54 protein-coding genes, 1 tRNA gene and 1 rRNA gene (1 of these 56 only partly in view) are annotated in these 48724 nt (G+C 52.7%); 32 read left to right on the top strand and 24 right to left on the bottom strand.

Features of this window, described 5'->3' with window-relative positions:
• Positions 1 to 26: 26 nt before the first annotated feature.
• Together SP99_RS20170 and rrf are read left to right on the top strand one after the other, a co-directional pair.
• Positions 27 to 102: transfer RNA gene (locus tag SP99_RS20170), tRNA-Thr, on the top strand.
• 43 nt (positions 103 to 145) lie between these two features.
• A 5S ribosomal RNA gene (gene rrf / locus SP99_RS20165) occupies positions 146 to 261 on the top strand.
• Positions 262 to 366: 105 nt separating this feature from the next.
• Here the strand turns inward: rrf and SP99_RS20160 are convergent.
• The 7 genes from SP99_RS20160 to SP99_RS20130 form a co-directional block, all read right to left on the bottom strand.
• Positions 367 to 1125, bottom strand: coding sequence for an amino acid ABC transporter ATP-binding protein (locus SP99_RS20160; protein WP_014171880.1), 759 nt, complete (start codon positions 1123 to 1125; stop codon positions 367 to 369).
• A gap of 7 nt (positions 1126 to 1132) precedes the next feature.
• Positions 1133 to 2236 carry an amino acid ABC transporter permease gene (locus SP99_RS20155; protein WP_047959579.1) on the bottom strand — a complete coding sequence of 368 codons (1104 nt, stop codon included), beginning with the start codon at positions 2234 to 2236 and terminating at the stop codon, positions 1133 to 1135.
• Positions 2237 to 2245: 9 nt separating this feature from the next.
• On the bottom strand, positions 2246 to 3427 hold the full coding sequence (locus SP99_RS20150; protein WP_047959578.1) for an amino acid ABC transporter permease: 1182 nt from the start codon (positions 3425 to 3427) through the stop codon (positions 2246 to 2248).
• 67 nt (positions 3428 to 3494) lie between these two features.
• Positions 3495 to 4520 carry an amino acid ABC transporter substrate-binding protein gene (locus SP99_RS20145; RefSeq protein WP_047959577.1) on the bottom strand — a complete coding sequence of 342 codons (1026 nt, stop codon included), beginning with the start codon at positions 4518 to 4520 and terminating at the stop codon, positions 3495 to 3497.
• 474 nt (positions 4521 to 4994) lie between these two features.
• The gene (locus tag SP99_RS20140) at positions 4995 to 5216 is read right to left on the bottom strand and encodes a lipoprotein (RefSeq protein WP_008502867.1); all 222 of its coding nucleotides are present in this window, start codon (positions 5214 to 5216) and stop codon (positions 4995 to 4997) included.
• 302 nt (positions 5217 to 5518) lie between these two features.
• Positions 5519 to 8632, bottom strand: coding sequence for an efflux RND transporter permease subunit (locus SP99_RS20135; protein ID WP_047959576.1), 3114 nt, complete (start codon positions 8630 to 8632; stop codon positions 5519 to 5521).
• Between the two features lie 11 nt (positions 8633 to 8643).
• Positions 8644 to 9783, bottom strand: coding sequence for an efflux RND transporter periplasmic adaptor subunit (locus SP99_RS20130; protein WP_047959575.1), 1140 nt, complete (start codon positions 9781 to 9783; stop codon positions 8644 to 8646).
• Between the two features lie 388 nt (positions 9784 to 10171).
• Here SP99_RS20130 and envR point away from each other — a divergent pair, with 388 nt between their 5' ends.
• Positions 10172 to 10888: an acrEF/envCD operon transcriptional regulator gene (gene envR, locus SP99_RS20125; protein ID WP_047959574.1), complete on the top strand. Its 717-nt coding sequence runs from the start codon at positions 10172 to 10174 to the stop codon at positions 10886 to 10888.
• On the opposite strand, the gene SP99_RS20120 is transcribed toward envR, so the two are convergent.
• Together SP99_RS20120 and SP99_RS20115 are read right to left on the bottom strand one after the other, a co-directional pair.
• Positions 10804 to 12885, bottom strand: coding sequence for a putative bifunctional diguanylate cyclase/phosphodiesterase (locus SP99_RS20120; protein ID WP_047959573.1), 2082 nt, complete (start codon positions 12883 to 12885; stop codon positions 10804 to 10806). The genes envR and SP99_RS20120 overlap by 85 nt on opposite strands.
• Before the next feature lie 139 nt (positions 12886 to 13024).
• The gene (locus SP99_RS20115) at positions 13025 to 13189 is read right to left on the bottom strand and encodes a DUF2556 family protein (RefSeq protein ID WP_025756647.1); all 165 of its coding nucleotides are present in this window, start codon (positions 13187 to 13189) and stop codon (positions 13025 to 13027) included.
• A 378-nt stretch (positions 13190 to 13567) separates the two neighbouring features.
• Between SP99_RS20115 and SP99_RS20110 the strand changes: the two genes are divergently transcribed.
• From SP99_RS20110 to SP99_RS20100, 3 genes are all read left to right on the top strand, one after another.
• Positions 13568 to 14788: a tyrosine-type recombinase/integrase gene (locus SP99_RS20110; RefSeq protein ID WP_047959572.1), complete on the top strand. Its 1221-nt coding sequence runs from the start codon at positions 13568 to 13570 to the stop codon at positions 14786 to 14788.
• Positions 14788 to 15525, top strand: coding sequence for a hypothetical protein (locus SP99_RS20105; RefSeq protein WP_047959571.1), 738 nt, complete (start codon positions 14788 to 14790; stop codon positions 15523 to 15525). Before SP99_RS20110 ends, SP99_RS20105 begins: the two co-directional genes overlap by 1 nt.
• An 89-nt stretch (positions 15526 to 15614) precedes the next feature.
• Positions 15615 to 15824, top strand: a complete 210-nt coding sequence (locus SP99_RS20100; RefSeq protein ID WP_047959570.1) for a helix-turn-helix transcriptional regulator — start codon at positions 15615 to 15617, stop codon at positions 15822 to 15824.
• Positions 15825 to 16153: 329 nt separating this feature from the next.
• On the opposite strand, the gene SP99_RS25155 is transcribed toward SP99_RS20100, so the two are convergent.
• Complete coding sequence (locus SP99_RS25155) at positions 16154 to 16450, bottom strand: YlcI/YnfO family protein (protein ID WP_014072029.1); 297 nt, start codon at positions 16448 to 16450, stop codon at positions 16154 to 16156.
• Here SP99_RS25155 and SP99_RS25260 point away from each other — a divergent pair.
• The 19 genes from SP99_RS25260 to SP99_RS24790 all read left to right on the top strand — a co-directional run bounded on the left by SP99_RS25260 (position 16335) and on the right by SP99_RS24790 (position 28375).
• Complete coding sequence (locus SP99_RS25260) at positions 16335 to 16856, top strand: host cell division inhibitor Icd-like protein (RefSeq protein ID WP_312845097.1); 522 nt, start codon at positions 16335 to 16337, stop codon at positions 16854 to 16856. The two genes, SP99_RS25155 and SP99_RS25260, sit on opposite strands and share 116 nt — an antisense overlap.
• A complete protein-coding gene (locus SP99_RS20085) occupies positions 16849 to 17034 on the top strand; it encodes a hypothetical protein (protein WP_047723482.1) in 186 nt (61 codons plus the stop codon). The genes SP99_RS25260 and SP99_RS20085 overlap by 8 nt, the downstream gene beginning before the upstream one ends.
• Positions 17027 to 17248 (top strand): hypothetical protein, encoded by a 222-nt coding sequence (locus SP99_RS20080; RefSeq protein WP_006178882.1) that lies wholly within the window; start codon positions 17027 to 17029, stop codon positions 17246 to 17248. Before SP99_RS20085 ends, SP99_RS20080 begins: the two co-directional genes overlap by 8 nt.
• Complete coding sequence (locus tag SP99_RS20075) at positions 17245 to 17613, top strand: hypothetical protein (RefSeq protein ID WP_014072026.1); 369 nt, start codon at positions 17245 to 17247, stop codon at positions 17611 to 17613. Before SP99_RS20080 ends, SP99_RS20075 begins: the two co-directional genes overlap by 4 nt.
• On the top strand, positions 17610 to 18974 hold the full coding sequence (locus SP99_RS20070) for a helicase RepA family protein (RefSeq protein WP_063162758.1): 1365 nt from the start codon (positions 17610 to 17612) through the stop codon (positions 18972 to 18974). Before SP99_RS20075 ends, SP99_RS20070 begins: the two co-directional genes overlap by 4 nt.
• 214 nt (positions 18975 to 19188) lie before the next feature.
• Complete coding sequence (locus SP99_RS20065) at positions 19189 to 19425, top strand: hypothetical protein (protein WP_045357828.1); 237 nt, start codon at positions 19189 to 19191, stop codon at positions 19423 to 19425.
• Positions 19426 to 19596: 171 nt separating this feature from the next.
• Positions 19597 to 20382 carry a hypothetical protein gene (locus tag SP99_RS20060; RefSeq protein WP_045357826.1) on the top strand — a complete coding sequence of 262 codons (786 nt, stop codon included), beginning with the start codon at positions 19597 to 19599 and terminating at the stop codon, positions 20380 to 20382.
• 275 nt (positions 20383 to 20657) lie between these two features.
• Entirely contained in the window at positions 20658 to 21824 is a 1167-nt protein-coding gene (locus SP99_RS20055) for a phage major capsid protein (RefSeq protein WP_047959569.1), read from the top strand.
• A gap of 51 nt (positions 21825 to 21875) precedes the next feature.
• Positions 21876 to 22436, top strand: coding sequence for an HK97 family phage prohead protease (locus tag SP99_RS20050; protein ID WP_019077813.1), 561 nt, complete (start codon positions 21876 to 21878; stop codon positions 22434 to 22436).
• Position 22437: 1 nt separating this feature from the next.
• Positions 22438 to 23673: a phage portal protein gene (locus SP99_RS20045; RefSeq protein ID WP_045357820.1), complete on the top strand. Its 1236-nt coding sequence runs from the start codon at positions 22438 to 22440 to the stop codon at positions 23671 to 23673.
• Entirely contained in the window at positions 23670 to 24008 is a 339-nt protein-coding gene (locus tag SP99_RS20040) for a phage head closure protein (protein WP_023304516.1), read from the top strand. Before SP99_RS20045 ends, SP99_RS20040 begins: the two co-directional genes overlap by 4 nt.
• On the top strand, positions 24001 to 24294 hold the full coding sequence (locus SP99_RS20035; protein ID WP_001549740.1) for a head-tail connector protein: 294 nt from the start codon (positions 24001 to 24003) through the stop codon (positions 24292 to 24294). The genes SP99_RS20040 and SP99_RS20035 overlap by 8 nt, the downstream gene beginning before the upstream one ends.
• Positions 24294 to 24761, top strand: a complete 468-nt coding sequence (locus SP99_RS20030; protein ID WP_047959568.1) for an HNH endonuclease signature motif containing protein — start codon at positions 24294 to 24296, stop codon at positions 24759 to 24761. The genes SP99_RS20035 and SP99_RS20030 overlap by 1 nt, the downstream gene beginning before the upstream one ends.
• On the top strand, positions 24730 to 24882 hold the full coding sequence (locus SP99_RS25145; protein ID WP_086598403.1) for a hypothetical protein: 153 nt from the start codon (positions 24730 to 24732) through the stop codon (positions 24880 to 24882). Before SP99_RS20030 ends, SP99_RS25145 begins: the two co-directional genes overlap by 32 nt.
• 130 nt (positions 24883 to 25012) lie before the next feature.
• Positions 25013 to 25369, top strand: a complete 357-nt coding sequence (locus SP99_RS20025; protein ID WP_000113647.1) for a phage terminase small subunit P27 family — start codon at positions 25013 to 25015, stop codon at positions 25367 to 25369.
• The gene (locus SP99_RS20020; protein ID WP_047959567.1) at positions 25353 to 27014 is read left to right on the top strand and encodes a terminase large subunit; all 1662 of its coding nucleotides are present in this window, start codon (positions 25353 to 25355) and stop codon (positions 27012 to 27014) included. Before SP99_RS20025 ends, SP99_RS20020 begins: the two co-directional genes overlap by 17 nt.
• Positions 27015 to 27027: 13 nt before the next feature.
• A complete protein-coding gene (locus SP99_RS20015) occupies positions 27028 to 27642 on the top strand; it encodes a tail assembly protein (RefSeq protein ID WP_047959566.1) in 615 nt (204 codons plus the stop codon).
• A complete protein-coding gene (locus SP99_RS20010; protein WP_226814029.1) occupies positions 27639 to 27989 on the top strand; it encodes a hypothetical protein in 351 nt (116 codons plus the stop codon). The genes SP99_RS20015 and SP99_RS20010 overlap by 4 nt, the downstream gene beginning before the upstream one ends.
• 50 nt (positions 27990 to 28039) lie before the next feature.
• A complete protein-coding gene (locus SP99_RS24790) occupies positions 28040 to 28375 on the top strand; it encodes a lipoprotein (RefSeq protein ID WP_131798041.1) in 336 nt (111 codons plus the stop codon).
• Positions 28376 to 28441: 66 nt separating this feature from the next.
• On the opposite strand, the gene SP99_RS20005 is transcribed toward SP99_RS24790, so the two are convergent.
• From SP99_RS20005 to acuI, 14 genes are all read right to left on the bottom strand, one after another.
• Positions 28442 to 28696 carry a hypothetical protein gene (locus SP99_RS20005; RefSeq protein ID WP_014072012.1) on the bottom strand — a complete coding sequence of 85 codons (255 nt, stop codon included), beginning with the start codon at positions 28694 to 28696 and terminating at the stop codon, positions 28442 to 28444.
• A gap of 39 nt (positions 28697 to 28735) precedes the next feature.
• Positions 28736 to 29500 (bottom strand): abortive infection family protein, encoded by a 765-nt coding sequence (locus tag SP99_RS20000; RefSeq protein ID WP_047959565.1) that lies wholly within the window; start codon positions 29498 to 29500, stop codon positions 28736 to 28738.
• Positions 29501 to 29668: 168 nt separating this feature from the next.
• Positions 29669 to 29965 (bottom strand): DNA-binding transcriptional regulator Fis, encoded by a 297-nt coding sequence (gene fis / locus SP99_RS19995; protein WP_000462905.1) that lies wholly within the window; start codon positions 29963 to 29965, stop codon positions 29669 to 29671.
• 23 nt (positions 29966 to 29988) lie between these two features.
• Positions 29989 to 30954 carry a tRNA dihydrouridine synthase DusB gene (gene dusB, locus SP99_RS19990; RefSeq protein WP_047959564.1) on the bottom strand — a complete coding sequence of 322 codons (966 nt, stop codon included), beginning with the start codon at positions 30952 to 30954 and terminating at the stop codon, positions 29989 to 29991.
• A 330-nt stretch (positions 30955 to 31284) separates the two neighbouring features.
• A complete protein-coding gene (locus SP99_RS19985) occupies positions 31285 to 32025 on the bottom strand; it encodes a carbonic anhydrase (protein WP_025756649.1) in 741 nt (246 codons plus the stop codon).
• 129 nt (positions 32026 to 32154) lie between these two features.
• Complete coding sequence (gene prmA / locus SP99_RS19980) at positions 32155 to 33036, bottom strand: 50S ribosomal protein L11 methyltransferase (RefSeq protein ID WP_025756650.1); 882 nt, start codon at positions 33034 to 33036, stop codon at positions 32155 to 32157.
• Positions 33037 to 33047: 11 nt separating this feature from the next.
• Positions 33048 to 34496: a sodium/pantothenate symporter gene (gene panF, locus SP99_RS19975; protein WP_047959563.1), complete on the bottom strand. Its 1449-nt coding sequence runs from the start codon at positions 34494 to 34496 to the stop codon at positions 33048 to 33050.
• A complete protein-coding gene (locus SP99_RS19970) occupies positions 34486 to 34728 on the bottom strand; it encodes a YhdT family protein (protein ID WP_047959562.1) in 243 nt (80 codons plus the stop codon). The genes panF and SP99_RS19970 overlap by 11 nt, the downstream gene beginning before the upstream one ends.
• 107 nt (positions 34729 to 34835) lie before the next feature.
• Positions 34836 to 36185: an acetyl-CoA carboxylase biotin carboxylase subunit gene (accC, locus tag SP99_RS19965; protein ID WP_003860388.1), complete on the bottom strand. Its 1350-nt coding sequence runs from the start codon at positions 36183 to 36185 to the stop codon at positions 34836 to 34838.
• A 10-nt stretch (positions 36186 to 36195) separates the two neighbouring features.
• Positions 36196 to 36660 (bottom strand): acetyl-CoA carboxylase biotin carboxyl carrier protein, encoded by a 465-nt coding sequence (gene accB, locus SP99_RS19960; protein WP_013098992.1) that lies wholly within the window; start codon positions 36658 to 36660, stop codon positions 36196 to 36198.
• A 21-nt stretch (positions 36661 to 36681) separates the two neighbouring features.
• Positions 36682 to 37134 carry a type II 3-dehydroquinate dehydratase gene (gene aroQ / locus SP99_RS19955; protein ID WP_025756653.1) on the bottom strand — a complete coding sequence of 151 codons (453 nt, stop codon included), beginning with the start codon at positions 37132 to 37134 and terminating at the stop codon, positions 36682 to 36684.
• 233 nt (positions 37135 to 37367) lie between these two features.
• The gene (gene msrQ / locus SP99_RS19950) at positions 37368 to 37967 is read right to left on the bottom strand and encodes a protein-methionine-sulfoxide reductase heme-binding subunit MsrQ (protein WP_025756654.1); all 600 of its coding nucleotides are present in this window, start codon (positions 37965 to 37967) and stop codon (positions 37368 to 37370) included.
• Positions 37968 to 38969, bottom strand: coding sequence for a protein-methionine-sulfoxide reductase catalytic subunit MsrP (gene msrP / locus SP99_RS19945; RefSeq protein ID WP_025756655.1), 1002 nt, complete (start codon positions 38967 to 38969; stop codon positions 37968 to 37970).
• A gap of 77 nt (positions 38970 to 39046) precedes the next feature.
• Positions 39047 to 40021: an acrylyl-CoA reductase (NADPH) gene (acuI, locus tag SP99_RS19940; RefSeq protein WP_047959561.1), complete on the bottom strand. Its 975-nt coding sequence runs from the start codon at positions 40019 to 40021 to the stop codon at positions 39047 to 39049.
• 182 nt (positions 40022 to 40203) lie between these two features.
• Here acuI and csrD point away from each other — a divergent pair, with 182 nt between their 5' ends.
• The 7 genes from csrD to yhdP form a co-directional block, all read left to right on the top strand.
• Positions 40204 to 42144 (top strand): RNase E specificity factor CsrD, encoded by a 1941-nt coding sequence (gene csrD, locus SP99_RS19935; RefSeq protein ID WP_047959560.1) that lies wholly within the window; start codon positions 40204 to 40206, stop codon positions 42142 to 42144.
• Positions 42145 to 42426: 282 nt separating this feature from the next.
• Entirely contained in the window at positions 42427 to 43470 is a 1044-nt protein-coding gene (gene mreB / locus SP99_RS19930) for a rod shape-determining protein MreB (protein ID WP_000913396.1), read from the top strand.
• 62 nt (positions 43471 to 43532) lie between these two features.
• Positions 43533 to 44549: a rod shape-determining protein MreC gene (gene mreC, locus SP99_RS19925; protein ID WP_023309400.1), complete on the top strand. Its 1017-nt coding sequence runs from the start codon at positions 43533 to 43535 to the stop codon at positions 44547 to 44549.
• Positions 44549 to 45037, top strand: coding sequence for a rod shape-determining protein MreD (gene mreD / locus SP99_RS19920; protein WP_047959559.1), 489 nt, complete (start codon positions 44549 to 44551; stop codon positions 45035 to 45037). The genes mreC and mreD overlap by 1 nt, the downstream gene beginning before the upstream one ends.
• Positions 45038 to 45046: 9 nt before the next feature.
• Positions 45047 to 45640: a Maf family protein gene (locus SP99_RS19915; protein ID WP_047959558.1), complete on the top strand. Its 594-nt coding sequence runs from the start codon at positions 45047 to 45049 to the stop codon at positions 45638 to 45640.
• Positions 45630 to 47099, top strand: a complete 1470-nt coding sequence (gene rng / locus SP99_RS19910) for a ribonuclease G (protein ID WP_025756660.1) — start codon at positions 45630 to 45632, stop codon at positions 47097 to 47099. The genes SP99_RS19915 and rng overlap by 11 nt, the downstream gene beginning before the upstream one ends.
• Positions 47100 to 47141: 42 nt before the next feature.
• Positions 47142 to 48724 carry the 5' portion of an AsmA2 domain-containing protein YhdP gene (gene yhdP, locus SP99_RS19905; protein WP_047959557.1) on the top strand. It continues 2218 nt past the right edge of the window, so 1583 of the gene's 3801 nt are visible here — the first part of the coding sequence; its start codon is at positions 47142 to 47144; its stop codon lies beyond the right edge, outside the window.

The following is a 48724-nucleotide window of genomic DNA, read 5'->3' as shown; positions in this document are numbered from 1 at the left end:
GAACTGCCAGGCATCAAATTTAGCGTGCTGATATGGCTCAGTTGGTAGAGCGCACCCTTGGTAAGGGTGAGGTCCCCAGTTCGACTCTGGGTATCAGCACCACTTTATACTTAGGTTAAAGTTCGGCAAGAAGTAAAAGAATTTGTCTGGCGGCTTTAGCGCGGTGGTCCCACCTGACCCCATGCCGAACTCAGAAGTGAAACGCCGTAGCGCCGATGGTAGTGTGGGGTCTCCCCATGTGAGAGTAGGGAACTGCCAGACATCAAACAAGTGAAAAGGCCATCCGAAAGGATGGCCTTTTTGCGTTATGATTGCCGTGAAAACCGTAGGCCCGGCAGGCAACGCGCCTCCGGGCAAGAGAGCAGGTTAATGAATCACCTGCGACAGGAAGGCTCGCGTGCGTTCTGACTTAGGATGGGCAAAGAACTCATCCGGTGGTGCCTGCTCAACAATCTCCCCGCGATCCATAAAGATCACCCGGTCGGCCACGGTTCTCGCGAATCCCATTTCATGTGTCACACACAGCATGGTCATGCCGGATTGTGCCAGCCCAATCATGGTATCCAGCACCTCTTTCACCATCTCAGGATCCAGGGCTGACGTCGGTTCATCAAACAGCATAATTTTCGGCTTCATACAAAGCGAGCGGGCGATAGCCACGCGCTGCTGTTGGCCACCCGATATCTGACCAGGAAATTTATTGGCATGCTCTGCAATACGTACGCGTTCGAGGTAGTGCATTGCCAGCGCCTCCGCTTCCTTTTTCGGCATCTTTCGTACCCAAATTGGCGCAAGCGTACAGTTCTGCAGAACGGTCAGGTGTGGAAAAAGATTAAAGTGCTGGAATACCATTCCCACTTCCTGACGCACGCGTTCAATGTTGCGGATATCTTCATTCAGCTCGATACCATCAACCACAATGCGTCCTTGCTGATGTTCTTCAAGATGGTTAATACAGCGAATGGTTGTGGATTTCCCGGAGCCGGAAGGGCCGCAAAGAACGATGCGTTCCCCCTGCTTTACCTTGAGATTAATGTCTTTCAGGACATGGAACTGTCCGTACCATTTATTCACATTTTCCAGCGTAATCATCGCGTCGGCGGGTGTCATAGTTATTTGGCTCATAATTTCCTCAGTGCGGTGTACGCCCGGTGTTAAAGCGCTTTTCCAGATGCTGGCTGTAGCGCGACATGCTAAAACAAAAGATCCAGTAGATAAGGGCTGCGAAGACATATCCTTCTGTGGACATGCCCAGCCAGACAGGGTCCACGGTGGCCTGTTGCACGCTGCTAAAGAGATCGAACAACCCGATGATGATCACCAGGCTGGTATCTTTGAAGAGGGCAATGATCGTGTTGACCAGTCCCGGGATAACCAGCTTGAGAGCTTGTGGAAGAATGACCAGTCCCTGCGTTTTCCAGTAACCGAGCGCCAGTGATTCCGCCGCTTCGTACTGGCCTTTAGGTAACGCCTGCAGCCCACCTCGTACAACTTCAGCAACATAGGCGGACTGGAAGAGAATCACCCCGACCAGCGCACGGATCAGTTTGTCTATCGTGGTGCCTTCTGCCATAAACAGCGGCAGCATGACCGAAGACATAAACAGAACGGTGATAAGCGGCACGCCGCGCCAGAACTCAATGAAGATAACGGAGAGCACGCGTACGATCGGCATTTTTGAACGCCGTCCCAGGGCAAGTAAAATCCCCCACGGCAGCGCGCCGGCTATTCCCACCGAAGCGATGATCAGCGTCAGCGTCAGACCACCCCACTGGCGTGTTTCTACGCGTTCCAGCCCCAGGAACCCGCCATACAGCAGTATCCAGACAATGATGGGATAAACCACCGCCCAACCGGCAATGTAGCGTCCACGATGAGGCAGCTTTTTCCAGAACATGACCGCGACAGAGAGCAGGCCGATTACCAGCGCCAGATTTATACGCCAGCGCTGTTCATGCGGATACAATCCATACATGAACTGACCGAAACGCTCATGAATAAATACCCAGCAAGCACCAGCTTTGGTGCAGTCTGCCCGGGTGGTACCGACCCAGTTAGCCTGTAAAAATGCCCAGTTCAGCAGAGGCGGGATCAATTCCCACATTAGCCACATACAGACGATCGTCAGCAGGCTATTACTCCAGCTGGAGAACAGATTCTTACGCGCCCACAGAATGAAGCGTCCACCTGTCGAATTGGCAGGGCGCGAGGCGTGCGACAGTATCGCTTTTGTCATCATAGATCCTTAGCGCTCGACCAGTGCTATACGACGGTTATAAAGGTTCATCAGCAATGAAATCACCAGGCTGATGATCAGATAGACAGACATGGTGATCGCGATGGTTTCAATGGCTTGTCCGGTCTGGTTAAGCACGGTTCCGGCGAAGAGTGACACCATATCGGGGTAGCCTATGGCTGCGGCCAGCGACGAGTTTTTGACAATGTTCAGATACTGGCTGGTCAGGGGAGGAATAATGACCCGTAAAGCCTGAGGAATGATGACCTGGCGAAGCGTCACGGTATGGGGCAAACCCAGAGAGCGTGCCGCCTCGTGCTGTCCGTGAGGTACGGCCTGGATCCCTGCTCGGATAATCTCAGCGATAAACGCGGACGTATAAATCGACAGCGCCAGCGTCAGTGCTGCCAGCTCAGGAATTAATACCATCCCGCCCTGAAAGTTAAAGCCACGCAGATGCGGAATATCCCAGTGTAGCGCTGCTCCGAACAGCCAGTGTGCCAGCAGCGGCAGGCAAACAATCAGGACAGCCGCCGTGGGCCAGGTTCTGCGAAGCTGCCCGGTTTTGATCTGATGCTTGCGATTAAAACGGAATACTCCGGCTGAGAGAACAAGCGCTATCACAATTGCGGCGATGAACGCATACAACCCTTCACCTTGCAGAGGAGAAGGAATGGACAACCCTCGGTTACTGAGGAAAAACAGCTCAAACGCGTCGACGGCCTGACGGGGACCCGGAAGGTTACGCAGTACGGCGAAATACCAGAAGAAGATCTGCAGCAGTGGTGGGATATTACGGAACGTCTCGATATAAACAGTCGACAGTTTCCGCAGGAGCCAGTTTTCAGAAAGACGCGCCAGGCCGATAAAGAACCCCAGTATCGATGCGAAGACGATACACAGCGCCGAGACCAACAGCGTATTCAATAAACCGACGACGAACACGCGTCCGTAGGTGTCTCCTTCCTGGTAATCAATAAGGTGCTGAACAATGCCAAACCCTGCGCTGCGATCCAAAAACGCAAAACCGGAGGTAATGCCGCGGTTATTCAGGTTGGTGATTGTGTTATGGATGAGATACACGGCGATGAGAACAACCGCAACGATAGCAATAATCTGGAATAGCCAGGCGCGGACCGCGGGATGAGAAAAGGATAGCGATCCTTTTACGGCTGAGCGGCGATGGGACATAAAGAAACCTCAATAACCATGACTCTGGAGTGGGCACCGCCTGAGCAGTGCCCGTTACAGCTATGACTTAACGTACTGGTGGCGCGTACTGAATACCGCCGTTATTCCAGAGATTGTTCTGGCCGCGTTTGATCTTCAGCGGGCTATCCGATCCCACGTTGCGCTCAAAGATCTCAGAGTAGTTGCCCACCTGTTTGATGATGTTGTAAGCCCACTTGTTATCCAGCTTCAGATCTTTACCGAAATCACCCTCTTTACCGAGCAGGTGCGCCATATCCGGGTTGGATGGATTCGCGGCTTTCTCATCCACGTTTTTCGAGCTGATGCCCATCTCTTCTGCGTTCAGCATGGCAAACAATGTCCAGCGAACAATGGAGAACCAGTCTTCATCGCCACGGCGTACCACGGGTCCGAGAGGTTCTTTTGAGATCACTTCAGGCAGGACAACCCACTCAGCCGGGTTGCTCAGCTTAATACGTAAGGCATACAGCTGAGACTGGTCAGAAGCCAGGGTGTCACAACGACCGGACTCCAGCGCTTTAGCCGATTCATCCGAGCGGTCAAATGTCACAGGGGTGTACTTCATGTTATTGGCTTTGAAATAGTCTGCGACGTTCAGCTCGGTATCAGTACCAGCCTGGATACAGACGGTGGCACCATCCAGTTCTTTCGCGCTTTTCAGGCCCGCTTTGTTGTGGGTCAGGAAGCCGATGCCGTCATAATAGGTCACGCCGGTAAATGACATTCCCATACCCGCGTCGCGGGAGGAGGTCCAGGTGGTATTACGGGAGAGCATGTCAACCTCACCGGACTGCAGCGCCGTAAAGCGCTCTTTCGCCGTCAGCGGGGTATATTTTACTTTGCTGTCATCACCAAAAACGGCAGCCGCGACGCCACGGCAGACATCCACATCAATACCGGTAAATTTGCCGTTCGCATCGGCATAGGAGAAGCCAGGCAAACCGTCACTGATACCACATTGAACAAAACCTTTCTTTTTAACGGCATCCAGTGTCGTTCCCGCATGGGCTTGACCGGCTACGGCAAACAACATGCCTGCAGCGGCCAGGCTGGCTATCATCGTCTTTTTCATAATGCATCCTGTGTGGCGAATTTATCGTTATAGAGGCGTTTTAAAAACGCTTTACCTGTCTGTGGCGTTGGCCAACGTTTATAAAGCAAACGTAATGCCAGTTTTGCGTTCGACAAAATAAGTGAGAAGTGAACGCTTAATGCTGAGTGTAGACAGGCTTAAATAAAACGAGCGCCCCGAAACGGTGCGAAATTACAACCTGTGCCACAAATCGGAGCAAAAGTTTTAACGAGAGTCAGAGGAGATGAAGAGATAGTTTCCAGAGTGAATATTGGCAGGGTATTCAATAGGAATAATGTGTGAAAATCATCACGATAGAATATGAAATTTAAATGAGTATACGGAAAAGTTGTGACTGGCTTCTGGCTGAAATTAATTATGTGAATAAATACGGGGCTATTTTTTTTACTTATTTGAAAACACTGCACTCTTTAAAAGCAAAAGCGCGGCCGGAGCCGCGCTTCTGAACAGATGTTATTTGGTCAGGGCAACGATACCCAACGTCAAACCCGCCACAGCGGCTGCGCCACCGGCGATAGCACCCGCTGTTTCCCAGTTATCCTGGGTAGTGCCTTTCATACAGGTATTGGTATGAACCAGTCGGCCCTGGTCATCGTAAACCGGTACACATGGAGAGTCGTGCGCGCAACCAGCAAGCAACGCAGCGAGGAGTGCAACGGAAATGAATCTTTTCATGATGTTACCTCAGTATTATTTCTCGTCCGCTATAAAGCCAGGAGGGCAATTAACGAACTGGAGGTTATTTTACCACCGGGGTAAGACCGTGTTACACGAGGAATAATCTCAATTTATGTCGTTTGTAAAAATCGTGGAGAAAAATCGGTTTCAGGAAGAATTAATGGAGCAATTATGAAGCTGTAAAAGGCTGTTTTTACTTAATGCAAACTGCCCTGATTTTAACGCTGCTATTCTGTAAAGTCTAATTCGTTGTTTATGTTAAAAATAAAAAGGCACCAAAGGTGCCTTTCAGGAAAACATTACTCTTTATGGCGGGTGAATCGTCGGCGGACAACCACAAAGAAAACGGGCACGAAGAAAATGGCCAGAAGCGTTGCGGAAAGCATCCCTCCCATCACGCCCGTACCCACCGCGTTTTGCGCGCCGCTCCCGGCCCCGGTGCTGATCACCAGCGGCATGACGCCGAGAATAAAGGCCAGGGAGGTCATCAGGATGGGGCGAAGGCGCATCCTTGACGCTTCCAGTGTGGCTTCAATAATACCTTTACCTTCTTTCTCCATCAGGTCTTTGGCAAACTCGACGATCAGAATGGCGTTTTTCGCCGATAAACCAATCGTCGTCAGCAGGCCGACCTGGAAATAGACGTCATTGTTTAACCCGCGCAGCGACGCTGCAAGCAGCGCTCCAATGACACCCAGCGGCACCACCAGCATGACTGAGAACGGAATGGACCAGCTTTCATACAGGGCCGCCAGACACAGGAACACCACAATCAGTGAAATGGCGTACAGCGCCGGCGCCTGGTTACCCGAAAGCCGCTCCTGATAAGACATTCCCGTCCAGTCATAGCCGATGCCGGAGGGCAGTTTTGCCGCCAGGCTTTCCATCATCACCATCGCCTCACCGGTACTTTTCCCCGGGGCTGATTCACCGAGGATCTCCATTGATGGCATCCCGTTGTAGCGCTCCAGGCGAGGTGAACCATAGACCCAGTGCGCGTTGCTAAAGGCAGAGAACGGGACCATTTCCCCATTCGCGCTGCGCACGTAAAGGTTGTTAATATCGCCCGGCAGCATACGGAATTTTGCGTCGGCCTGGACGTAGACCTTTTTCACGCGTCCGTGATCGATAAAGTCATTCACATAGGTGCCACCTAACGCCGTCGAGATCGTCTGGTTAACGTCAGAAATACTGACACCCAGCGCCTGCGCTTTCTCCTGATCGACATCCAGCTTGAACTGAGGTGTATCTTCAAGACCGTTAGGACGCACGCGAACCAGCAGGTCAGGGTGCTCTTTCACCATGCCGAGCAGTTGGTTACGCGCCTGCGTCAGCTGGGTATGCCCCAGGTTAGCCTGGTCAATCAGCTCAAAGTCGAAGCCCGTGGCGGTGCCCAGCTCAATAATTGCAGGCAGGTTAAACGGGAACACGAGACCATCCTTAATCTGACTGAAGGCTTTGGTCGCGCGACCCACAATGGCTTCGACGCCATTTTCCGCCCCCGGGCGCTCCTCCCAGGGCTTCAGGCTGATGAAGGCAATGCCGGAGTTCTGACCCTGGCCGCTAAAGCTAAAGCCGTTAACGGTGAAGACGGATTCCACATTCGCCTTCTCTTTGTTCAGATAGTAATCCTGAACCTGGTCGAGGACCTGCTGAGTGCGCGTCTGGGTTGCCCCCGCCGGGAGCTGAACCATCGTCATAAACACCCCCTGATCCTCTTCGGGCAGGAAGGAGGTCGGTAAACGAAGAAAGAGCACCGCCATCCCGCCGACAATAATGACATACACCACCAGATAGCGGCCGGTCTTGCGCAAAATACCGCTCACGCTGTTGCTGTAGTGCTCCACACTTTTATCAAAGCGCGCATTAAACCAGCCGAAGAACCCCCCTTTCTGCGCATGATGGTCGCCGGAGACGGGCTTAAGCAACGTTGCACAGAGTGCGGGCGTCAGGATCAGCGCCACCAGTACGGAGAGCGCCATGGCGGAAACGATCGTCAGTGAGAACTGGCGATAGATTGCCCCCGTTGAACCGCCAAAAAAGGCCATTGGAATAAAGACCGCTGAGAGCACCATGGCGATCCCCACCAGCGCACCCTGGATTTGCCCCATCGATTTCTGCGTGGCCTCTTTCGGCGGCAGCTTGTCTTCTACCATGACGCGTTCAACGTTCTCGACGACCACGATGGCGTCATCCACCAACAGACCTATCGCCAGCACCATGCCGAACATTGTCAGGGTATTGATGGAGAAACCGAACGCCGCCAGAACCGCGAAGGTCCCCAGCAGAACGACCGGAACCGCGATAGTCGGGATGAGTGTCGCCCGCAGGTTTTGCAGGAACAGGTACATGACCAGGAAGACGAGAATAATCGCTTCAAACAGGGTCTTCACCACTTCGTGGATGGAGATTTTCACAAAAGGTGTGGTGTCATAGGGGTAGACAACCTTCAGCCCCTGCGGGAAGAACTGCTGCAGTTGCGCCAGCTTGCTCTTGATGGCTGCCGCCGTGTCCAGCGCATTTGCCCCGGTCGCCAGCTTAATCCCCAGGCCGGTTGCCGCCTGCCCATTGATTTTTGTCACCATGTTGTAGTTTTCGCCGCCCAGCTCAATGCGAGCCACATCCTTCAGATGCACCATCGAGCCATCCTGATTCACTTTGAGCGTGACCCGGCCAAACTCTTCCGGTGATTTCAGGCGGGTTTGCGCGATGATCGAGGCGTTCAGCTGCTGCCCGGGAATAGACGGCGTTCCACCCAACTGGCCTGCCGCTATCTGGTCATTCTGCGTTTTCAGTTGGTTGATAATATCCAGCGGCGTCAGCTGATATTTGTTCATCGCATTGCTGTCGAGCCAGATGCGCATCGCATACTGGGCGCCAAACAGCTGGACGTCGCCGACGCCAGACGTTCGGCTGATGGCATCTTTGACGTTTGAGGCGACATAGTCGGAGATGTCATCCTGCGTGAGATGTTTGTTATCTGAAACAAAACCTGCGACCAGCAGGAAGCTGCTGCTGGACTTCTCAACGCCAATCCCTTGTTGCTGTACCTCTTGCGGCAGGAGCGGCATGGCGAGCTGCAGTTTGTTCTGAACCTGCACCTGGGCGATGTCTGGGTCGGTTCCTGACTCGAAGGTGAGGGTGATCGTGACGTTACCTGCCGAGTCGCTGGTGGAAGACATATACATCAGGTTATCGATACCGTTCATGTTCTGTTCGATAACCTGAGTCACGGTATCCTGCACCGTTTGCGCATCAGCCCCCGGATAGGTTGCGGATATCGCCACCGCAGGAGGCGCAATGGTCGGATACTGTGCGACGGGAAGTTTGAGAATGGCCAGCCCGCCGGCAATCATTAAAATGATGGCAAGTACCCAGGCGAAAACCGGCCGCTGAATAAAGAAATTAGCCATGTTGTCGTCCCTTAACTGGCTGGAGCGGTGGTGGTATCAGGCGTGGCGACCACGGTTGCCCCCGGTCTGACTTTCTGTAACCCGCTGACAATAACGCGGTCACCGTTTTTCAGCCCTTCCGTTACCAGCCAGCGATCGCCAATTGCCTGCGGGGCGACGACGGTACGTGCCTCAACCTGGTTTTTATCGTTCACCACCATAACGGTTGCATCGCCTCGCGGCGTACGGGTCACACCCTGCTGTGGAACCAGGATTGCATCCGGCTGCGTGCCTTCATCAATGCGGGCACGAACGAACATGCCGGGTAACAGCAGATGTTGCGGATTCGGGAAAATGGCGCGCAGGGTTATCGAGCCGGTACTCTCATCGACCGTGACGTCAGAGAACTGCAAAGTGCCCTTCAGTGGATAGGGTTGACCATTTTCCATCAGCAGCTCAACGGTACTGGCGGACTCGCCTTTTTGCAGACTCGTCTGTTTCAGACGCATAAACTCATTACTGGACTGGGTGACATCGACATGAATTGGATCAAGCTGCTGGACCGTTGCCAGGGCTGTGGCTTGTCCGTTGGTGACGAGAGCCCCTTCGGTTACGCTGGATTTACCGATGCGGCCATCGACAGGCGACGTAACTTTGGTGTACGCAAGGTTAATACGCGCGCTTTCAACACCGGCTTTTGCAGCAACGACGCTGGCGTCTGCCTGCTGAGCCGTTGCTACAGCCTGGTCATACTCCTGCTTGCTGACATACTGTGTGCCCACCAGTGGGAGATAACGTTTCACGGTCAGGTGCGCAATATTGGCTGCCGCCTGGGCCTTCGCCAGCTCGCCTCTCGCGCTGTCATAGGCTGCCTGATAGGTCGCGGGATCAATCTGATAAAGTGACTCACCCGCTTTAACATCACTCCCTTCCGTGAAGTTGCGACGCAGGATGATGCCGCTAACCTGAGGACGAACCTCCGCAACCCGAAATGCATCGGTTCTGCCCGGGAGTTCAGTGGTAACAGCCAGAGGCGCGCTTTTCACGATATGCACGCTGACCTGAGGTGCCTGCGGGGGTTGTTGTTGTTTTTCCTGACCATCGCATCCAGTGAGCAGTACCGCGCAGACAATGAAACCGGATAAGGGTAAGCGTCTGAAATGATTCGTCATTACTGTTCCTTTAAATACCCATTAACCGATATATGCCATGAACCGGTAGTTGGGGCAGAGGGATAAAAAATAAAATGTAGCTGCGTATAATAATGAGGGTATTTAATGTTTTTTAATTTATAAGTGCGAATGAGCTGGCCTGAAGACAAAATCAGAATCGGGCCTGAGGTTTACGGTAATATACGTCTGGCATAATTATCAGATAAACAGCGTTTAAGGTTATCCATTCATTCAGGTCATGAATTTAATTGGCTTAATGTATTTGTATTAATGATAAATTATGTGCGTTGACTTTTTTTGTGCAAAATGAAAACGGAAATTGGTGAATACTTTCATTTTTATGAACGCAGCAATATCTATAAACCTTGTGTATAACGAGTAGTCGTCTATGGCGCGTAAAAAGAAAGAAGAGGCTCAACAGACCCGACAGCAGCTGATTGAGGCGGCTATCGGACAGTTTGCAACACGTGGCGTAGCCAATACGACGCTGACGGACATCGCGGATGCCGCCAGGGTGACGCGCGGCGCGATCTACTGGCACTTCACCAGTAAATCTGAAATTTTTAATGCCATCTGGGAACAGCAATTACCGCTTCGCGATATTATTCGCGACCGGCTTTCCCTTTCCGAAAATGACGATCCGTTGTTAATGCTTCGTGAGCAGTTTATTACAGCATTACAGTATATTGCCCTTGAGCCGCGGCAATGTGCGCTTTTACAAATTCTGTATCATAAGTGTGAATTTAGCAGCGATATGATTTCAGAAAGTGAAATCAGAAAGCGTATTGGGTTCAATGATGACGCGTTACGTGTCACGCTGGAGGGCTGTATTTCGCGGGGAATTATTTCACCCAGGATGAATGTGGACCTCACCTTGATCGTATTTCACGCTTTTTTTAGCGGAATCATTAAAAACTGGTTAATGAATAACGACAGTTTTAATCTCTATCAGCAGGCGCCGGCACTTGTCGATAGCATTCTGGCGACACTCCCGATTGTTCGCGTATCGCCTCATGATGATTACAGCTCCGCGCCAGGTAACATTTCTCCCCGGGCACAAAGTGCCTCTACGGTCTGTGCGCTGACAGGTTTACCTAACAGATAACCCTGAAGGGTGTTACAGCCAAGCTTGGTCAAAAAGTTTTGCTGTGCTTCGGTTTCCACCCCTTCCGCCACGACTTTCAGGTTAAGTGTTTTTGCGAGGGCCACAATCGCCGAAACAATGGTGGCATCCTCGCTCTCACCGCTTAACTCTTTCACAAATGCCCTGTCGATCTTGAGTTCGCAGGCCGGCAAGCGCTTGAGATAGAGCAGGCTTGAATATCCGGTGCCAAAATCATCAATGGAGGCCTTCACGCCTGCATCCGTCAGCTCTGTCAGCACCCGGACACTTTCATCCGGGTTGCTCATTGCCGTGGTCTCCGTCACTTCCAGGATCAACATTTCCGGCGGCACATGATGACGCGCCAGGCAGTCGAGAACCGTTTTAACCAGTGAAGGTTGTTCAAACTGCAACGTTGACAGATTGACCGCCATTGACCAGCTTTGATGCCCCTGAAGATGCCATTCCCGCAGCTGGCGGCAGGCTTCATTAATGACCCAGTTGCCAATGGGGATGATCAGCCCCGTTTTTTCCGCCAGCGGCAGGAAGAGGTCCGGAGTCAGTAATCCCTGCTTTGGATGTTGCCAGCGTAATAACGCCTCAAAGCCGAGAACCGGCCCTGCGGGAGCGTTAAATTTTGGCTGATACAGCAGGCGTAGCTCATCACGATCGATCGCCATCCACAGATCGTTCATTAGCTGAAGATGGGTCTGCGCCAGGGTATTCATGGAGGGCTGGAAAAAGTGGTAACCGTTCCGGCCCATATGCTTCGTGTGATACATCGCGGCATCGGCATTAAACATCAGCTCGCGCTCGGTTTTGCCGTCGTGAGGATAAAGTGCGATGCCAATACTGAGGGTCACCACCAGTTCATAGGGGTCGAGATTGAACGGGGTATCGATGGCATGCACCAGCGAATTTGCCAGCGAGGCCGCATCGTCGGGACCTTCACCCTCTGCCAGCAGAACAAACTCATCACCGCCGATACGTGCAAGGGTGAACTGGCCTTTCAGGAGAAGCAGCAGACGCTGCGTGACGGCGACCAGCAGCCTGTCGCCGACATCATGGCCGTAGGCATCATTGACGGCTTTAAAACCGTCGAGATCCATAAACATCAGCGCAAAACGGGTGCCTTCACGATCGGCTTTGCTGATGGCCTGATCGAGTCTGTCTTCCAGAAGAATACGGTTGGGCAGCCGCGTCAGGGTATCATGCAGGGCCAGTTGTGCGAGTTCCCGATTCGCTTCTGCAAGCGATGAGGCCAGAAGGGCGGTACGTGCCTGGAGACGGGCATCCAGCATCGACACCAGCAGGGTGATCCCAAGAATAGAGAGCGCGACGACGCTGACCAGCACCGCCAGCCAGCTCCCGTTTATACCGTCATGATGAACAATGGTGGACATCGGGAACTGCGCGGCTTTCATCCCGGCGTAGTGCATACCGGCAATGGCAATCCCCATGGTGATGGCGGCACCCATGCGCATCAGCACGACCTGCGCGGCTTCGTGGCGCAGGCGGAAGGTTAGCCAGAGTGCCGCGAGTGAAGCGGCAAGGGCAATCACAACCGAAATGGCGACCCAGAACGTGTCCCAGATAATCCCGGGCATCACTTCCAGCGCTGCCATGCCGGTGTAATGCATGGCAACAATACCGCCACCCATCACCAGCGCGCCTGGCAGCAGACGACGCAAGCGCAATTGTTCGCTGCTGACAAGCCACAGCGCAAACAGTGACGATCCCACGGCGATAACCATGGATAACACCGTCAGGGTGGCGTTGTAGCTCATGCTCATGGAGAGGTCCATCGCCAGCATGCCAATAAAATGCATGGCCCACACGCCAATGCCCATTGCAATGCCCCCGCCCGCCAGCCAGACGCGTGCGGCGACGCCCTGACTCCCGGCGACACGTGCAGCCATATTCAGGGCGGTATACGCCGCAAGGATGGCAACAACAAAGGAGAGGACAACAAGGATTGAGTTGTATTGGCTAACCAGCATGGTCGGTTCTACTCGAGTGTGAAGTTACGCCAGAGCGGTTGAGAAGGGCGAGACATTATCACCGTAAGGTAACGGCTCAAAGGGATTTAAATCCCCGTTTTTACTGGGTAATAGCAGGGTGGTTTGCGCAATCGCGCGGTCAGTCGAGTTCTGAGCAGTTCACTAACTTGAGCGGATTCACGGAGTTCATATTGCGACACTTATCGGTTTCGGTGCTCATCAGCTCAATCCACTGCATCAGCAGTGTATCGAAAATGAAAACGGAGATTGCAAAGACAACCAGCCACCAGTATTTACGAATCATTGTGTCATTCCGCGAGAAGAGCGCCAGTAGGGTGGGTGAAATATACACGAAAAACCGAGCTTTAAAAGCGGGATAAACGAAGGTTTACACAGCGTTGACGGAGAAGAGAAAGTAATAAAAAAGGCGCATCCCCATGCCAGGTAGCGCCTTTTTAAACAAGCATTTGCTAACCGAAATTAGTTCATGCCGTATTTTCAAAACCTACGTTTTTTACCGTTCGGCTATGTTTGCTAATGATTATCTATCATGCTGATGTAAAACAATAAAATTGTTTTTCTGGTTTGCCTTTGTTCATTGCTGTTCATAGAGTAACATTGAGATGTGCAGTCAGTGGTGCAGTCAGTTTGGTGCACCAAATGATATGAACTGAGGTTTTCAATGGCTGGTGGAACGAACAAATTAAGCGATACATCGCTTCGTAAAATGCTGGAAAGGGAGAGCCCCGGAGACAGCTTCTATGCTGATGGCGATGGGCTGAGTGTGAAGGTGTCCAGATCGGGTGTGTTGACCTGGTATTTCACTTTCCGCATAGGTGGCCGGGAATCAACATCTCAGCGTATAAAGCTGGGTAATTATCCAGACCTTTCACTCAAAGCAGCTCGTGAGAAACGAGAGCAGTGTCGCGCATGGCTCGCAGAAGGAAAGAATCCAAAGCACCAGTTGAGCGTTACCACTCAGGAAACGTTAAAACCGGTGACGGTCAGGGATGTCCTTGAATACTGGATCAGGGAATATGCCACCCATAACCGCGCTAATGTTGAAAAGCACATTGAGCAGCTCAATAAGCATATCTTTCCTTATATAGGCACTTATCCGCTTTCTATGTGTGAAACTCGCCACTGGTTGGAATGTTTCGCCAGGGTAAGGAACGAAGCGCCTGTAGCTGCTGGCTATCTTTTGCAGATGTGTAAGCAAGCTCTTAAGTTCTGCCGGGTTCATCGGTACGCGGTGAGCAACGTCCTGGACGACCTGACGATCGACGATGTAGGCAGAAAGCAGAATAAGCGCGACCGGGAACATACCAGACAGGAGCTTGCCGATATCTGGCGGGAAAGTACCGGACTGAAATTTAAGCCCTACTACTCAGCGCTTTTACGTCTGCTAGTGGTGTTTGGGTGCCGAACTCAGGAATTGAGATTGTCTCGCGTAAGCGAATGGGATCTAAATGATTGGGTTTGGACGGTACCAAAAGAGCACAGCAAAGGTGGTGAGAAAATACTACGGCCTATTCCCGTAGATATCCGCCCATTTATCAAACAGCTCTTAGAGCAGCACCAAAGCACAGGGCTTTTGCTTGGAGAGATAAAGAAACCGGAAGCTGTCAGTCAGTGGGGAAGGATGTTGTATAAGCGTCTGGGCCACTCTGAACCGTGGACGCTTCACGATCTACGCCGTACGTTTTCCACGACTCTGAACAACATGGGAATTGCTCCGCATGTTGTCGAGCAGCTTCTGGGCCATGCGCTGGGGGGTGTCATGTCCGTTTATAACCGCAGTCAGTATTTACCTGAAAAGCTGGACGCATTGAATAAGTGGATGGATCGTTTAGACCTGCTCTCTGAAAGCCAAAATAATGTTGTTATAATGGCGGTGAAATAATGAAAAGAACCGATGAAAAGAAGTACGAGCTTCCTGAAAGATTATATTATCCGATTGATATTGCTGCGCAAAAATTACATTGCTCTGCGAGAGATATTTTTCATTATGCAGCGACTGAATCGCTAAGATTGTGTTTTTACTGTGATATTGTGCCCGACGAAAATATAGGGCGAATGGTTATGAATGTTCCTTTTGGTTTTCATGAGGATATTGGCAATGCAACTGATATTGTTGATGAGCATTGGCGCATTTCTATTTCTAACATCATTAATAAAGATGGTGATTTTGGTAGAGGGTATAACGTCGAAAAGGTTAAGGGCTTTTTCTATATTGGGCCAATTGACTGCATAGATCTGGAGTTTACAGATGAAGACGACTATTTCTCAGTGTCAGGTATATCTACTGAGCCAGATATTACATCAGAAGAAGCACTTGTAGTTCTCTTTGAAAAGGACTTTAGAATTTCAAAGAGATTTCTTTGCGTAATGGCTGAGCAATTGGAAGACATAAAGCAGGAACCATCTTTCCCGTCTATGGATGAGTCTGGAAAAACAGTTGCTAAAAAAGGCGAGTTAATTAAATGCTTATTACGTCTCATTGATGATATGTCTGATGTAGATTTCGATAATACCCCTGTATCAAAAATCGTAAACATCATAGAAGCAACAGCAGCGAGGAAAGGTGTTGACTTCCCGGAAACCCACCGGCAGACATGGCAGAAATATTTAGGTAGGTGATATCACCACTAGATAATGTGATATCACCCGATCAATTTTAACGTTGTTTTTAAATGCTCTCGAACCTTAGCGAACGAGAGCATTTTTTTATGAACAACATTAAACAACCCCAGCAGCCAGCAGAAAGAGTTATCCGCGAAGCCGAGTGCCGCCAGTTAACAGGCATCTGCCGTACAACCCGCTACATGATGGAAAAAGAAGGTCAATTCCCAGCCCGCCGTAAACTGGGTGGCCGTGCTGTGGGTTGGCTTCTCTCTGAAGTTTCTGAGTGGCAGCAAAGCCGCTGCAAAGCAGCTTAAGGGGGAGGTATGGCACAAAAAACAAAGGCGACCATGCAGGGCCGCCAGTGTAGTACCGAAAACAAAGAACAGAATCAGCATACCAGGCCTATAGCTGGTGGTCAAAGCCTGAGCGCTCCTGTGATTACAGGAACTGCGTCAATGGAGCGGTTACGTGAAACTACCCAGAAATTGGGCTGTTTAGGGTGTACGGCATTGGCGCATACCCAATCTCCCGAAACTTCGGGAGAACTGGAACAGAGTGCCGGGTGTACTGCAATGCAGCATACCCCGGGAAAATCCCGTAGTTTCGACCGTTATCCAGATATCGGGTATCACTCCTTGTCTGCTTACTTGGCCTTCCTGCGCTGGAGTTCGTCACGAACAACGCTGATAAGTTGTCCGATCTCTTCGGAGGCTTTGACTCCAATCTTTTCTACCTGCGCTAGCGTATCGAGGGAAGAAACAAGGATATTTTCCCCGTTTCCTTCTGCTTGGCGTCGGGCGATCTCCCCGCGCATGGCGGCTACGATGAACGCTGCATTGCTTTCGTCGTTCCGTTTGACGGACTCCATTCCCTCTATGACATCGTGTGGGATGCGGGCGGTTAATGATTGTGACTTCGTGTTTTTGGGGCCTGTAGCCATCTGCAATCCTCCGTATGCTGGTGTAAGACAATATACACAGAATCAGTCTTACACAAAAGCATTGACATGTAAGCCACCTAAAAATAAAGTTACTTACACCTTGGTTGATAATCAGGGTACAGAAAAGACGAAGCCCGCTGGCGCTACCAACACCAACGGGCCTCTAACCAAACCGTTATCTGAGGTAACAGCTATGGCTTTCAAGAAGTCTACCCAAACTCGCCCGGAATTTACATGGAGATTTCTCTCCGCTTCTGAGCACTACCCTACCGCCAAACCATTGGTGATCTACGTCAACGCATCCAGCGAACAGGAGGCCCGCGAGACTATGCCGGGGGTAAACCTCATTTTTGCTGCTCGCCTGCCATTTCATGATCTTCGGGTTGTGGAGGTTTGCCATGCGTGAATTAACCAATAAAAGCACGTCAATAGCCTGTGAACTGGCTGCGTTGTTGATGGTTGTCGAGGAGTGCGACGTAGATCAGGTTGAGCGTGAAAACCTTATCAGTCTGGCCAGACGAGTATCGGATCAACTGGCGGCAAGCATGGTCGAGCAGAATTCAAAGGGGGCGCTCAATGGATAACCTTTATACCTACAAGAGCGATCAGGACTTATTGACCACTGCTCAAGAGGTTTCGGCTCTTCTTTCGTGTGCAGCTTTTGTAGCTATAGCGAACGATGAAAAGAAGCGCATCCACCTGATGGCTTTAATGGATATTGCATCGCGCTTGGCTGATGATCTGGCTAACGCTTTGGATAAGTCATTCGTCCTTCCAGCTGAAGGGGAACGCAAATGATCAGTAACGTGAAATTCAACGAGCTGGCTAACCGCGTTGATCTGCTGGTTGAAAAGATTTTGCATCTTGAGGCACAGGTTAAGTCACTCACCGATAGTCAGGGAGGAGAAATCCCTCCGGGTATGACGCCAGTAGCAACACTGGCCGCTGAATACGGTATCTCAACCAAAAAGGCTGAGGAGTTGGCGAAAAACACAGGGGTGATGCTGGTTAAGCTGAAATCTGGCGGGTTCGTTGCGCCTGATGAAAAGTTCAGGGAAGCGGCTCGGCTGGTGTTGCGCAGTGCTAAGCGCAAATATGGCTCTGCGTACTGGTTCCATCCTCTGATCGGCAAATTCCAGATGAGCGGGGGCATTCCAAAATGACGGTACAACTGACAGCTGTAGAAACTGTATCTGATGCCTTGTTCACCTGTTCGTATCTGTGGGCGCATGGCAAGCAGTACAGTCGCAGCGATTTGGATAAAGCCCTCCACCAGCATAAGGACCCCACTACCCGTTACGGAAAGCTGGTGGCTCGCCTTAACCAGATAGCAGCAATGCCGTATGAGGAGCTTTGTGATGCCGGGTATCTCGATACGGACCGCAAACAAATGATTACCGCACGGCGTTCAGTGCTGGTGGAAGAGATAGGCGAAGGGGAAATGAATGCCATGCTGTCTGACGTGCAGCGCATTCACCGCGTCTTCCCTGATGCTGGTGCAAAGTTCAGGACAAAGCTGCCTCTCTCTCGCGGTTCTGAGGGATTTGATATCCGTCAGGACTATATCCTTAAACACTTTCTGCCAGCGCAATCACTGTGCAGCATTTACGGTCCCAGCGGTTCGTATAAGAGTTTTCTCGCTGTATCGTGGGCCTGTCACATCGCTGCGGGTCTTCCATGGGCGGGGAAGAAGGTCACTCCCGGCGCGGTGCTGTATGTGGTTGGTGAGGGGGGCGTAGGCGTTCCCCGGCGTATAAAGGCTTGGGAGCAGGCGCACGGCATACAGGCAGACAACCTCTGGCTGGTCAATCGTCCGGTGTTCCCTGTGCGTGAGTCAGAGGTAACGGAAGTGCTTCTGGCTGCCAGGCAGATTGAAGCCGAATGTGGTGTACCGGTTCGCATGGTGGTGATCGATACGCTGGCCCGTTGTTTTGGTGGTAACGACGAGAACGACGCTCGTGATATGGGGGCGTTTATTGAGGGGTGTGACGTTATCAAACAGAAAACGGGTGCAACGGTGCTGGTTGTACACCACTCCGGCAAAGATGAGGGGAAGGGGGCTCGTGGTTCCAGTGCTTTCCGCGCCGCGCTTGATACCGAGTTTAATGTTAAGCGTGAAGGAGATGGAAAGGCGCTTATTCTGACCTGCACCAAGATGAAAGATGCTGAGGAGCCAGAGCGTAAGGCGTATGACCTTAGAACGGCAGAGCTTTATACCGATGAAGATGGTGAGCTGGTTTGCTCTCTGGTGGTGCACGATCAGCCGAGAGAGGCTAAAGAGGTTGAGCCTGAACTGGCCCATGTCTCCCGTCTTAGCGATAACCACCATGCACTATGGCAGGCAGTTCGCAGCCGAACAGCTAAGGGGGAGCCATGCACTATCTCCGTCATTAAAGACGATCTGCGTGCATCACTGGGGGCAGATAAAGTGAGAAAGTCATTCCCGCGCTGGCTGGACAAGCTTGAGAGTGAGCAAATTATTCGCATCGAGGGTGAGAACCTTTACCCGGTAACGATTGAGTAAATGCGGCGGGAAATGCGGCATGTGCGGCATTTAGTATGTTTTATGACCAAATGCCGCACTTAGTCCCTGTATACACGCGCTAAGTGCGGCATTTCACTAAAACCCCCGTCATTACTGGGTTTGCGTAATTTTTTGAGAAAACTGGTGCGGCGCTAAGTGCGGCATTGCCAAACGCGGCATCAAATGCGGCAAGTTAGACAAACAAGGAGAATTTATGCCTATTACGATTCGTGAAATAAAGGAACATTACGATTATTATGGGCTTCATGATATGAGCTCTATGTCAACGGCAGAGTACCAACAGATACTAGCTAATGGTGCCCTGTTCTGGATAGACCATCATGGTTTTTTGAGGAGTACGTTTTCTGATGAGATCTTAGCGACTAATGGTGTACAGTTTGATGTTCTTCTCAGCCATCTGCAAGAGTTGAGGAGCAAGGTTGACTCCTAAAAGTTGCTAAAATTTGTACGACATATGCCGATACTTTTGATGAAAATGGTGAAGAACATACGAAAAAATATTAAGCATATATTTCCCATATAAGGTAGTATCACACTCCTCAGATGCTTATCATCTGTTGATGGAAATTATGTTGTTGATCTTACTGAAGAAAACTGACAGATGACTACAGCTTTTGGGAAAACATGTAGCTTTTGGGCGGTTGACTCTCGTTGGTCATACAAGCTGGATAACACACCAGATGACACTCATCCCACGCAAAAATTTGTTGTTGCAGACTCTGAGATAACAATTTTTGCTGGTGATGAAAACCCGATTCTGGTAGAACAGGCAGTGATCCTTGAGCTCATTACCCATGAGCAATACTTTCAGCTGATAGCCAATCTGACCGGTGAATCGCTAGAATCCATTACTGTTTCTGAGGCTGATGGTTCGATCATAGATTTCAGTGGCAGCCATTTTTATGGTGAAGAGAAGCAACAGCCGCAAAAGCAAACGCATTTACATTACATTGGGAGTGGAGGATCACATGCTTGTGATTATTTCTACTACTCTTGTAAGAAGAAAAAATTTTTGAGCTCTCAAGGTTGTAACGTACTTGGCGCGATGAGTTACGCTTCGTACAAAGATAGAGCTACTGGTGGTGCAACCAAAGTTAAGATTTGGACTCCATCGAATAACTACGGGAACGTCGAGCGGTACGATCAAATCGCTACCGGCGACATACCCGCATATCATTCATACGTTTCTGAAAAGGTACATAGCATGCTTACTCAGCTCAATCATCAGAATGATTTGCAGTTGAGCGCTGACAGCTCCATTCCAAGTGCTCGCTGCTCTTCAAGCACGCAAGAAAACGGGAATCTTCGTAAAGTTTCTTTCGCATCTGCTGTTCGTCGACAGCAAAACCGCGATGAGCGTAAGCGAGCGCGTGCTGAAGAACGTTGATTTAAAAACCCAGCTTGGCTGGGTTTTTTTATGTCTGCACTACCCCCATGCTTTATTCTTTTGTAAATAATATGTTCGCCATTGTTCGTTGCTGTTTATGATGAAAATCATGCATTTACTAAGAAATCCTTATGTATATCTTTAAGAGTGGCACTCAGACGTGAGCCGCCACTGGCCGTCAGGTTTTTTGCCCTTCAGACAGGCTCCTTTACTGACGGCCTCCCCTCCAAGCGCTGGTTTCACGTCTCAACGTTAATTGTTACGGAAACCACTCCATGAAGAAATTACTCGAATTACGCCAGCAGAAAGCCGCACTCAAAACACAGATGCGTTCCATGCTGGACAAAGCCGACACCGAAAAGCGCAGCCTGAACGAAGAAGAGGGCAAAAAGTTCGATGAACTCCGCGCCCAGGCTGATGCGCTTGAAGTTGAAATCACCCGTCTTGAAGCCGTCGCCGACGATCAGCGCAATCTGCCAGGTACTTCCGTTGAAGGTGAGCCAGTAAGCAACGACGAGCTGCGCCACTACATCATGACCGGTGATACCCGCTCTCTCTCCACGCTGGTGCAGGCTGACGGCGGTTATACCGTTATCCCTGAGCTGGACAAAGAGATCATGCGCCAGTTGCAGGATGATAGCGTGATGCGCTCGATCGCAACGGTGAAGACCACCAAAACCAACGAATACCAGAAGCTGGTATCTGTGGGCGGCACTACCGTTAATCGTGGTACCGAAGGTGAGGCACGTACCGAAACCAGTACGCCGAAGATGGAGCGCGTTGATATCAAACTCAACCCGATCTACGCCTACCCGAAAACCACTCAGGAGATTCTCGACTTCTCCGAGGTGGATATTCTGGGCTGGCTGTCTTCTGAAATTGCTGACACCTTCACCGCTACCGAAGAAAGTGACTTTGTGAACGGCGACGGTGATAAAAAATCCAAAGGGTTCCTGTCTTACCCTCGCGCGGCCACTGCCGATAAAGCCCGTCCGTTCGGTACGCTGGAGAAGATGGAATTCGCTGACGTTTCCTCTGATGGTCTGATCGACCTTCTGTATAAGCTGAAATCCAAATACCGCAAGAACGCCGTATGGGTGATGAATTCCAACACCGCCGCCAAACTGCAAAAGCTGAAAAACGGCAACGGGGATTACATCTGGCGCGATCGTCTGGTTGCCGGTTCTCCCGATACGCTGCTGGGCCGTCCTGTTCAGTATCTGGAAACCATGCCGGATGCGGATGCGGGTAAAGCGTTCCTTGCGGTTGGCGACTTCAAACGCGGCTATTTCATCGTGGATCACACCACTGGCGTGCGTACCCGTCCTGACAACATCACCGAACCGGGTTTCTACAAGGTGCATACCGATAAATACCTGGGCGGCGGCGTGGTGGACTCCAACGCCATCAAGGTGCTTGAGCTTTCCGGCTCCGGTTCCTGATTTGACGTTTAAGGGGCTTCGGCCCCTTTTTGCCCTCTGTGGAGTCCAGTAATGAAAACAATCGATTTTGAAATCCGTACCTCCGAAGTGAGCGCCAGCAACAAAAAGCTGGTGGGCTATGCCGTGCGCTGGAACAGTCTCTCAGAAATTATCTGGGACGAGTTCCGTGAGCAGTTTGCGCCGGGCGCATTTAAAGACAGCCTGGCATCCGGTAGCGATGTGCGTGCGCTGTACGAGCATAACTATACCCAGCTGCTGGGCCGCACTAAATCCGGCACGCTGGTGCTGTCCGAAGACGATACCGGGCTGCGCTTCGAACTGACCCCGCCGAATACCCAGCTTGGCAACGATGTGCTGGAGCTGGTGGAGCGCGGGGATATCTCCGGCATGAGCTTTGGTTTCCGGGCGCTGAAAGAGGCGTGGGATATTGCTCAGTCTCCATACCTGCGCACTGTTACCGCTGCCGAACTGCGGGAGATTACCGTTACCTCTATGCCTGCTTATCCTGAGTCTGGCGTGGAAATCGCGCACCGTTCGCTTTTCTCCCAACATCCTGAACTGCGCCGCGCTGGCGATAACCGTCGCCGCTGGGCTGAGTTAGCGGGGCTTTGATATGTGGAATATCTGGCCGTTTGGCCGTAAGTCTGAACCCTCTGAGCAGCGCAGTATGACCATTGATGAGTGGCTGGCGATGGCAGGGATTCCTAATACCGGATCAGGCGAGTATGTGTCTGCGGGTACTGCGGAATCTCTGCCTGCGGTCATGAACGCCGTATCAGTTATCAGTGAGGCGGTGGCAACAATGCCCTGCTATCTCTACCGCGTCCGTAATGATAATGGTCGTGAGGCGCGAGAATGGCTGAGCAATCACCCGGTGGATTTTCTCCTGAACGAGCAGCCGAACGACTGCCAGACGCCTTACCAGTTTAAACGCACGATGATGCGTCACTGCCTACTTAATGGTAACGCCTATGCGGTGATCCAGTGGGGCCGTGACGGCCAGCCGCAATCCCTGCATCCGTATGCGCCGGGGGCGGTTGTTCCTGAGCGTATCGGCCAGCATAAGTACAAATACACTGTTACTGAGCCGTTTAGCGGGGCTGTGCGCACCTACTTGCAAGAAGAGATTCTGCACCTGCGCTACTCGACCGATGATGGCTTTATGGGGCGTTCTCCGATCTCCATCTGCCGTGAGGCGCTGGGGTTAGGTCTTGCACAGCAGCGCCACGGTGCCAGCATTATGAAAGATGGCATGATGGCGGCGGGTGTGGTGGTCACTAAAGAGTGGCTCGACAGCGTGAAGGGCAAACAGGCAATGGATGCTCTGGAGCGCTACAAAGGGGCCAAAAACGCCGGGAAAACGCCGATCCTTGAAGGGGGGATGGACTACAAGCAGCTTGGCATGAGCAATCAGGATGCTGAATGGCTGGCCTCACGTCGCTTCACCATTGAAGACATTGCCCGCATGTTCAACGTGTCGCCTATTTTCCTCCAGGAATACAGCAACAGCACTTACAGCAACTTTAGCGAAGCGAGCCGCGCATTTCTTACCATGACCATGCGCCCGTGGCTGGCGAACTTCGAACAACAAATCAAATCTGCGCTGCTGGTGGCCTCTCCGGTTCCGGGAACCCGCTACCAGGTGGAGTTCGACTCTGCTGACCTTCTCCGCGCCACGCCAACCGAACGTTACGCCACATATGAGCGCGGCATTAAGAACGGGATCATGAACCCGAACGAAGCCCGTGAACGTGAGGGGATGCCGCCGCGTGAAGGTGGTGACGAATTCAGCCAGGCATGGAAGCAAGAAGTGAAGATCAGCAAAGACGGCAAGGAAGGTGACGAATGAGAGCCGGAAAGATGAAACGCCGCGTTACCTTTCAGAAGTCTGAATCTCACCGCGACCCGACTGGTCAGGTTATCTATGAATGGGCTGACCTTGCCACCGTCTGGGCTGAAATTCGAGCTATCAGCGGGCGTGAGCGCATGTCTTCCGGGGCACTTTACTCCGAGGCTACAGTGCGAATCTGGACGCGCTACCGCGACGATATAACCACCGCAAACCGCATTCTGTACCGCTCGCCAAACGTCCGGGGGCAGGTTTACGGCATTGTGGCCGTAATTCCTGATGTGGATCACACCCGGCTTGAGCTGCTGTGCAAGGGAGGCATTTTCAATGAGTGAGTTAATCGGTCTGGAAGAAGCAAAGCTGCATTGCCGTATTGATGACGATTATGAAGACACGCTGATACAGGCGTACATCGAAGCTGCGCTGGAGGTCTGCCAGAAGCATATTGGCAAGCGATTTGATAACGGTCTGGAGTTCACCCCTGCTATCAAGATTGGCTGTCTGATGTACGTCTCTCAGCTGTACGAGTACCGCACGATGATTGGTGACACCGACGCCAAAGAAATACCGATGGCTGTCTCTGCGTTGTGGTCTGTCTACCGAGATGTGGGGGTGTACTGATGCCGTGGCAACCACTACGCCGGTGCACAGAGCCGGGATGCAATAAGCGGGTGAAGTCTGGCAAGTGTGACGAGCATAAGCGGGAAGCGTGGCGGGCAGAGGATGCCAGACGCGGCCACCGTCGCGCCCGTGGCTATTCAGCCTCATGGGAGAAGTACCGCGCTCAGTACCTTAAGCGCTATCCGCTGTGCGTTGAGTGTCAGAAGCATGGCCTCTACGTTCCTGCAAAGATTGTCGATCACATCATCCCTATCACCGGCGGTGATGATGTTCTGTTCTGGCCTGAGTGGAATCACCAGCCGTTATGCCAGGTGCATCATAACCAGAAGACCACACAGCAAGACCCAACCACCAAAGCGAAGCGCAAAGCAGGGTTGTACCGTGAGCAGGAAGAGCGTGCAGCCCGTCGCAATGACTGGATGTATGAGGCTGACAATGACCGAGCAGGAACAGCAGCGGCTGATTAGTGGGCTGATAAAGCAGCGCGAGGCATGGCAACCTGCCAGACAGAGAGCGCACACGAATCCCGTAGCAAAGCGCATGAGTGAACGTGATCGGGAGGTGATGGAATGCTTCCGCAACCGCTGACAGGCGGCATGGGCGGGGTGGGGGAGGTTTTAAAGACAACCCCCCTGCTGCAAGGCACCGCCTGCCCCCTCAAATTTTTACGCACGGTGATTTTTTTGAAAATAAAACGCGATGGAAACGAGAAATTTTTATGGCAAGACCACCAAAACCGCCCGCTTACCTTGATGAGTTAGCCGCGCAGCAGTGGAAGGCGAAGGCAAAGCAACTGGCCGAACGCGGGGATCTGACTCCCGCCGACTGGAACAACCTTGAGCTTTTTTGCGTTAACTATTCGATGTACCGCAAAGCAGTGGAAGACCTTGCCAGCCGCGGATTCAGCATTGTTAACAGCCAGGGCGGCGAGAGCCGTAATCCGGCGCTTAGCGCAAAGGCCGACGCTGAAAAAATCATGATTAAAATGTCGTCGCTGCTGGGCTTTGATCCAGTAAGCCGCCGCCGTAATCCGGTAGAAACGGAAGAGGAGGACGAGCTTGACCGTCTGGAATGATTACGCAAACGCCATTAAATCCGGTGAAATTCCGGCCTGTAAGCGCGTAAAACAGGCCGTTGAAAGGTACTTTTCAGACCTGAATGACCCCCGTTATGAGTTCGATACGGCGACCGTGGAGCGGTTTATTGCTTTCTCCCGGCTCTGTCCACACGTCAAAGGCCCGCTGCGCGGCCAGCCTATAGAGCTGGAGCCGTGGCAACAGTTCGCCTTTGCTAATCTGCTGGGCTTTAAGAACAGCGAGTCAGGGCGCCGGAAGTACAGCAGCGCATTTATTGAGGTGCCGCGTAAGAACGCCAAATCAACCGTGGCCGCCATGCTGGCTAACTGGTTTCTGGTGATGGAGAAGGGCCAGCAGGATATCTACACGGCGGCGGTGAGTCGTGATCAGGCCCGAATCGTATTCGACGATGCCCGCCAGATGTGCCTGCTGTCAAAACCGCTGAAAAAGCGTGTCAATATCCAGGCACATAAGGTCATTTTCCCGAAAAACAACAGCCTGTTAAAGCCTCTGGCGGCGAAAGCGGCCACCATTGAGGGGACTAACCCCAGCCTGGCGATTGTCGATGAATACCACCTTCACCCGGATAATGGTGTTTATTCCGCGCTTGAGCTGGGTATGGGCGCACGTCCGGAGGCGATTTTATTCGCTATCACGACCGCCGGGAGTAACGTTGTCTCTGCCTGTAAACAGCATTATGACTACTGCTGCCAGATTCTGGCCGGGGAAGAGAGCAACGATTCGCTGTTTGTCCTGATCTACGAACTGGACGACGAAAGCGAGGTTGAGCAGCCTGAAATGTGGATCAAGGCTAACCCTAACCTGCATGTGTCCGTTGATGCGGCGAAACTGGAATCCACTATCCAGAAAGCGCGGGGCATACCGTCGCAGTGGGTCGAAATGCTGACCAAGCGTTTCAATATCTGGTGCCAGGGCTCCACGCCGTGGATGGGGGCCGGGGCATGGGATGCCTGTGCGCTCGACTATACCGAAGAAGACCTTGCCGGGATGGAGTGCTACGCCGGGTTTGACCTGTCCTCTACCAGCGACATCACCAGCGTAAGCTACGCGTTCCCGTTCGACAGGGAGATCAGACTCCTTACCCGTCATTATCTGCCGGAAGCACAGTTGCTTAACGTCGCCAACAAAAACCGCGCCATCTACCGCCAGTGGGTAAAAGCGGGCTGGATACGCACCACGCCTGGCGACTGCATCGACTATGACCGCATCCGTGACGATATTCTGCGCGATGCTGAAACCTTCAATATCCGGCTGGTGGGTTTCGATACGTGGAACGCCACGCACCTGCGCACCCAGCTACAGGGGGCGGGGCTTGATGTGGAGCCGTTCCCGCAAACCTATCTCAAATTCAGTCCGGTGGCGAAATCCTTTGAGGTGTTCGTTAATCGCAGAGTGGTTCGCCACCGTGGCGATCCGGTTCTGGCCTGGGCGATTGGGAACGTGGTGATGGAGTCTGACGCCAACGCCAACATTAAGCCCAACAAGAAGAAATCCTCTAACAAGATAGACCCGGCGGTATCCGCGCTAATGGCGTTCGGAACCTTCCAGGCTGAGCACGAGGATTTTGCTTTCGACATGAGCGACAGCCACAAACAACGGCTGGCGACATTTAACGGTATCTGACTGGAGTAGAACGATGAATACAGCTAACAATGAAACACTTGCTACCATCCGTATGTTTGGCCCGCTAGGTAAGACCTTCGGTAAAACTCACCAGCGCCTTGTAAGGACTACGCATGAAGCTTTTCGGGCTCTGGCCGTAACAATTCCCGGATTCGAAAAATACATGAATACAAGTAGAGCTCGCGGTTTAACGTATGCGATTTATGTCGGGAAAAAGAACATTGGGGCAGATGACCTGGAATTTCCGAACAATGGACGCGAGATTCATATCGTTCCGGTGGTAATTGGAAGTAAAAAAGCAGGGATGTTACAAACTATTCTCGGCGCGGTACTAGTGGTAGTAGGGGCAATTGGGGTTACGGTTGGTCAAGCATGGGGTGGCGGAACATGGGGGCCCGTTGCCTGGAAACTTGGAGCGGCCATGATCGCTGGCGGTGTTGTGCAATTACTTTCTCCACAACCTACTGGACTTGCAAGCAAACAAAGTGCGGACAATAAGGCTTCATACGCATTTGGCGGCGTTACGAATACTGCTGCACAAGGTTATCCGGTACCATTGCTTTATGGAAAGCGCCGTATCGGCGGTGCAATCATATCGGCAGGTATCTATGTGGAGGATCAGCTTTGACAAATCAGATGCTACTCTGGCCGGAAGGTGAGGTATTTACCCGAGAGGTATTAATACCAACGAAATACGAGCCATTGCCGGTGGAGGTAACTTACATTGTTCCTCCTTTCGATAAGGTTGTGGAGACATGGCAGAACAGGGACCCGGCGAAGGCCTACGCTCTTTTTAGACAGTTCATTGTTGACTGGGATCAGCAGGACAAACTTACCGACGAAATACTTATGTGTTTTCTGACAGCTTACCCTGGTACAGATCAAGCTATTTTTGCGGGTTGGTGTGAGCATATGAAGGCGCATCTTGAGAAAAATCAAGAGTCATTTATCCATTCGCCAAACACTATTAATTAAGCCTGCATATCCGTTATGCGGTTGGATTCAAACATAAAGAAGGGGATGAAGTGAGAAAGATATTTTCCTTGTTTGTCGCATCGATTTTACTGGCTGGTTGTTCAGTAGACACTATTACTAGCAAACCTCCAATTTTCACTGGTAAAAGCCCAAAAAATCCAGCTGCGGTAGTTCGCTGCTTGGCACCCAAGATGTCAGATTTGAACCCATCGGCAACAACAATGGAGACTGAAACGGGCTACAGAATAGTGGTATCAGTTTCTGATGTAGGTGCTTCAGTTGTTGCCCTGGTGGATGCTGACGGTGAGGGCTCAGAGGTCAGAATGCACGCATTTACAGCCGGATATGGAAACCCATGGGGTAAAATGGCTATGGCCTGTCTTTAGTTATGGCTTCGCCCGTGAGTTTAAAATTTTTAATTAATATTGCGGGCTGATCGAGCCCGCATTTTATTACAGTTTGTTGTACATTTTTGCTGCGAAATCATGAACTGCCTGAGGAATATCCGAAGGGGTGCCTAACATCGTTGGCGCATCGGATACAAAGAACATTATTGCATCTTTGATTTCTTCGAAAGTAGGTGTAGGGGATAGGCGCTTGAGGTTTGACACCGCCCGTTTAAATTCAGCCGCATCCATCGGATGGGGGCTAAACCAAGTTGGTCGGTCGGCCCAACATTTCACTGCTTTTTTTACCTCAATGTTCATTTGTAACTCCTTGAATTTTTTTGCCATGTGAAATGAAAATTAATCAGCGTCCTTTCTATGTTGCCAGGTACTTATCAAAAAGAGCGCCATGGAGCCAGAGAGATTCACAGCGAGTTCAGCGTGACGCGGAGAGGGTTTAACGGCCGCTCTGTTCTTACCATGGGCATCTCCCAAACGGTTACGGAGAGTACCAAGTCCGTTCACAACAGCGGAACACCCGCCTAATATTTGCTTAAAAATACTTTCTGAATGCTGATCGCTAGAAAGATTTAACTCTTTGGAGACGAGCTTGTAGAGTTCAGACATCTCAATATTTTTATTGTTATAGGGGACGTTCATATCATCCAGGATGTGCTTACAGACTGTTTCTAGCAACGTTCTGGCCGAAGTTATTGCTCCGTCTGGATCTGTTAGTCTGCGCTCTAGAGCTTTTGTCCAAACAGCATGGACCCCGTCAGTATCAAAAGATTTGAAAGCATCCGTAATTACTTCATCTGCTGGTGCTCGGTTCTTGCCTTCTATGAAGTCGAGCAAAGGGGTGAATTCGGCCCAGATGTAGGTACGGCGCTCAGCATATGAGGGGAATTTGCTTTTGATAAATTGCCAGAACTGATCGAGAGATCTGCTTTTACGCACAAAGCTGGGCACTAATGACTTATAGAGCGGATTATCAAGAAAGTAATTTCTCAACTCTGCATAATCATCAGCAGGCGTTGTGCCGTTCGTTGCAGTGCTAATCATGATTAACTGGAGATGTTCTGCTTTCTCGCTATCGTCCAGCAGCTCTTCCATTACCGAAGCCATAAAATCCCTCTGATATTGTGCGTTGATTTCTGATATTCAACATCAAGGTTTAATGTGGTTCAAGGATGTTCAGCGGCCTGTGCAGTCAGTGGTGCAGTCAGTTAAATAAAAAAGGCGCGTCCCCATGCCGAAGAGCGCCTTTTTAAACAAGCATTTAACTGACTAGTATCAGTTCATGCCGTATTTTTTCAGTTTCTTACGCAGAGTACCACGGTTGATACCCATCATCAGCGCAGCGCGGGTTTGGTTACCGCGGGTGTATTGCATCACCATGTCCAACAGTGGCTGTTCAACTTCAGCCAGTACCAGCTCATACAGGTCATTAACATCCTGACCATTCAGTTGAGCAAAATAGTTCTTCAGTGCCTGTTTAACCGAGTCACGCAGGGGCTTTTGAGTTACCTGGTCCTGAGAGTTAACGGTAGAAACGGTCAGTACGTCAGAATTTACGCGTTGTTCGAACATAGTTCTGTCAGCTCTTTATTTCATTACGCAAGATTTTCGAAGTATGCCTCCAACGCCTCCAGCTGTACGCTGGCATCCTCTATGGCGTTGAATGTGCGCCGAAACTGGTCATCTGGAGCATGCTCCTGGAGATACCAGGAGACGTGTTTACGCGCAATTCGGTACCCTTTTGCCTGACCATAAAAGTCATGCAATTCCCGAACATGCGAACAAAGCAAGCGCTTAACCTCTGCCAGTGGCAGGGGGGCAAGCAGCTCCCCAGTGTCCAGATAATGCTGGATTTCCCGGAAGATCCAGGGTCTTCCCTGAGCGGCACGTCCTATCATCAGAGCATCAGCTCCCGTATAGTCGAGCACAGCTCTGGCTTTACGCGGGTCAGTTATGTCGCCATTCGCGATAATCGGAATGGAAACTTTCTGCTTAACTGCCCGAATGCTGTCGTATTCAGCTTCACCGTTGAACAAACAGGCGCGAGTGCGTCCATGAATGGTCAGGGCCTGAATGCCACAGTCTTCGGCCAGTTGGGCAATTTCTACACAGTTACGGTGTTCCGGCGACCAACCCGTGCGAATCTTCAACGTAACAGGAACGTCCACTGCGCTGACAACCGCCGTCAGGATAGATTTCACCTGGTCGGGGTATTGCAGAAGGGCTGAACCTGCAAGCTTGCGATTCACCTTTTTGGCCGGGCACCCCATATTGATATCAATAATCTGGGCACCACTTTCCACGTTAATCCGCGCGGCATCTGCCATCTCTTCAGGCACGCTTCCGGCAATTTGCACGGTGCGGATACCTGGTTCATCAATGTGCACCATCCGAAGGCGGGATTTATCGCTTTCCCAGACCTGCGGGTTAGACGACATCATCTCGGATACGGTTAAACCGGCTCCCATCTCATAACACAGCGTCCTGAACGGCCGGTCTGTTATACCTGCCATTGGGGCTGCGATCAGGCGATTTCTAAGCTGGTGGTGTCCGATGCGCATGAGTTAAGAAATGACCATACTGTGACTGCAAGGCGGCGTATATTACGCATTTTTTGCACGAGATGAAAGGCCAAACTTTGAACAATCCACTGTTATAGATCATGGAATCGCCGCTCTGTCTTTCTGTTAAAAATTATTCACTATTTAAATCATTATGTTAGGCGGGGATGGTTATTTTATGGACGCTTACAATTTACCGTAACTTCTCGTCATTTCTGAATAAAAGCGTCACTGAAGCGGGATATTCTGCTGTTTTTAGCAGCAGTTTATCCCGCTTCTTTGCGATCTGCGTCGCATTTTAGAAGATGATCGTATTGCGAGAAATGCCTCTTATTCGACCACTACACGTCCATGCAGAGACTGTACCGGACGGTTATTATCGTGATGCATGGTATGGGTAAACTTATCGAGCTGTTCTGCGGAGACTGTCATCGGGTGCTTAAGCACAATCCAGGTGACACCTTCTGAACACGGAGGGGTGGTCAGTGAACCACTAAAGCGGAAGTACGTTTTATCTTCCGGCAGCAGCGTATTCAGGTTGAGATCTCCTTTGATGGAGACGTTCTGCTCGGCCAACTGAGGCATCACGCTCCACAGCTTTTCAAGCTCCGGGTTTGCGGCGCCTTTATCGAACATCACCGCAACCACCGTCAGCTCCCCTGCGGCATTTTTATGAACCAGGTGCATTTCCATTGCATATTTCTTGCCGTGAACGGTGTTTTCGCTCGGAGAGTGGAAATGGAACTGTTGTAACGTCCAGGTTTGCTTATCCAGCGTGATCGTATCGCGGGTGTCAGCCGGTTCACTTGCCTGAATGGTGTGGCCATTGTTCGTCAGCGTCACGGGGCCATCAATGTAGTGCGTTTGGAGCGGGGAGAGATGGGCGTCCAGGGTCGAATCAATATTAATCGGCGACTGGTTCATTCCTTTCTGACAGGTCTTGTATGCCTCGTCCAGTTCGCCCCAGTGTTCCGGTGATTCCTTCCCTTCGTAGCCCCAGTGTGATGCGAATGCTGAAGCCGTAACCATGCTCAGCGCCAGCAGCGCTGCCTTGCCTGTAATGTGTTTCATCATATTCTTCCGGTGAATTTTTGTAATACAAATCAACATGATTTGTGTGGATATTTTACCGGAGAATGAGTAGAGGAATGAAGCCGATCGGCAGGGAAAGCGGCGTGGTCAGATGACCACGCCAAAAGCTTATTTTTTACGGCCGGTGATACGGCACCACTCTTCTTTTTCCACCACCGGGTCGAGAGTGAAGAGATCGGCATAGGCTTCGCATACGCTGTCAGCCTGGCTTGCCAGAATGCCGGAGAGCCCCAGCAGACCGCCCTCAACGGGCAGCACGCTGATTAACGGCGCCAGCTCGCGCAGTGGACCCGCCAGAATGTTTGCGACTACCACATCGGCTTTCATGGCGTCTGGTTGCGCGTCCGGGAGATACAGCTCCAGACGATCGGAGACGCCGTTGCGCTCAGCATTATCGCGGCTGGCCTGAATCGCCTGTGGATCGATATCGATCCCGATGGCTTTTGCCGCGCCCAGTTTCAGTGCGGCAATGGCGAGGATCCCGGATCCGCACCCGAAGTCGATCACTGTCTTACCGTCAAGATCCAGGCCATCCAGCCACTGCAGGCACAGGGACGTAGTTGGATGGGTGCCTGTACCAAACGCCAGGCCCGGATCGAGCATCACGTTAACGGCGTTTTCATCAGGGACTTCACGCCAGCTCGGACAGATCCACAGACGTTTGCCGAACTGCATAGGGTGGAAGTTATCCATCCACTCGCGTTCCCAGTCTTTGTCTTCCAGCTGTTCGATTTTGTGAGCAAAGCCCGCGCCCAGCAGCGGATGGTTTTCCAGAATGGCGACCACTTCTTTCATGTCAGTTTCGGCATCAAACAGGCCAATAACGTCGGTGTCGCCCCACAGGCGGGTTTCGCCCGGCAGTGGCTCAAAGACCGGCGTGTCATGCGTGTCCTGGAAGGTGATAGAGACCGAACCGGCCTCCATCAGCGCATCGCTCAGTTCCTCGGCGTTAGCGCCGGTTGTGTTCAGTTTTAGTTGGATCCACGGCATGGCAAAACTCTTTATTTATCAGTAGAAATCACAGGTTGTGGGACGGGCTGACCGAAACGGTTGCCCACCACAAACGCCAGTAAACTTAGCAGTAACGAAGGCACAATCGGATGGAAGCCCAGGTACTGAATTTTAAACGTTGCGAGAACGGCATACAGCACACCGCCGACAATCATGCCGCTCAAAGCGCCCGCAGCATTCGCCCGTTCCCAGTAGAGCCCTAACACCAGCGGCCAGAGGAAAACGGCTTCGAGGCCGCCAAACGCCAGCAGATTCAGCCAGATGATCATCTCCGGCGGACGCCATGCGGCAAGCAGCAACAGCGCGCCTAATACCAGCGTAATTACGGCAGACATGCGCTTTAAGCGTCGTTCGTTTTCCATCTGCTCAGGACGCAAATTCAGATAGAGATCTTTGATAATCGTAGCGGAACTTTGCAGCAGCTGAGCGTTGATGGTCGACATAATGGCAGCCATCGGCGCGGCAAGGAAAATCCCGGCAGCAAACGGTGGCAGCACTTTCACCATCAGGGTTGGGATCACCAGATCGGGCACGGTGAGGTCCGGAATCACGGCCCGTCCTAATGCTCCTGCCAGATGCATTCCCAGCATCAGTATTGCCACCACAATGGTCCCGATAATAATCCCGCGGTGGACCGCTTTACTGTCCTTATATGAGATACAGCGTACGGCGGTATGCGGCAGACCAATAACCCCGAAGCAGACCAGCACCCAGAACGAGGTCATAAAGGTTGGCGAAAGGATGTCATCTGCGCCCTCCGGAGCGACCAGTTTCGGGTCAATCGCTTCAAGGGTTTCCACAGCGTGGCTCAGCCCACCTGCTGCATGGACAACCCCCACCAGCAGCACGATGGTTCCGATGAGCATCACCATGCCCTGCATGGTGTCGTTCAGCACGCTGGCGCGGAATCCACCAAACGCCGTATAGAGCGCGATACTGATGCCGAAGATAAGCAGGCCCGTTTCGTACGGGATCCCTGCTGCGGTTTCCAGCAGACGGGCTCCGCCGATAAACTGCACCGTCATTGCGCCAATAAAGGCGATCAGCAGGCTAAGACTTGCCAGCCATACCAGTAAACGGCTGCGATAACGGGCAAACAGCATGTCGTTTAGCGTCACGGCGTTATAGCGACGCGCCAGGATAGCAAACTTCTTGCCGAGTATCCCCAGAGAGAGCCAGACGGCCGGAAGCTGGATCATCGCCAGCAGCACCCAGCCTAATCCGTATTTATAGGCGGCACCGGGACCACCTATAAACGAACTGGCACTGATATAGGTGGCTGTAAGCGTCATCGCTAAAACAATGCCCCCCATCGAACGGCTGCCGAGGAAGTATTCGTTCAGAAAGGTGCCGGTGCTCCTTTTACGCATGGCATACACGGACAACCCAAACACGACCAGCAAGTAAGCGATCAGTGGCAGAATGACTTCAAGCTGCATCGTCGTCCTCCAGGGAAATGTCGCGATAAATGAACTTCACCATTGCCCAGCAAAGGAGGATGAAGATCAGCGGTACGAGCAGGCAGGCCATTTCAAACCAGTGCGGCAGGCCGGTAATACCGATACTGGAGTCAGGTAAGTAAGCGGTTACTAACCATGCAGCAAGATAGAGAAGGGTCAGCCACAGCGCCCAGCGCGCTTCTTTATGGGCCTGAACAAAACGTTTGTCCATTGTTTGTCCCTTGTGGATGAAGAAAGCGGGGATTGTACATGATGAGGCTTTCCTGGCCCCAGAAATAAAAAAGGCCGGAAATCCGGCCTTTTTGCAACGCTGCTTTATTACTTCTCGTTCAGACCGAGTTTTTTCTCCAGATAGTGGATGTTGGTACCACCATTCTGGAAGTGCTCATCGCTCATGATACGCATCTGCAGATCAACGTTGGTCTTGATACCGTCGATGATCAGTTCCTGCAGGGCGTTCTTCATGCGGGCAATCGCCACGTCACGGTTTTCACCGTAGCAGATAAGCTTGCCGATCATCGAGTCATAGTACGGCGGTACAGTGTAACCGGCGTAGATATGAGACTCCCAACGCACACCAAAGCCACCCGGCGCGTGGAAACGCGTGATTTTACCCGGGCTTGGCAGGAAGGTGTTCGGGTCTTCGGCGTTGATACGGCACTCGACCGCATGGCCTTTCACCACAACTTCTTCCTGCTTGATGGACAGCGGCTGGCCGGCAGCAATACGCAGCTGCTCTTTGATCAGGTCAACGCCGGTGATCATTTCGGTAACCGGGTGTTCAACCTGAATACGGGTGTTCATCTCAATGAAGTAGAACTCGCCGTTTTCGAACAGGAACTCGAAGGTACCCGCTCCGCGATAGCCGATATCGACACACGCTTTGGCGCAACGCTCGCCGATGTAGCGACGCAGTTCCGGGGTGATGCCCGGTGCAGGTGCTTCTTCAACCACTTTCTGGTGACGACGCTGCATGGAGCAGTCACGTTCTGCCAGATAGATAGCGTTACCCTGACCGTCTGCCAGCACCTGAATTTCGATGTGGCGTGGGTTTTCCAGGTATTTTTCCATGTACACCATGTCATTGCTGAACGCGGCTTTCGCTTCAGCTTTGGTCATGGAGATGGACTGCGCCAGTTCAGCATCGCTGCGCACAACGCGCATACCGCGACCGCCGCCGCCGCCGGACGCCTTGATGATAACCGGGTAGCCAATGCGTTTCGCATGAGCACGGTTAGCATCCATGTCGTCGGTCAGAGGGCCGTCAGAGCCTGGTACAGTTGGAACACCGGCTTTCTTCATCGCGGTGATCGCGGACACTTTGTCGCCCATCAGGCGGATGGTGTCAGCTTTCGGACCGATGAAGATAAAGCCAGAGCGTTCAACCTGCTCAGCAAAGTTGGCATTCTCAGAGAGGAAGCCGTAACCCGGATGAATTGCCACCGCGCCGGTGATTTCAGCGGCGCTGATGATAGCCGGGATGTTCAGATAGCTTTTTACGGACGGAGCCGGGCCAATACAGACCGTCTCATCCGCCAGCAATACGTGTTTTAAATCGCGGTCCGCGCTTGAGTGCACAGCGACGGTCTTGATGCCCAGCTCTTTACAGGCACGAAGAATACGCAGTGCGATCTCGCCGCGGTTGGCGATAACAATTTTATCCAGCATGTTCGCCTCGTTACTCGATGACGACCAGCGGCTCGTCAAATTCAACCGGCTGACCACTTTCGACCAGAATCGCTTTCACAGTACCTGATTTGTCTGCTTCGATCTGGTTCATCATTTTCATCGCTTCAACGATGCACAGGGTATCGCCTACGTTGACTTTCTGACCCACTTCGATGAACGCCTTCGCGTCCGGGCTCGGGGTGCGGTAGAAAGTACCAACCATTGGGGAACGTACGATGTGACCACTGATTTCTGCTGCAGCGGCAGGTGCGGCTTCAGTTGCTGCTGGCGCAACGGCTGCGGAGAGCGCAGGCTGCTGCACTGGCGCAGCATAAGCCTGCTGCATTACCGGGAAGCTAGCGGCCGGGGCTGCACGGCTGATGCGTACAGACTCTTCGCCTTCAGAAATTTCCAGTTCGGAGATGCCTGATTCTTCAACCAGCTCGATCAGTTTTTTAATCTTACGAATATCCATGAGTGGGTTCCGTACTCTTGTTTAGTGTGATTGTGACAAGCGTTTTACCGCTGTCTGTAAAGCGTATGAATAACCGTCAGCGCCCAGTCCGCAGATAACGCCAGCGGCGATATCCGACAGATACGAATGGTGGCGGAACGGCTCTCGGGCGTGCACGTTACTGAGATGGATCTCGATAAACGGGATACTCACCGCCAGCAGTGCGTCGCGGATAGCAACACTGGTGTGCGTAAACGCGGCCGGATTGATCAGGATATAGTCCACATTGTCTTTAGCCTGATGAATACGGTCGATGAGTGCGTACTCCGCATTTGACTGAAAATGGTCCAAATCCACATTCAGTGACGCTGCTTCCGTACCCAGACGGTTAACAATTTCACTCAATGTCAGCGTTCCGTACTTCTCTGGCTCGCGGGTGCCGAGCATGTTGAGGTTCGGTCCGTTCAAAACTAAGATCTGGAATTTATCAGCCATTGTGCCGCTATCTCCTGCGAATCTCGGGTAAAAAACAAAATATACCTTCAACGCGCGATTGTCACCTAATCAGAGTCCGAAAACTCCGTCAGGGAAACCAAAGTCGCACATTATAACGATTTCGTAGCATTTGGCAGCTAAATACTGGTCTTATCAGGGAAGATTATCAACCGCTATCCGAAAAAGATTTGCGGTTGACGGGGAATCTGCGGGAAAACGCACAGTTTCGCGAACTATCGCAACCACTGGCGGAACTTCTTGTAACGCCATGCTAAAAGCACTGCGGCCGCCAGTGCGTACAGAACGGGCTGAGGCGAGAGGATCTTCACTGACCACAGGTAGTGAATGGGGGCGAGGATCGCGACAAGATAGACGAAGTTGTGCAGCAACTGCCAGCGCCTGCCCAGTTTACGCTGCGCGTATTGCGTGGAGGTCAGCGCTAACGCCAGTAAAATCACCCAGCTCACAATACCCAGCGTCAGATAAGGACGTGTCACCAGCTCGCGGCCCAGCAGCGCCAGATTGTTAATCCCCAGTTCCAGCAGCGCATAGCTGGTAAGGTGCAGCGTCGCCCAGGCAAAACACCATAGCCCCAAAAGCCGACGGGTGCGAATCAATAATGGTTGTTTAGCGTAGCGTGCCAGCGGCGTCACGAGCAAGGTGGCCAGCAAAAATTTCAGCGCCATCCTACCCGTAAAATGCTGGATATCCTTGGCCGGGTCGGCGCTAAAGAGGCCCTGGCTGGCGGCCCAGAATAGCCAGATAAAAGGAAGTAACCCGGCCAGGTGCAGCAGCACTTTCAGCCAGGTAATCTGCTTTGCCGTTAAACGCACTTAGAAATTCTCCCGTAAGTTCAGCCCACGATAGAGAGACGCCACCTCATCGGCATAGCCGTTAAACAGCAGCGTCGGCTGCCGCTTCACGTCCAGCGCACCGCCGGAACCGATAAAACGCTCGGTTGCCTGCGACCAGCGCGGGTGATCCACATGCGGATTCACATTCGCGAAGAACCCGTATTCGTCCGGCGCGGCCAGGTTCCAGGTGGTTGGCGGACGTTCGCGGGTCAGCTTAATGCTGACGATCGATTTAATTCCTTTGAAGCCATATTTCCACGGCACGGTTAAACGGACAGGGGCGCCGTTCTGCGGGGGAAGCGCTTTGCCATAAACGCCGACGGTCAGCAGGGTCAGAGGGTGCATCGCTTCGTCAAGACGTAATCCTTCTACATAGGGATAGTCCAGTCCACCACCGATAAACCGGTCTTTCTGCCCTGGCATCTCATCCGGCGCGTAACGCGTCTGGAAAGCGACATATTTTGCGTTGCTGGTGGGCTCAACCATTGCCAGTAATTTATGCAGCGGGAAGCCGACCCAGGGCACCACCATCGACCAGGCTTCCACACAGCGCATACGATAGATGCGCTCCTCTAACGGGAAACGGGTGGTGAGGTCGTGATGATCCAGGGTCAGGGGTTTGGCCACTTCGCCATCAATCTTCAACGTCCACGGATCGGTTTTGAGGCTTCCAGCGTTGGCGGCAGGATCGGCTTTGTCGAGGCCAAATTCGTAGAAGTTATTGTAGCCAGTGACTTTATCTTCCGGCGTGAGCGTCAGTTTGTTTTGCCACTCGGCAGGTTTCGTAAAGGTGAGCGGGGCACCGGAAGGGGCCTTAGGCCGATCGTTGCCTTTAAACCAGTCGAGCAGGTCGGCGTGTGCCGCCGGGGAAAGGGTGAGCGCGGTGGCGCTGATGCCAAGCATTTTCAGGATCTGGCGGCGCTGTAACATAAAGACAGATTCGGACGTTACGTCGGCTTCCGTCAGTTTTCGATTTTTCATGGCATCCTCCGTCATGCGTTTTTCTAAGCATGACGGAGGAGAGAGATTCGCGCGAATATGTCACGAAAATTTGAAGATTAGGCGATTTTCACCAGCGCGCGACCGTGGAACTGATTTGCCATGATCTTGCTGGCATACTCCGGCGCCTGGCCGAGCGTGATTTCCGTTGCGCTCTGGGTATAGAAGGATTCTGGCAGATCGCGCACCAGCCGTTCCCAGGCTTCCTGACGACGGGCGGATGGCGTCATAACGGAATCGACACCCTGCAGGCGTACGTTACGCAGAATAAAAGGCATCACGGTGGTTGGCAGGGCAAAGCCTCCCGCCAGCCCGCAGGCGGCAACGCAGCCGCCGTAGTTCATTTGTGCCAGCACTTTTGCCAGCACCTTATCACCAACGGTATCCACCGCCCCTGCCCAGACCTGTTTTTCCAGTGGACGGGTTTCGGCAAACTCGTCGCGACCAAGAATACGGCTGGCACCGAGCTGGCGCAGATAGTCGTGCGTGCTTTCGCGACCCGAAACCGCTGCGACCTGATAGCCCAGCGTGTGCAGCAGCGTGACGGCCGTACTGCCCACGCCGCCGCTGGCGCCGGTGACGACAATTTCACCCGACTCAGGGCGGATGCCGGCATCTTCCAGCGCCATCACGCACAGCATGGCGGTAAAGCCTGCGGTGCCGATGATCATCGCTTTACGGCCATCCATACCTTTCGGCACCGGTACCAGCCAGTCGCCCTTCACCCGCGCCTGCGAGGCCAGCCCGCCCCAGTGATTTTCACCGACGCCCCACCCGGTGAGCAGCACCTGCTGGCCGGTATGGAAGCGCGGATCTTCGCTGGTGCGAACCCGGCCCGCGAAATCAATCCCGGGTACCATCGGGAAATTTCGGATGATTTTACCTTTGCCGGTAATGGCCAGCGCATCCTTGTAATTCAGACTGGACCAGTCGATGTCGACAGTGACGTCGCCTTCAGGCAGTCGGCTCTCTTCAATGGCTTGCACTGAAGCAACGGTTTTGCCGTCCTGCTGTTCTAAGATCAAAGCCTGCATACAGGATCCTCACTATTCTGATGATTGGAAAATTTGTCCTGAAGACTATACTCGCTCAATGAAACGCGATGCCGATTTAACGCAATAAATTGCCAGATACACCCGATTTGGTAGTATGCCGCATTTGAAATGCAAGTTAGCGCTTACTCGCTACCCCATCAACCCACGGAGTAATCTCAAGGATGCGATTAACGACGAAGTTCTCAGCTTTTATCACCTTGCTGACAGGACTTACCATTTTTGTCACCCTTCTGGGTTGCTCTCTGAGTTTTTATAACGCCATTCAGGACAAACTGGTCAACCGGGTACAGTCTGTCGCATCGGTGATTGATACGCGTCTGGTGACGACGTCGTTACCGGTGCTGTCCCGTGAACTTGATGAGTTAATGGTCCCTGTCGATATTGTGCAGATCGACATTCAACAGGGAAAGCATCGCGTATTAAGCCATGAACGGCAGGGAGGTTATCGGCCTGCGGGCGTAGTGAGCCAGTACCGGGAAGTGACGGTACATTCCCTTAAAAATCCAGGGATGACTATACACATGGTCTACCTCGATCCGATGGCCAGCTATTTCCGCTCCATGATGACCACTGCGCCGCTCACCGTCTCCGTGGTGTTTATTGTCATGCTGATCTTTCTCGCGGTCCGCTGGCTGCGGCGCCAGCTCTCTGGGCAGGAGCTACTGGAGCTCCGCTCGGTACGGATCCTCAATGGTGAACGCGGGCCGCAGGTGAGGGGCTCGGTCCATGAATGGCCTGCACGCGCCAGCAGCGCGCTGGATACGCTGCTCTCCGAAATCCAGTTTGCCAGCGATCAGCGTAGCCGTATGGACACGCTGATCCGCTCTTATGCCGCCCAGGATAATAAAACCGGCCTTAACAACCGTCTTTTCTTTGATAATCAGCTCGCCACGCTGCTCGACGATTCAGAAAAGGTAGGGACACACGGGGTGGTAATGATGATTCGACTGCCCGATTTCGATCTCCTGCGCGACACCTGGGGACAGCGGGCCGCGGAAGAGAATCTCTTCACGCTGATTAACCTGCTCTCCACCTTTATTATGCGCTACCCGGGCGCGTTACTGGCCCGCTATCACCGCAGCGACTTTGCCGTATTGCTGCCTCATCGCACGTTGAAGGAGTCGGAAAGCATTGCCAGCCAGCTGCTGAAGGCGGTGGATGCGCTACCGCAGAGCAAAATGCTCGACAGGGACGATATGGTGCACATGGGGATCTGCGCCTGGCGCGGTGGGCAATCGGCTGAACAGGTGATGGAACATGCCGAAGCCGCCACCCGCAACGCCGTGCTGCAGGGAGCGAACGGATGGGCAGTGTATGATGACTCGCTACCGGAAAAAGGGCGCGGCAACGTGCGCTGGCGAACGCTGATCGAGCAAATGCTTAGCCGCGGCGGACCACGTATTTATCAAAAACCCGCGGTCATGAAAAATGGCAATGTGCATCATCGCGAGTTGATGTGTCGTATTTTTGACGGTACGGAAGAGGTTATCTCAGCGGAATATCTGCCGATGGTGCTGCAATTTGGCCTCTCTGAAGAGTATGACCGCCAGCAAATTACCCGGCTGATTCCGTTTTTATCGTTCTGGCCTGAAGAAAACCTGGCGTTACAGGTCACCGTGGAGTCGTTAATACGCCCGCGGTTTCAGCGCTGGCTGCGTGATACCTTAATGCAATGCGAAAAATCGCAACGCAAACACATTATTTTTGAACTTGCAGAGGCGGATGTTGGTCAACACATCAGCCGGTTACGCCCGGTGGTACGTTTGATCAATGCGCTCGGCGCGCGTATAGCGGTGACGCAGGCCGGTTTAACGCTGGTGAGTACCAACTGGATCAAGGAGCTGGATGTGGAGTTATTAAAGCTACATCCAGGCCTGGTAAGGAATATTGAGAAGCGAACGGAAAACCAGCTGCTGGTACAGAGTCTGGTTGAAGCTTGCAAGGGAACGCGGACACAAGTCTTTGCCACGGGCGTACGCTCCAGAAGCGAATGGCAGATGTTAACAGAGCGCGGCGTCATGGGTGGTCAGGGGGATTTTTTTGCTGCCTCTCAACCGCTTGACACCAACGTGAAAAAATATTTGCAAAGATACTCTGTTTGACCTGCCGTTTACGCTGTTTTCACGTAGAATATCGCGCCTGTAGCTTTGAGTATGTCGAGCAAATAGCCAGTGAACGACCTTTAACGGGTTACAAATGTCAGTGGGGAACGCTACTGTTTACTCAGCCCTGAGGGAGTCAGGGGATGAATTTGTAACATCAGGAAACGTACTGCACAAATTTTCACCGTTGCAGATGATTTTTGCGCCTTGTCGCTGCTGCGTGTGGTTGGTAAAGTAAGCGGATTTTGTTTTCCGCCCCAGCTTTCAGGATTATCCCTTAGTATGTTGAAAAAATTTCGTGGCATGTTTTCCAATGACCTGTCCATTGACCTGGGTACCGCGAATACCCTTATTTATGTAAAAGGACAAGGCATCGTATTGAATGAGCCTTCTGTTGTGGCCATTCGTCAGGATCGTGCAGGCTCGCCGAAAAGCGTCGCTGCAGTGGGTCATGACGCGAAGCAGATGCTGGGTCGTACCCCTGGCAACATCGCCGCCATTCGCCCAATGAAAGACGGCGTTATCGCCGACTTCTTCGTGACTGAAAAAATGCTTCAGCACTTCATCAAGCAGGTTCACAGCAACAGCTTCATGCGTCCAAGCCCGCGTGTTCTGGTATGTGTGCCGGTTGGCGCAACCCAGGTAGAACGTCGCGCAATCCGTGAATCTGCCCAGGGTGCAGGTGCACGTGAAGTGTTCCTGATTGAAGAGCCAATGGCGGCGGCAATCGGTGCAGGTCTGCCTGTTTCTGAAGCCACCGGTTCGATGGTGGTGGATATCGGTGGCGGTACCACTGAAGTGGCCGTTATCTCTCTGAACGGCGTGGTCTACTCCTCTTCCGTACGTATCGGTGGTGACCGCTTCGATGAAGCCATCATTAATTACGTGCGCCGTAACTACGGCTCTCTGATCGGTGAAGCGACCGCAGAGCGTATCAAACACGAAATCGGCTCTGCGTATCCGGGCGATGAAGTGCGTGAGATCGAAGTGCGTGGCCGTAACCTGGCTGAAGGTGTTCCACGCGGTTTTACCCTGAACTCCAACGAAATTCTGGAAGCACTGCAGGAACCACTGACGGGCATCGTGAGCGCAGTAATGGTTGCGCTGGAACAGTGCCCACCAGAACTGGCGTCCGATATCTCCGAGCGCGGTATGGTTCTGACCGGTGGTGGTGCGCTGCTGCGTAACCTCGACCGCCTGTTAATGGAAGAGACAGGTATTCCTGTCGTAGTTGCAGAAGATCCACTGACTTGCGTCGCCCGTGGTGGTGGCAAGGCGCTGGAAATGATCGACATGCACGGCGGCGATTTGTTCAGCGAAGAGTAGTCGAGTTTGAGAGGGTAGCAATTTGCTACCCTTTCTCTCTGACGCGAGAATACGCATAGCCTATGAAGCCAATTTTTAGCCGTGGCCCATCGCTACAGTTTCGCCTTATTCTGGCGGTTCTGGTTGCGCTTGGGGTCATTATTGCCGATAGCCGCCTCGGTACGTTCAGCCAGATCAGAACGTACATGGATACCGCCGTCAGTCCTTTCTACTTTGTATCAAATGGTCCCCGTGAACTCCTCGACTCCGTTTCACAAACGCTGTCTTCGCGTGACCAACTCGAACTCGAAAACCGGGCATTACGCCAGGAACTGCTGCTGAAAAACAGCGAACTGCTGATGCTGGGGCAATACAAGCAGGAAAACGCGCGTCTGCGTGAGCTCCTCGGCTCGCCGCTGCGTCAGGATGAGCAGAAAATGGTCACGCAGGTGATCTCCACCGTGAACGACCCTTACAGCGATCAGGTTGTGATCGACAAAGGGAGCGTAAACGGCGTGTATGAAGGCCAGCCTGTTATCAGTGATAAAGGCGTGGTGGGCCAGGTGGTCGCCGTGGCCAAGCTGACCAGCCGCGTGCTGCTGATTTGTGATGCTACCCATGCGCTGCCGATCCAGGTTCTGCGTAACGACATTCGCGTGATCGCGGCCGGTAACGGCTGTACGGATGACCTGCAGCTGGAACACCTGCCTGCCAACACGGATATCCGTGTTGGTGACGTACTGGTGACCTCCGGTCTGGGTGGACGCTTCCCTGAGGGCTATCCGGTTGCGGTGGTCTCGTCAGTTAAGCTGGATACGCAACGGGCCTATACCGTGATCCAGGCGCGTCCAACCGCAGGTTTACAGCGTCTGCGCTATCTGCTGCTGTTGTGGGGTGCCGATCGGAATGGCGCTAACCCGATGACGCCTGAAGAGGTGCATCGTGTAGCGAATGAACGCCTGATGCAGATGATGCCGCAGGTTCTCCCGCCTGCGGATTCCATGGGGCCGCCTGCGCCCGTGCCAGCGCCGGCTACAGGGTTAACGCAGCCGCTGCCGGATGCGCCGCCACCGCCTAAACTCTCTTCGGGAGGGCAGTAGTGGCAAGTTATCGTAGCCAGGGACGCTGGGTCATCTGGCTCTCGTTTCTCATTGCACTGTTACTGCAGGTGATGCCCTGGCCGGATGAGATTCTCGTTTTCCGGCCAAACTGGGTATTGCTCATTCTGCTTTACTGGATCCTTGCCCTGCCGCATCGCGTAAATGTCGGCACAGGTTTTGTGATGGGTGCCATACTGGATCTCATTAGCGGCTCTACGCTTGGTGTGCGCGCCTTGTCCATGAGTATTATTGCGTACCTCGTCGCACTCAAATTCCAGCTCTTTCGTAACCTTGCGCTCTGGCAACAGGCTCTGGTCGTGATGTTATTGTCGCTCGCTTCGGATATCGTTGTTTTCTGGGCAGAGTTTTTAGTGATCAACGTCTCTTTCCGACCGGAAGTGTTCTGGAGTAGTGTAGTAAACGGTGTGCTCTGGCCATGGCTGTTCCTGCTGATGCGTAAGGTTCGCCAGCAGTTTGCTGTGCAATAAAAGGTTTCTATGACGTCTTTGTATCTCGCTTCCGGCTCCCCGCGCCGCCAGGAACTCCTGACGCAGTTAGGGGTATCTTTTGAACGCATCGTGACCGGCATTGAAGAAAAACGTGCCGAGGGCGAAAGTGCTCAACAGTACGTGTCGCGCCTGGCGCGCGAGAAAGCGCAGGCTGGCGTCGCCAGTGTGCCACGCGATCTTCCCGTGCTGGGAGCAGATACCATCGTTATCCTTAACGGTGAAGTGCTTGAGAAACCCTGCGACGCCAATCATGCGGCGCGCATGCTGCGCAAAATGTCCGGACAAACGCATCAGGTGATGACGGCGGTCGCGCTGGCTGACCGTCAGCACGTGCTGGATTGCCTGGTGGTGACGGATGTGACATTCAGAGTACTTACCGACGACGAGATCGCCGCTTATATCGCCAGCGGTGAACCGATGGATAAGGCAGGTGCATACGGTATTCAGGGGCTGGGTGGCTGTTTTGTCAGGAAGATTAATGGCAGCTATCACGCCGTAGTCGGCTTACCGCTGGTGGAAACGTATGAGTTGCTGAGCAATTTTAACTCACTGCGTGAGGGAAGGGATAATTATGACGGCTGAATTGTTGGTAAACGTAACGCCATCGGAAACCCGTGTGGCCTACATTGATGGTGGCATTCTTCAGGAAATTCATATTGAGCGTGAAGCGCGGCGCGGAATAGTAGGCAATATCTACAAAGGTCGTGTCAGTCGTGTACTACCGGGTATGCAGGCGGCTTTTGTAGATATTGGACTGGATAAGGCGGCATTTTTACATGCCTCCGATATTATGCCGCACACCGAGTGCGTCGCCGGCGAAGAGCAAAAGCAGTTTGCCGTGCGCGATATTTCTGAGCTGGTGCGTCAGGGACAGGATCTGATGGTGCAGGTGGTGAAAGATCCCCTCGGCACCAAAGGCGCCCGTCTGACCACCGACATTACCTTACCTTCCCGTTATCTGGTCTTTATGCCTGGCGCGTCGCACGTGGGCGTTTCGCAGCGTATCGAGAGCGAAAGCGAGCGTGAGCGCCTTAAAAAAGTGGTCAGCGCGTACTGCGATGAACAGGGCGGATTTATCATCCGTACCGCCGCGGAAGGGATCAGCGAAGAAGACCTGGCGTCTGACGCGGCTTACCTGAAGCGCGTCTGGACCAAAGTGATGGAGCGTAAAAAACGCAACCAGACCCGCTGCCAGCTCTATGGTGAGCTGGCCCTTGCTCAGCGTGTCCTGCGTGACTTTGCCGATGCGCAGCTTGACCGTATTCGCGTGGACTCTCGCCTGACTTACGAAGCGCTGCTGGAATTTACCGCCGAGTACATTCCGGAGATGCCTGGCCTGCTGGAGCATTACACGGGGCGTCAGCCGATCTTCGATCTGTATGATGTCGAAAACGAGATCCAGCGTGCGCTGGAGCGTAAGGTTGAGCTGAAATCCGGCGGGTACCTGATCATCGATCAGACCGAGGCGATGACCACCGTCGATATCAATACCGGCGCGTTTGTCGGCCATCGCAACCTGGATGACACCATCTTTAACACCAACATCGAAGCCACGCAGGCCATTGCGCGCCAGCTTCGTCTGCGTAATCTGGGCGGCATTATCATCATCGACTTTATCGATATGAGTAATGAAGACCATCGCCGCCGCGTGCTGCACTCGCTTGAGCAGGCGCTGAGTAAGGATCGCGTGAAGACCAGCATCAACGGGTTCTCACAACTGGGGCTGGTGGAAATGACCCGTAAGCGTACCCGTGAAAGCGTGGAGCATGTGCTGTGTAATGAATGCCCAACCTGCCATGGACGCGGAACGGTAAAGACGGTTGAGACCGTCTGCTACGAAATTATGCGTGAAATCGTCCGTGTTCATCATGCCTACGACTCCGATCGTTTTCTGGTCTATGCTTCCCCTGCGGTGGCTGAAGCGCTGAAAGGCGAAGAGTCACATGCGCTGGCGGAGGTGGAAATTTTTGTCGGCAAACAGGTAAAAGTACAAATTGAACCGCTCTATAACCAGGAGCAGTTCGACGTTGTGATGATGTAAGACGCAGTTCGCTGTGTGACCAAAGCTGACAAGGAGAGATGCGTGAGGCGATTGCCGGGGATTTTATTGCTTACAGGGGCAACGCTGGTCGTGATTGTCGCGTTGCTCGTGAGCGGGCTACGCCTCGTTTTACCGCATCTGGACAGTTGGCGTCCGCAACTGCTGGCAAAAATCGAATCCACCACCGGCGTGCCGGTGGACGTCAGCCAGATAAGCGCCAGCTGGCAGAATTTTGGCCCGACGCTCGATGCCCGGGATATCAATGCCAGCCTGAAAGATGGCGGCCACCTCAAAATCAAACGCGTGACCCTGGCGCTCGACGTCTGGCAAAGCCTGCTGCATCTGCGCTGGCAGTTTCGCGATCTCACCTTTTATCAGCTCCAGTTTCTGACCAATACCCCCATCTCGGGTGGCGACAGCAGTCAGGGGCTTGAGGCCAACCGTTTTAGCGATCTTTTCCTGCGCCAGTTCGATCATTTCGATCTGCGCGACAGCGAGGTGAGCTTTATTACCCTCTCTGGACAGCGCGCGGAACTGGCGATCCCACAGCTGACCTGGCTCAATGGCAGAAACCGGCACCGCGCTGAAGGGCAGGTGAGTCTCTCCAGCCTGAACGGTCAGCACGGCGTCATGCAGGTACGCATGGATCTGCGGGATGATGACGGTCTGCTCAACAACGGCAAAGTCTGGCTGCAGGCCGACGATGTGGATGTGAAGCCGTGGCTGGGGAAGTGGATCCAGCAGAATATGCAGCTGGAAACCGCCCGTTTCAGCCTTGAAGGCTGGCTGACCTTGACGAAAGGCGAATTTGCCAGCGGGGATATCTGGCTCAAGCAGGGAGGCGCAAGCTGGAAAGGTGAAAACCAGCAGCACCAGCTTTCCGTCGATAACCTCACGGCGCACGTGACCCAGGAGAAAGAGGGATGGCAGTTCGCCATTCCGGATACGCGTATCACCATGGACGGCAAGGCCTGGCCGCGCGGCGCGCTGAAGCTGGCCTGGATGCCGGAGCAGGATGTCGGCGGCGTGGCAAACAAACGCAGCGATGAACTGCGCATCCGCGCCAGCAATCTGGATCTCGGTGCCATTGAAGGCCTGCGCTCGATGGCCGCAAAGCTCTCCCCGGATCTCGGTGAGATTTGGCTGGCCACACAGCCGAGCGGGAAGATAGACGCCCTTGCGCTCGACATCCCGCTACAGGCAACGGAAAAGACCCGTTTTCAGGCCTCGTGGAAAGATCTTGCCTGGAAGCAGTGGAAGCTGCTGCCGGGGGCCGAACACTTTAGCGGCAAGCTGGAAGGCAGCGTGGAAGACGGCCGGCTGACGGTTGATATGCACGACGCCAGAATGCCTTACGAGACGGTGTTCCGCGCGCCGCTGGAAATTGAACAGGGCAACGCGGTGCTTAACTGGCTCCGTAACGATAAAGGTTTCCAGCTTGATGGCCGCCATATCGACGTTAAAGCCAAAGCCGTACATGCCCGTGGCGATTTCCGCTATCTGCAGCCAGCAGGTGATGAACCCTGGCTGGGGATCCTGGCGGGGATCAGTACCACTGATGGTTCTCAGGCCTGGCGTTATTTCCCGGAAAACCTGATGGGTAAAGCGCTGGTAGACTATCTGAG

The sequence above is a fragment of the Enterobacter sp. BIDMC92 genome, assembly GCF_001030225.1.
In the GTDB taxonomy this organism is placed as follows: domain Bacteria; phylum Pseudomonadota; class Gammaproteobacteria; order Enterobacterales; family Enterobacteriaceae; genus Enterobacter; species Enterobacter sichuanensis.
The sequence above is the reverse complement of the archived record's forward strand: the minus strand, read 5'-3'. Positions and strand labels throughout refer to the sequence as shown.

Coding starts and splice junctions, on each gene's coding strand:
- SP99_RS20105 (WP_047959571.1), top strand. CDS start 14,788: ATGAAAAGAACCGATGAAAAGAAGTACGAGCTTCCTGAAAGATTATAT.
- envR (WP_047959574.1), top strand. CDS start 10,172: ATGGCGCGTAAAAAGAAAGAAGAGGCTCAACAGACCCGACAGCAGCTG.
- SP99_RS20065 (WP_045357828.1), top strand. CDS start 19,189: ATGCCTATTACGATTCGTGAAATAAAGGAACATTACGATTATTATGGG.
- rng (WP_025756660.1), top strand. CDS start 45,630: ATGACGGCTGAATTGTTGGTAAACGTAACGCCATCGGAAACCCGTGTG.
- SP99_RS20050 (WP_019077813.1), top strand. CDS start 21,876: ATGAAAACAATCGATTTTGAAATCCGTACCTCCGAAGTGAGCGCCAGC.
- SP99_RS25155 (WP_014072029.1), bottom strand. CDS start 16,450: ATGGCTACAGGCCCCAAAAACACGAAGTCACAATCATTAACCGCCCGC.
- SP99_RS20005 (WP_014072012.1), bottom strand. CDS start 28,696: ATGAACATTGAGGTAAAAAAAGCAGTGAAATGTTGGGCCGACCGACCA.
- SP99_RS25145 (WP_086598403.1), top strand. CDS start 24,730: ATGACCGAGCAGGAACAGCAGCGGCTGATTAGTGGGCTGATAAAGCAG.
- SP99_RS20000 (WP_047959565.1), bottom strand. CDS start 29,500: ATGGCTTCGGTAATGGAAGAGCTGCTGGACGATAGCGAGAAAGCAGAA.
- msrP (WP_025756655.1), bottom strand. CDS start 38,969: ATGAAAAATCGAAAACTGACGGAAGCCGACGTAACGTCCGAATCTGTC.
- SP99_RS20080 (WP_006178882.1), top strand. CDS start 17,027: ATGGATAACCTTTATACCTACAAGAGCGATCAGGACTTATTGACCACT.
- acuI (WP_047959561.1), bottom strand. CDS start 40,021: ATGCAGGCTTTGATCTTAGAACAGCAGGACGGCAAAACCGTTGCTTCA.
- SP99_RS20120 (WP_047959573.1), bottom strand. CDS start 12,885: ATGCTGGTTAGCCAATACAACTCAATCCTTGTTGTCCTCTCCTTTGTT.
- SP99_RS20025 (WP_000113647.1), top strand. CDS start 25,013: ATGGCAAGACCACCAAAACCGCCCGCTTACCTTGATGAGTTAGCCGCG.
- SP99_RS19970 (WP_047959562.1), bottom strand. CDS start 34,728: ATGGACAAACGTTTTGTTCAGGCCCATAAAGAAGCGCGCTGGGCGCTG.
- SP99_RS20055 (WP_047959569.1), top strand. CDS start 20,658: ATGAAGAAATTACTCGAATTACGCCAGCAGAAAGCCGCACTCAAAACA.
- SP99_RS20075 (WP_014072026.1), top strand. CDS start 17,245: ATGATCAGTAACGTGAAATTCAACGAGCTGGCTAACCGCGTTGATCTG.
- fis (WP_000462905.1), bottom strand. CDS start 29,965: ATGTTCGAACAACGCGTAAATTCTGACGTACTGACCGTTTCTACCGTT.
- SP99_RS20160 (WP_014171880.1), bottom strand. CDS start 1,125: ATGAGCCAAATAACTATGACACCCGCCGACGCGATGATTACGCTGGAA.
- SP99_RS20085 (WP_047723482.1), top strand. CDS start 16,849: ATGCGTGAATTAACCAATAAAAGCACGTCAATAGCCTGTGAACTGGCT.
- SP99_RS20115 (WP_025756647.1), bottom strand. CDS start 13,189: ATGATTCGTAAATACTGGTGGCTGGTTGTCTTTGCAATCTCCGTTTTC.
- mreB (WP_000913396.1), top strand. CDS start 42,427: ATGTTGAAAAAATTTCGTGGCATGTTTTCCAATGACCTGTCCATTGAC.
- panF (WP_047959563.1), bottom strand. CDS start 34,496: ATGCAGCTTGAAGTCATTCTGCCACTGATCGCTTACTTGCTGGTCGTG.
- mreC (WP_023309400.1), top strand. CDS start 43,533: ATGAAGCCAATTTTTAGCCGTGGCCCATCGCTACAGTTTCGCCTTATT.
- SP99_RS20070 (WP_063162758.1), top strand. CDS start 17,610: ATGACGGTACAACTGACAGCTGTAGAAACTGTATCTGATGCCTTGTTC.
- aroQ (WP_025756653.1), bottom strand. CDS start 37,134: ATGGCTGATAAATTCCAGATCTTAGTTTTGAACGGACCGAACCTCAAC.
- SP99_RS20100 (WP_047959570.1), top strand. CDS start 15,615: ATGAACAACATTAAACAACCCCAGCAGCCAGCAGAAAGAGTTATCCGC.
- csrD (WP_047959560.1), top strand. CDS start 40,204: ATGCGATTAACGACGAAGTTCTCAGCTTTTATCACCTTGCTGACAGGA.
- SP99_RS20145 (WP_047959577.1), bottom strand. CDS start 4,520: ATGAAAAAGACGATGATAGCCAGCCTGGCCGCTGCAGGCATGTTGTTT.
- SP99_RS25260 (WP_312845097.1), top strand. CDS start 16,335: ATGAACGCTGCATTGCTTTCGTCGTTCCGTTTGACGGACTCCATTCCC.
- accC (WP_003860388.1), bottom strand. CDS start 36,185: ATGCTGGATAAAATTGTTATCGCCAACCGCGGCGAGATCGCACTGCGT.
- SP99_RS19915 (WP_047959558.1), top strand. CDS start 45,047: ATGACGTCTTTGTATCTCGCTTCCGGCTCCCCGCGCCGCCAGGAACTC.
- SP99_RS20130 (WP_047959575.1), bottom strand. CDS start 9,783: ATGACGAATCATTTCAGACGCTTACCCTTATCCGGTTTCATTGTCTGC.
- SP99_RS20155 (WP_047959579.1), bottom strand. CDS start 2,236: ATGACAAAAGCGATACTGTCGCACGCCTCGCGCCCTGCCAATTCGACA.
- prmA (WP_025756650.1), bottom strand. CDS start 33,036: ATGCCGTGGATCCAACTAAAACTGAACACAACCGGCGCTAACGCCGAG.
- SP99_RS20110 (WP_047959572.1), top strand. CDS start 13,568: ATGGCTGGTGGAACGAACAAATTAAGCGATACATCGCTTCGTAAAATG.
- SP99_RS20030 (WP_047959568.1), top strand. CDS start 24,294: ATGCCGTGGCAACCACTACGCCGGTGCACAGAGCCGGGATGCAATAAG.
- SP99_RS20045 (WP_045357820.1), top strand. CDS start 22,438: ATGTGGAATATCTGGCCGTTTGGCCGTAAGTCTGAACCCTCTGAGCAG.
- dusB (WP_047959564.1), bottom strand. CDS start 30,954: ATGCGCATCGGACACCACCAGCTTAGAAATCGCCTGATCGCAGCCCCA.
- SP99_RS19985 (WP_025756649.1), bottom strand. CDS start 32,025: ATGAAACACATTACAGGCAAGGCAGCGCTGCTGGCGCTGAGCATGGTT.
- accB (WP_013098992.1), bottom strand. CDS start 36,660: ATGGATATTCGTAAGATTAAAAAACTGATCGAGCTGGTTGAAGAATCA.
- SP99_RS20150 (WP_047959578.1), bottom strand. CDS start 3,427: ATGTCCCATCGCCGCTCAGCCGTAAAAGGATCGCTATCCTTTTCTCAT.
- SP99_RS20140 (WP_008502867.1), bottom strand. CDS start 5,216: ATGAAAAGATTCATTTCCGTTGCACTCCTCGCTGCGTTGCTTGCTGGT.
- SP99_RS20015 (WP_047959566.1), top strand. CDS start 27,028: ATGAATACAGCTAACAATGAAACACTTGCTACCATCCGTATGTTTGGC.
- SP99_RS20035 (WP_001549740.1), top strand. CDS start 24,001: ATGAGTGAGTTAATCGGTCTGGAAGAAGCAAAGCTGCATTGCCGTATT.
- SP99_RS20135 (WP_047959576.1), bottom strand. CDS start 8,632: ATGGCTAATTTCTTTATTCAGCGGCCGGTTTTCGCCTGGGTACTTGCC.
- SP99_RS20060 (WP_045357826.1), top strand. CDS start 19,597: ATGACTACAGCTTTTGGGAAAACATGTAGCTTTTGGGCGGTTGACTCT.
- SP99_RS20040 (WP_023304516.1), top strand. CDS start 23,670: ATGAGAGCCGGAAAGATGAAACGCCGCGTTACCTTTCAGAAGTCTGAA.